At 59.1% G+C, this 53,665-nt stretch carries 65 protein-coding genes and 1 other RNA gene (1 of these 66 cut by a window edge); 52 read left to right on the top strand and 14 right to left on the bottom strand.

Annotated elements, in window-relative coordinates; genetic code table 11:
• Window positions 1–243: 243 nt before the first annotated feature.
• The 4 genes from PG897_RS09020 to PG897_RS09005 form a co-directional block, all read right to left on the bottom strand.
• Window positions 244–1,119, bottom strand: a complete 876-nt coding sequence (locus PG897_RS09020; protein ID WP_270828928.1) for a tetratricopeptide repeat protein — start codon at window positions 1,117–1,119, stop codon at window positions 244–246.
• A 312-nt stretch (window positions 1,120–1,431) separates the two neighbouring features.
• Window positions 1,432–1,686: a hypothetical protein gene (locus tag PG897_RS09015; protein WP_270828927.1), complete on the bottom strand. Its 255-nt coding sequence runs from the start codon at window positions 1,684–1,686 to the stop codon at window positions 1,432–1,434.
• Between the two features lie 222 nt (window positions 1,687–1,908).
• Window positions 1,909–2,238: a helix-turn-helix domain-containing protein gene (locus PG897_RS09010; protein ID WP_270828926.1), complete on the bottom strand. Its 330-nt coding sequence runs from the start codon at window positions 2,236–2,238 to the stop codon at window positions 1,909–1,911.
• A 240-nt stretch (window positions 2,239–2,478) separates the two neighbouring features.
• Window positions 2,479–3,087 carry a helix-turn-helix domain-containing protein gene (locus tag PG897_RS09005; protein WP_270828925.1) on the bottom strand — a complete coding sequence of 203 codons (609 nt, stop codon included), beginning with the start codon at window positions 3,085–3,087 and terminating at the stop codon, window positions 2,479–2,481.
• A 138-nt stretch (window positions 3,088–3,225) separates the two neighbouring features.
• On the opposite strand from PG897_RS09005, the gene PG897_RS09000 reads away from it, so the two are divergent.
• The 41 genes from PG897_RS09000 to PG897_RS08800 all read left to right on the top strand — a co-directional run bounded on the left by PG897_RS09000 (window position 3,226) and on the right by PG897_RS08800 (window position 41,578).
• The gene (locus PG897_RS09000; RefSeq protein WP_143237276.1) at window positions 3,226–3,441 is read left to right on the top strand and encodes a hypothetical protein; all 216 of its coding nucleotides are present in this window, start codon (window positions 3,226–3,228) and stop codon (window positions 3,439–3,441) included.
• A gap of 32 nt (window positions 3,442–3,473) precedes the next feature.
• Entirely contained in the window at window positions 3,474–4,172 is a 699-nt protein-coding gene (locus PG897_RS08995; RefSeq protein WP_270828924.1) for a phage regulatory protein/antirepressor Ant, read from the top strand.
• Window positions 4,173–4,213: 41 nt separating this feature from the next.
• Window positions 4,214–4,603: a hypothetical protein gene (locus PG897_RS08990; RefSeq protein ID WP_201955732.1), complete on the top strand. Its 390-nt coding sequence runs from the start codon at window positions 4,214–4,216 to the stop codon at window positions 4,601–4,603.
• Between the two features lie 4 nt (window positions 4,604–4,607).
• A complete protein-coding gene (locus tag PG897_RS08985; RefSeq protein ID WP_202040094.1) occupies window positions 4,608–4,826 on the top strand; it encodes a hypothetical protein in 219 nt (72 codons plus the stop codon).
• 52 nt (window positions 4,827–4,878) lie between these two features.
• Entirely contained in the window at window positions 4,879–5,031 is a 153-nt protein-coding gene (locus PG897_RS08980) for a hypothetical protein (RefSeq protein ID WP_193399780.1), read from the top strand.
• Window positions 5,028–6,062 (top strand): conserved phage C-terminal domain-containing protein, encoded by a 1,035-nt coding sequence (locus PG897_RS08975; protein ID WP_270828922.1) that lies wholly within the window; start codon window positions 5,028–5,030, stop codon window positions 6,060–6,062. Before PG897_RS08980 ends, PG897_RS08975 begins: the two co-directional genes overlap by 4 nt.
• A gap of 37 nt (window positions 6,063–6,099) precedes the next feature.
• Window positions 6,100–6,528: a hypothetical protein gene (locus PG897_RS08970; RefSeq protein WP_111873656.1), complete on the top strand. Its 429-nt coding sequence runs from the start codon at window positions 6,100–6,102 to the stop codon at window positions 6,526–6,528.
• Between the two features lie 2 nt (window positions 6,529–6,530).
• A complete protein-coding gene (locus PG897_RS08965; RefSeq protein WP_210538413.1) occupies window positions 6,531–6,833 on the top strand; it encodes a hypothetical protein in 303 nt (100 codons plus the stop codon).
• Window positions 6,834–6,909: 76 nt separating this feature from the next.
• Window positions 6,910–7,203: a hypothetical protein gene (locus PG897_RS08960; protein WP_045789804.1), complete on the top strand. Its 294-nt coding sequence runs from the start codon at window positions 6,910–6,912 to the stop codon at window positions 7,201–7,203.
• Window positions 7,200–7,379 (top strand): hypothetical protein, encoded by a 180-nt coding sequence (locus PG897_RS08955; RefSeq protein WP_264098071.1) that lies wholly within the window; start codon window positions 7,200–7,202, stop codon window positions 7,377–7,379. Before PG897_RS08960 ends, PG897_RS08955 begins: the two co-directional genes overlap by 4 nt.
• A 2-nt stretch (window positions 7,380–7,381) precedes the next feature.
• The gene (locus PG897_RS08950) at window positions 7,382–7,825 is read left to right on the top strand and encodes a recombination protein NinB (RefSeq protein WP_270828921.1); all 444 of its coding nucleotides are present in this window, start codon (window positions 7,382–7,384) and stop codon (window positions 7,823–7,825) included.
• Complete coding sequence (locus tag PG897_RS08945) at window positions 7,822–8,139, top strand: Ref family recombination enhancement nuclease (protein WP_045789807.1); 318 nt, start codon at window positions 7,822–7,824, stop codon at window positions 8,137–8,139. Before PG897_RS08950 ends, PG897_RS08945 begins: the two co-directional genes overlap by 4 nt.
• Window positions 8,136–8,558, top strand: coding sequence for a hypothetical protein (locus PG897_RS08940; RefSeq protein WP_270828919.1), 423 nt, complete (start codon window positions 8,136–8,138; stop codon window positions 8,556–8,558). Before PG897_RS08945 ends, PG897_RS08940 begins: the two co-directional genes overlap by 4 nt.
• Entirely contained in the window at window positions 8,555–9,253 is a 699-nt protein-coding gene (locus tag PG897_RS08935; RefSeq protein WP_182954114.1) for a TIGR02642 family protein, read from the top strand. The genes PG897_RS08940 and PG897_RS08935 overlap by 4 nt, the downstream gene beginning before the upstream one ends.
• Window positions 9,254–9,421: 168 nt before the next feature.
• The gene (locus tag PG897_RS08930) at window positions 9,422–9,739 is read left to right on the top strand and encodes a phage holin family protein (protein ID WP_270828918.1); all 318 of its coding nucleotides are present in this window, start codon (window positions 9,422–9,424) and stop codon (window positions 9,737–9,739) included.
• On the top strand, window positions 9,739–10,287 hold the full coding sequence (locus PG897_RS08925; protein ID WP_270828917.1) for a glycoside hydrolase family 108 protein: 549 nt from the start codon (window positions 9,739–9,741) through the stop codon (window positions 10,285–10,287). The genes PG897_RS08930 and PG897_RS08925 overlap by 1 nt, the downstream gene beginning before the upstream one ends.
• A 7-nt stretch (window positions 10,288–10,294) precedes the next feature.
• Window positions 10,295–10,519 carry a hypothetical protein gene (locus PG897_RS08920; protein WP_270828916.1) on the top strand — a complete coding sequence of 75 codons (225 nt, stop codon included), beginning with the start codon at window positions 10,295–10,297 and terminating at the stop codon, window positions 10,517–10,519.
• 1 nt (window position 10,520) lies between these two features.
• Window positions 10,521–10,751 carry a hypothetical protein gene (locus tag PG897_RS08915; RefSeq protein ID WP_270828915.1) on the top strand — a complete coding sequence of 77 codons (231 nt, stop codon included), beginning with the start codon at window positions 10,521–10,523 and terminating at the stop codon, window positions 10,749–10,751.
• 53 nt (window positions 10,752–10,804) lie between these two features.
• Complete coding sequence (locus PG897_RS08910) at window positions 10,805–10,984, top strand: hypothetical protein (RefSeq protein ID WP_205756326.1); 180 nt, start codon at window positions 10,805–10,807, stop codon at window positions 10,982–10,984.
• Window positions 10,985–11,875 (top strand): terminase, encoded by an 891-nt coding sequence (locus PG897_RS08905; protein WP_270828914.1) that lies wholly within the window; start codon window positions 10,985–10,987, stop codon window positions 11,873–11,875. It abuts the gene before it with no gap.
• 23 nt (window positions 11,876–11,898) lie between these two features.
• Entirely contained in the window at window positions 11,899–13,572 is a 1,674-nt protein-coding gene (locus PG897_RS08900) for a terminase (protein ID WP_270828913.1), read from the top strand.
• Complete coding sequence (locus PG897_RS08895; protein WP_270828912.1) at window positions 13,572–15,698, top strand: OmpH family outer membrane protein; 2,127 nt, start codon at window positions 13,572–13,574, stop codon at window positions 15,696–15,698. Before PG897_RS08900 ends, PG897_RS08895 begins: the two co-directional genes overlap by 1 nt.
• Before the next feature lie 120 nt (window positions 15,699–15,818).
• On the top strand, window positions 15,819–16,154 hold the full coding sequence (locus PG897_RS08890; protein ID WP_270828911.1) for a Gp49 family protein: 336 nt from the start codon (window positions 15,819–15,821) through the stop codon (window positions 16,152–16,154).
• Between the two features lie 131 nt (window positions 16,155–16,285).
• Window positions 16,286–17,212, top strand: coding sequence for a hypothetical protein (locus PG897_RS08885; protein ID WP_270828909.1), 927 nt, complete (start codon window positions 16,286–16,288; stop codon window positions 17,210–17,212).
• A 71-nt stretch (window positions 17,213–17,283) separates the two neighbouring features.
• Window positions 17,284–18,501 carry a phage capsid family protein gene (locus PG897_RS08880; protein WP_053288663.1) on the top strand — a complete coding sequence of 406 codons (1,218 nt, stop codon included), beginning with the start codon at window positions 17,284–17,286 and terminating at the stop codon, window positions 18,499–18,501.
• A gap of 68 nt (window positions 18,502–18,569) precedes the next feature.
• Window positions 18,570–18,959, top strand: coding sequence for a hypothetical protein (locus PG897_RS08875; protein ID WP_053288662.1), 390 nt, complete (start codon window positions 18,570–18,572; stop codon window positions 18,957–18,959).
• Between the two features lie 66 nt (window positions 18,960–19,025).
• Window positions 19,026–19,463, top strand: a complete 438-nt coding sequence (locus PG897_RS08870; RefSeq protein WP_103858400.1) for a hypothetical protein — start codon at window positions 19,026–19,028, stop codon at window positions 19,461–19,463.
• A gap of 1 nt (window position 19,464) precedes the next feature.
• Window positions 19,465–20,046, top strand: a complete 582-nt coding sequence (locus PG897_RS08865) for a hypothetical protein (protein WP_270828908.1) — start codon at window positions 19,465–19,467, stop codon at window positions 20,044–20,046.
• 12 nt (window positions 20,047–20,058) lie between these two features.
• A complete protein-coding gene (locus tag PG897_RS08860; RefSeq protein WP_270828907.1) occupies window positions 20,059–20,736 on the top strand; it encodes a phage adaptor protein in 678 nt (225 codons plus the stop codon).
• Window positions 20,737–20,745: 9 nt separating this feature from the next.
• Window positions 20,746–22,494, top strand: a complete 1,749-nt coding sequence (locus PG897_RS08855) for a hypothetical protein (RefSeq protein ID WP_270828906.1) — start codon at window positions 20,746–20,748, stop codon at window positions 22,492–22,494.
• A 60-nt stretch (window positions 22,495–22,554) separates the two neighbouring features.
• Window positions 22,555–22,899 carry a diversity-generating retroelement protein Avd gene (gene avd, locus PG897_RS08850; RefSeq protein WP_270828905.1) on the top strand — a complete coding sequence of 115 codons (345 nt, stop codon included), beginning with the start codon at window positions 22,555–22,557 and terminating at the stop codon, window positions 22,897–22,899.
• Window positions 22,900–22,901: 2 nt separating this feature from the next.
• On the top strand, window positions 22,902–24,188 hold the full coding sequence (locus PG897_RS08845; RefSeq protein ID WP_114522652.1) for a reverse transcriptase/maturase family protein: 1,287 nt from the start codon (window positions 22,902–22,904) through the stop codon (window positions 24,186–24,188).
• Window positions 24,185–24,466: a hypothetical protein gene (locus PG897_RS08840; protein ID WP_270828904.1), complete on the top strand. Its 282-nt coding sequence runs from the start codon at window positions 24,185–24,187 to the stop codon at window positions 24,464–24,466. The genes PG897_RS08845 and PG897_RS08840 overlap by 4 nt, the downstream gene beginning before the upstream one ends.
• 103 nt (window positions 24,467–24,569) lie before the next feature.
• Window positions 24,570–26,231, top strand: a complete 1,662-nt coding sequence (locus PG897_RS08835; RefSeq protein ID WP_270828902.1) for a hypothetical protein — start codon at window positions 24,570–24,572, stop codon at window positions 26,229–26,231.
• Window positions 26,231–30,271: a phage tail tip fiber protein gene (locus PG897_RS08830; RefSeq protein ID WP_270828901.1), complete on the top strand. Its 4,041-nt coding sequence runs from the start codon at window positions 26,231–26,233 to the stop codon at window positions 30,269–30,271. The genes PG897_RS08835 and PG897_RS08830 overlap by 1 nt, the downstream gene beginning before the upstream one ends.
• 59 nt (window positions 30,272–30,330) lie before the next feature.
• A complete protein-coding gene (locus PG897_RS08825) occupies window positions 30,331–30,708 on the top strand; it encodes a hypothetical protein (RefSeq protein WP_270828900.1) in 378 nt (125 codons plus the stop codon).
• Window positions 30,709–30,784: 76 nt separating this feature from the next.
• Complete coding sequence (locus PG897_RS08820) at window positions 30,785–31,396, top strand: hypothetical protein (protein ID WP_270828899.1); 612 nt, start codon at window positions 30,785–30,787, stop codon at window positions 31,394–31,396.
• Between the two features lie 2 nt (window positions 31,397–31,398).
• On the top strand, window positions 31,399–31,779 hold the full coding sequence (locus tag PG897_RS08815) for a hypothetical protein (RefSeq protein ID WP_270828898.1): 381 nt from the start codon (window positions 31,399–31,401) through the stop codon (window positions 31,777–31,779).
• Entirely contained in the window at window positions 31,779–32,039 is a 261-nt protein-coding gene (locus PG897_RS08810; RefSeq protein ID WP_043133153.1) for a bacteriocin, read from the top strand. The genes PG897_RS08815 and PG897_RS08810 overlap by 1 nt, the downstream gene beginning before the upstream one ends.
• Window positions 32,040–32,051: 12 nt before the next feature.
• Window positions 32,052–33,437, top strand: a complete 1,386-nt coding sequence (locus tag PG897_RS08805; protein WP_270828897.1) for a hypothetical protein — start codon at window positions 32,052–32,054, stop codon at window positions 33,435–33,437.
• A gap of 152 nt (window positions 33,438–33,589) precedes the next feature.
• Window positions 33,590–41,578, top strand: coding sequence for a PLxRFG domain-containing protein (locus PG897_RS08800; protein WP_270828896.1), 7,989 nt, complete (start codon window positions 33,590–33,592; stop codon window positions 41,576–41,578).
• Window positions 41,579–41,622: 44 nt separating this feature from the next.
• On the opposite strand, the gene PG897_RS08795 is transcribed toward PG897_RS08800, so the two are convergent.
• Both PG897_RS08795 and PG897_RS08790 read right to left on the bottom strand, forming a co-directional pair.
• Window positions 41,623–42,021, bottom strand: a complete 399-nt coding sequence (locus PG897_RS08795) for a type II toxin-antitoxin system death-on-curing family toxin (protein WP_270828895.1) — start codon at window positions 42,019–42,021, stop codon at window positions 41,623–41,625.
• Window positions 42,021–42,200 carry a hypothetical protein gene (locus PG897_RS08790; RefSeq protein WP_033137226.1) on the bottom strand — a complete coding sequence of 60 codons (180 nt, stop codon included), beginning with the start codon at window positions 42,198–42,200 and terminating at the stop codon, window positions 42,021–42,023. The genes PG897_RS08795 and PG897_RS08790 overlap by 1 nt, the downstream gene beginning before the upstream one ends.
• Window positions 42,201–42,349: 149 nt before the next feature.
• Here PG897_RS08790 and PG897_RS08785 point away from each other — a divergent pair, with 149 nt between their 5' ends.
• Entirely contained in the window at window positions 42,350–42,553 is a 204-nt protein-coding gene (locus PG897_RS08785) for a hypothetical protein (RefSeq protein WP_182785846.1), read from the top strand.
• Here PG897_RS08785 and PG897_RS08780 read toward each other — a convergent pair whose 3' ends face one another.
• The gene (locus tag PG897_RS08780) at window positions 42,554–43,234 is read right to left on the bottom strand and encodes a hypothetical protein (RefSeq protein ID WP_182785844.1); all 681 of its coding nucleotides are present in this window, start codon (window positions 43,232–43,234) and stop codon (window positions 42,554–42,556) included.
• Window positions 43,235–43,415: 181 nt separating this feature from the next.
• Window positions 43,416–43,700 (bottom strand): Arc family DNA-binding protein, encoded by a 285-nt coding sequence (locus PG897_RS08775; RefSeq protein WP_182785842.1) that lies wholly within the window; start codon window positions 43,698–43,700, stop codon window positions 43,416–43,418.
• A 148-nt stretch (window positions 43,701–43,848) separates the two neighbouring features.
• Between PG897_RS08775 and PG897_RS08770 the strand changes: the two genes are divergently transcribed.
• The 6 genes from PG897_RS08770 (at window position 43,849) to PG897_RS08745 (ending at window position 46,604) form a co-directional block, all read left to right on the top strand.
• Window positions 43,849–44,013 (top strand): Arc family DNA-binding protein, encoded by a 165-nt coding sequence (locus PG897_RS08770; RefSeq protein ID WP_081250441.1) that lies wholly within the window; start codon window positions 43,849–43,851, stop codon window positions 44,011–44,013.
• On the top strand, window positions 44,000–44,908 hold the full coding sequence (locus PG897_RS08765) for a KilA-N domain-containing protein (RefSeq protein WP_270828894.1): 909 nt from the start codon (window positions 44,000–44,002) through the stop codon (window positions 44,906–44,908). Before PG897_RS08770 ends, PG897_RS08765 begins: the two co-directional genes overlap by 14 nt.
• A complete protein-coding gene (locus tag PG897_RS08760) occupies window positions 44,905–45,753 on the top strand; it encodes a BRO-N domain-containing protein (RefSeq protein WP_270697679.1) in 849 nt (282 codons plus the stop codon). The genes PG897_RS08765 and PG897_RS08760 overlap by 4 nt, the downstream gene beginning before the upstream one ends.
• Complete coding sequence (locus tag PG897_RS08755; RefSeq protein ID WP_109421869.1) at window positions 45,750–46,226, top strand: hypothetical protein; 477 nt, start codon at window positions 45,750–45,752, stop codon at window positions 46,224–46,226. The genes PG897_RS08760 and PG897_RS08755 overlap by 4 nt, the downstream gene beginning before the upstream one ends.
• Window positions 46,223–46,354, top strand: a complete 132-nt coding sequence (locus PG897_RS08750) for a hypothetical protein (RefSeq protein ID WP_270828893.1) — start codon at window positions 46,223–46,225, stop codon at window positions 46,352–46,354. The genes PG897_RS08755 and PG897_RS08750 overlap by 4 nt, the downstream gene beginning before the upstream one ends.
• A gap of 127 nt (window positions 46,355–46,481) precedes the next feature.
• Complete coding sequence (locus PG897_RS08745; protein ID WP_265182620.1) at window positions 46,482–46,604, top strand: hypothetical protein; 123 nt, start codon at window positions 46,482–46,484, stop codon at window positions 46,602–46,604.
• Between the two features lie 208 nt (window positions 46,605–46,812).
• On the opposite strand, the gene ssrA is transcribed toward PG897_RS08745, so the two are convergent.
• Both ssrA and smpB read right to left on the bottom strand, forming a co-directional pair.
• Window positions 46,813–47,172, bottom strand: a transfer-messenger RNA (tmRNA) gene (gene ssrA, locus PG897_RS08740).
• Window positions 47,173–47,351: 179 nt separating this feature from the next.
• Window positions 47,352–47,840, bottom strand: coding sequence for an SsrA-binding protein SmpB (gene smpB, locus PG897_RS08735; RefSeq protein ID WP_017766150.1), 489 nt, complete (start codon window positions 47,838–47,840; stop codon window positions 47,352–47,354).
• Between the two features lie 169 nt (window positions 47,841–48,009).
• Here smpB and PG897_RS08730 point away from each other — a divergent pair, with 169 nt between their 5' ends.
• Together PG897_RS08730 and PG897_RS08725 are read left to right on the top strand one after the other, a co-directional pair.
• Entirely contained in the window at window positions 48,010–48,444 is a 435-nt protein-coding gene (locus PG897_RS08730) for an SRPBCC family protein (RefSeq protein ID WP_005298951.1), read from the top strand.
• Entirely contained in the window at window positions 48,437–48,784 is a 348-nt protein-coding gene (locus tag PG897_RS08725) for an RnfH family protein (RefSeq protein ID WP_005298959.1), read from the top strand. The genes PG897_RS08730 and PG897_RS08725 overlap by 8 nt, the downstream gene beginning before the upstream one ends.
• A gap of 82 nt (window positions 48,785–48,866) precedes the next feature.
• Here PG897_RS08725 and PG897_RS08720 read toward each other — a convergent pair whose 3' ends face one another.
• From PG897_RS08720 to yiaY, 3 genes are all read right to left on the bottom strand, one after another.
• Window positions 48,867–49,502, bottom strand: coding sequence for an NAD(P)H-binding protein (locus PG897_RS08720; protein ID WP_270828892.1), 636 nt, complete (start codon window positions 49,500–49,502; stop codon window positions 48,867–48,869).
• A gap of 124 nt (window positions 49,503–49,626) precedes the next feature.
• Window positions 49,627–49,965 (bottom strand): outer membrane protein assembly factor BamE, encoded by a 339-nt coding sequence (locus PG897_RS08715; RefSeq protein ID WP_005298963.1) that lies wholly within the window; start codon window positions 49,963–49,965, stop codon window positions 49,627–49,629.
• A 137-nt stretch (window positions 49,966–50,102) separates the two neighbouring features.
• Window positions 50,103–51,254, bottom strand: coding sequence for an L-threonine dehydrogenase (gene yiaY, locus PG897_RS08710; RefSeq protein WP_017766153.1), 1,152 nt, complete (start codon window positions 51,252–51,254; stop codon window positions 50,103–50,105).
• Window positions 51,255–51,645: 391 nt separating this feature from the next.
• On the opposite strand from yiaY, the gene udp reads away from it, so the two are divergent.
• Window positions 51,646–52,401 carry a uridine phosphorylase gene (gene udp, locus PG897_RS08705; RefSeq protein WP_005298967.1) on the top strand — a complete coding sequence of 252 codons (756 nt, stop codon included), beginning with the start codon at window positions 51,646–51,648 and terminating at the stop codon, window positions 52,399–52,401.
• Window positions 52,402–52,520: 119 nt separating this feature from the next.
• On the opposite strand, the gene PG897_RS08700 is transcribed toward udp, so the two are convergent.
• Window positions 52,521–53,285, bottom strand: coding sequence for an RluA family pseudouridine synthase (locus PG897_RS08700; protein ID WP_270828890.1), 765 nt, complete (start codon window positions 53,283–53,285; stop codon window positions 52,521–52,523).
• A gap of 164 nt (window positions 53,286–53,449) precedes the next feature.
• Here PG897_RS08700 and rihA point away from each other — a divergent pair, with 164 nt between their 5' ends.
• Window positions 53,450–53,665, top strand: partial view of a pyrimidine-specific ribonucleoside hydrolase RihA gene (gene rihA, locus PG897_RS08695; protein WP_270828889.1) — the 5' portion only. The gene runs 720 nt beyond the window's last position; the window shows 216 of its 936 coding nt (coding positions 1–216); its start codon is at window positions 53,450–53,452; the stop codon falls past the right edge of the window.

Here is a 53,665-nt window from a genome sequence, read left to right as displayed (position 1 = left end):
AGAAGAACCCGGCCAGCCTTGCGGCTGCCTCGCCCAGCCCGCCATAACAGAAATTGCGGGTACTACTGGACTACGCATAAAAAAACACGCTGGCGCGTGTCATGCGCTTCTGTAGGCTCGGGGTTCCAATCCCGGCAACGGATTTTGCCGTTGCTTTTATAGTATCCAGAAACATTGGCATGGTTGTCAATCCATGAAAAAGCCCAGCGGTTGCTGGGCTTGGTCTGGTGGTCGTTGTAACGACTACTTTGGTTGGTATTTCTCGAAGTAGCTGACGGCCAACTCTTGGCCTTTGGCTAATTGTTCTGGGGTGAGAAGCTTTGCAACTTTATCGCGAGATTTTGCGAATTCCTCCACGCCATTTGCTGCGGCAACAGAAAACCACGCATAGGCTTGGACATAATTTTGTGGCACACCGGATCCATCACCGTAACATGCACCAATGGCCCCTTGAGCAACTGGGTGACCTTGTTCAGCAGCTTTACGCCACCAATCCATCGCTTGCTTATCACTCTTCGTGACACCTAGACCATTTTTGTACTGATGGCCCAGCTTGAACTGGGCGTCTGAAACACCTTGTTCAGCGGCTTTTCGGAACCACTGTACCGCTTGTTTATTGTTTTTGGTGACCCCCAAACCTTGGGCGTACATCGTGCCAAGATTAACTTGAGCATATGAATAGCCTTGGTCGGCTGATTTACGCCACCAGTTTATCGCCTGCTTGTAGTTTTTTGCATCGTCATACTTCAGGCCCAGCTTGAATTGCGCGAATGGACTACCTTGCTCGGCAGCCTTGCTATACCAGAACATCGCTTTTTTATCACTGCGAGGTACGCTTTCACCTCGATCGTACATTCCTGCAAGACTCTCTTGAGCGTTAGCGTCGCCTTGGTCGGCAGCCTTTTGATACCAGCTAAAAGCTTGTCCATAGTCTTGAGGCGTGCCTATACCACTGTGATGTAAATGCGCAAGGAGAACTTGAGCTTGGCTTAATCCTCCTTCAGCATCTTTCGTTATTTTGGGAATATCCCATTGTGTTCCATTTGCCTGTACTACTGGCAACCAGAGTAGCGACACCCCAAGCAACACCGCTCCTATCCAACCCCCGACTCGATTCATAACCCCTCCTTGTTTCGAAGGGGGTATTATGGATCTGTTTGGGGCGGCTGTCAGCCTGCAACCCCCTGGTGCAAGGGGCTCCAGGCTGGCCACTGTTGCCAGTGGCTAGCTGTCACCTTCCAGCGCCATGTTCCGGTTTGACGGGTTAATGGCGATCTGCCGGGCCAGCAGATTGCGAGCGGTGACTGCCCAATCCGAATTGTTAAAGAGCGGTGCAATCCTGAATTCAGGCTGCAAGAAGCCAAGACACACTCGCGGTGTCTATTAAATGCGTCTTGGCTACGGCGCTATGAGGGAAGCGCCAGACCCGGGTCAGATGGCGTTGCGGTGGAACTCGGCCCGCCAGTGGAGGAGGGCGCGGCATTTCATGGCGGTCAGGGTGCGCACCTTGGCAGACTGGGCTGCTCGGGCTGCGACGAGCTGGTGCCGCTCGGTGGCCATCATGGCAACCGCCAAGCGTTGCTTGATGGCTCGGCGGCGAGCAGCGTTGCCGTTCAGGCGGTCGGCGATGGCGGCTACGATCTGGTCGGCGCTTTTCGCGGCTCTGGAAAAAATGCGTCTGGTCATGATACAGTCTCCGTTGTTAGCGGGTGGTCCTCGTTAACCCCTTCCTTGCTTTGGCTTGGTCGGGTCCTGTTGCTGGGGTTGGTCCCCCGGCTTTCACTGACCGGGTGGTACCCGGTCCTTCGAAGCCCGCCTTGTGCGGGCTTTGTCGTTCTTACGCGCTGGTCAGGCGCCTCACTTCTGCCCTGGTCAGGGGCCGGGTCCTGTTGCCGGGTGGTACTGAATTCAGTTAAAAAATGTGCGCGGGTAAAACTTGCTGCGATTAAGTCGCGGCAGTGTCTTGCGCTGTTTCTGCTTTAGCTGTGAGGCTTTCGCTTCGCTAACCCCATGCTTGGCTTGCCACTCGTCGCCAGTCTGACCGGTGTAAAGCCAGACCGGATCGACCTGTAAGGCGGATGCGATGGCAAAGAGTGAGACGGCTCGAAGATCACGTTCAGAGTTGTTGATGATCTCGCTCATCGCGGCCTTACTCACACCTGACAACCTGCACAGCCCTGCTTGTTTTATGCCCAGCTCGTCCAGCCTTTCTTGAATTCTCTGCCCTAGCGTTTTCATGGTCACTTCCTCACCACCACCGGTCTTGGTTTTTCTCTTACTTCCTTCATTAGCCCGCGTGACTGGTCAACCCGTCACCATTTCCATTCAGCAACACACGTTGCCACCTTTGGAATGAGCTGATTATTGCCTGTGGGCAATCAAAGGTCAATATGGTGACTATGGTAAATTTTGTTTTTTGTTGGGCAATAAAAAAACCCGCCAAGTGGCGGGCTGTTGGATTGTATGCCGGAAGCGGGGTTACGAGGGGAGTCGGATCTCGATAACTTTTCCGACGAGTAGTAGTTGCTTATCGGTGAGAGAGCCAGCGCGAGGGTCATCCACCCCATAGCACCAGCCTGGCAACCCCTTGATGGCGCGTAGAAACATAAACCTGTCGTCCACCTTGGCCAGCATGATCTTGTTGTGTTCCGGCTTACTGTCGTTGAGATCGACCAAGCATAATGCCTCGGGCGTAATACCCGCGTCAGCCAGTTGATCATTGTCAGCTACCACGGCTATCAGGTGGCCGTCCCTCTCTGTAGCCAGCTTGCGGCCTGTGTCTGCGTGGGGCCAGGCATCTATAACGGGGTCGGCATGCAATCCAGCCATGGTCCACACCGGCACCATGCCTGGGCCAGCTTCGATATCGCGGATCAGGCTGTCAGCCGAGCGCCCGAGAAAAAGCCAAACGGGATCAACCTTCAACTGCTTAGCGATGCTCATCAAGCTGCTGGCTCGAATCTCTCGGCCAGGTTCTGAAAGAAGCCTACTGAGAGCTGCCGGTGAAATCCCTGTTCGGCGGCTCAATTCGGCAGCGCTTACATGAAGCTCTTTCATCCGTGCTTCAAGGCGTTGCGAGAAATTCATTGTCCTTTCACCTAGTTAACTCTTGTTGTTTGAAGTTTATCAAGGAAGGTTTTGCCTGAGTGCTACGAATTGCTTGCAATAGTTGCCTGCGAGCAAGATAATCGGTGGTGATATATACCACCCACACGAGGACCACCTATGCGTATCGACGATGTAACCAAGTTCTTTGGCAATGCGGCCAAGGCGTGCAACGCCATCGGCACGAGCCAATCAAATTTCACCAAGTGGAGGAAGCTGAACAAGGGCATTGTCCCGGCCCAGCATGCCGTCCAGTTTGTGTTGGCCAGCAATGGCGAGCTGCGACTGGGGCTGGAGGATTACTCCCTCAGCAAGACCCAAGACCAAGCCGCCTAACCAGCCACTCAACCATCCACAGGACCCAAACCATGACCAATTTGAGCCTTATCAACAACGACCAGACCATGAGCAGCGTTGAGATCGCCGAACTGACAGGGAAAGAGCACAAGAACGTTCTGGCCGATATCCGCAAAATGCTGGTCGAAATTCAATCGGCTGAAAAGCCAGCCGATTACAAAGACGGCAGAGGTCGCACCCAGCCGTGCCTTTTGCTGACCAAGGAAGAAACCCTCTGCCTTGTTGCTGGCTACAGTGCCGCCCTGCGCATGGCGATCATCAAGCGCTGGCAGGAGCTGGAATCCCAGCAGGGGCCGCAGATCCCGCAGACCTATGCCGCCGCGCTGCTTGAGGCCGGACGCCTTGCGCTGGAAGTGGAGCAGAAAAACCATCTGTTGGCGGTTCAGGCACCCAAGGTGGCATTTGCCGATCGCGTTGCCGGTGACGACAAGGGCGTGAATATCGGCAACTACGCCCGCGCCGTCGGGCTCGGCCAGAACGTGCTGTTTCGGGCGCTGCGTGAGCATCGCATCCTGATGAGTGGCGGGAACCGGCACAACCTGCCGTTTCAGGACTACATCGATCGTGGGTACTTCACCGTCAAGGAGGGTACCCGCACCCACAACGATGAGACCGTCCCCACCTTCACGCCCATGGTGACCGGCAAAGGTCAGCAGTGGCTGACCCGACGCCTGATCGACCTTGGCTATTTGAAGCCCATCGCCGCCTGACCACCGGCCAGCTTTTCCACCCAACATAGAGGACCAACCCCATGGGAAGAGTATCGCTCCCAGATCATGAAAATATGAGCACCCGCTCCCCGCTGCGGGTGCGCGGCACCCCAGCCCAGCGCCAGGTATGGCAGGAAGTCGGCGCCGAGTGTGGCATGACTGAAACCGCATTTGCGCGCGCTTCATTGCTGATCCTGCTCAAGGCCATATCTCAGCACGAGCCCGGCATCTTGGCGAGGGCCGTCAAACGGGCCAATCGAAGCCTGCTCGAGCAGGGATTCCCGCCCGTCACCGTCGAGGAAATCCTGGAAGGTTCCGGCCTGCCCGAGCGCGGCCTGCTCCAGTTCAGCCAGGAAGACGAGGCCGCCTACAACGAGGAGCGCCCACTGCGCCCCCTGCAAAAACTCATCAACTTCGTCCTCGGGAGGTAACCCCATGACTATGCAACACCGTCCGCCGCGCCCGGCATCCCAGCATGTCAGCGATCGGGACAACATCATCCTGAAATCGGTCATGCATGAGCTGGCCCTGGCCCTCGATGAGCCGCTGATTTCGACTGCGCATGCCGCCGGTACCGACCGGCAGGCCCTGCGCCTGGCCCGCGAGCTTGAGGCTCGCACCCTTGAACGCGCCGAGAACCAGCCTAGCGCCTAACTTCCCTGGCCCGCCTCACCACCGGGCAGCTTAAACACCACAGGACCCAACAATGACCAATTCAACCATGGCCCATGGGGGCCACCCCTTGCTGAACGACCTCAACCACTGCCCGCTGTGTGGCGGTGAACTGCAATCCGGTAACGATGACCGCGCCTTTGAGTGCCCGGCTTGCGCCTACACCGAGCAGGAGGTGGCGGCATGAGCGCCGTTATCAAATTCCCGGGGCCCAGCGCCCCCATTTCCAAACCTATCAGCATAGGTAGCAACGTGAGCGAAAATGCCCGCAATGGCTTCCGCCTCGCTTACTCGTCGATGCTGAATGCCCCCTGGTACAAGGATGTAGCCAAGAAGTCCGTGTGGCTGCATTTGCTGCTGGATGCGGCCTACGAGAGCCGTGAAGTCACCTTCAATGGCAACCGCCTCACCATTCATCGTGGTCAGCTGGCTTGCTCTGCTCGTTCGCTCGGGAAAGCGTGTGGCGTATCTGAGGATCAGGCTCGCCGGGCGCTGGACTATTTCGATGAGGAGGGAGCGATCAGCAGGACGACCAAGCAGGGCAAGAGTGGTTACACCATCATCAGCCTGCTGAATTTCGACGCTTATCAGCGCGGAGTTTCGCAACACTTTATCGCGGAGTATGGTGCGGAGTTTGAGGGCGCGCCAGATATGGGGTTAGAGGGTGATCACCAACTCAGCGGCGCGGAGTTAGGTGCGGAGTATCATGCCGAAGATCTTATCATTAATAACAATATAAACTCTGAAGATAATAAACAGATCTCTTGTTCTGTTTCTGACGAAACAAAACCGGCTAAAAAAACGGCAGAGCCATCAGCGGATTCTCTGGCTGTGCTGAACCACCTCAACGCCGCATGCAATCGCCGCTATCAGGCCAAGCCAACCACCCTGCAGAACATCAACGCCAGACTGGCGGAGGGCTACTCCGTGGCCGATCTGCAACTGGTGATCGACTTCAAGCGCGAGCACTGGTCCGCAAACCTGAAAATGGCCGAATACCTGCGGCCAATGACCCTGTTTGCGCCGCAGAAGTTCGCCGGGTACCTGGCTGGCGCCCAACGCTGGGTTCAGATCGGTCGCCCGCGCTGCCTGAACGGCGAGTGGGAGGGCTTCGAGGGTAAGCGCAAGCCGATGTCCAACATTGCCGCCGCCCAGCAGCAGGCGCGCAGTCTCATCGAATCGGGAGCTGTCAGCTATGACGACGACACTCCCCTCTAACGTGACCGCACTGCCAGCCAACCAGGATGCGCCCGCCATGAGCGCCCGCATGGCCGCATTCATCGCTGAGGAGCTGCTGCCGCTGATGGCCGGGAGCTGGCCTGCCAGTGCCAACCAGCTGGATGCCAATGCCCGCGGCGTGGCGCTGGCTTGGGGTGGCGTGCTGCGCGGGTTCACTCCAGCCCAGATCCGGGAGGTGGTGCAGGACATGGCGGCCGATGTGGAGCGCCAGTTCGCTCCGCGCCCGGCAGAAGTGCGGGCAGAGATACTGCGCCGGCAGCCAGCCACGGCTGCGCCAGCCCGGGAGTCAAGGCTGGTGATCTCCATCAGGGCATGCGAGATGGAGGCGACCGTGATTGTGCTGCAGCGTGACGGCGACGTGACGAGCGAGGCGGTGCAGGTTGAGCTGGACAGGATACTCACCGAACGCCGCCAGCGCGGTTACACCATCACAGGGAGGATTTAGGGATGTTCAACCAAGACGTGATCGCCGCGGTCAAGGCCGCGAAATTCTGCCGGGTGGTGATCTATCCGGCCGTGTGGGGCTGGTGCGGGGAGCGGGTACAGCTCGAGGTGGCCGACGAGATCGCCGCACTGGGCCACACCGATCAGCAGCGTGGCGCAGGGCATTGGCTGGTGCAGAGCACGACGCCGGAGCAAGTGGCGGAGGAGGCTGCTCGACTGAGAGCCGCGCCAGTGCTGGTGTTGCGAGGTGGTGACACGTTTGGGGCTGTGGATAACTTTGAAAGGGAGGGCCTTGCCAACCAGTGACACCAGAGGTACTGCGCCGTACCATGACTCTGCCGGACCTAGACCACCCGGCAGCTTGACCAAAAGGACCCTGACCATGACGAAACCACATACCCGAGATCTATCCATCGCGACCCAGCTGGGGCGCGTGATATCCATCATGAGCGACGGCAAGGCCCGCACCCTGCGCGACATCGAGCGCGAGTGCTGGAGCCGCTACGGCCACGCCGACACCCAGGCCGCCATCAGCGCCAGACTGCGTGAAGTTTGCTGCTACGGCTGGGTGAAGCATTCCAGCAATCAGGTCATCGACGGCAAGCAGGTGTGGCATTACCGCATCGCGCTGCCTCCCACCACCGAGGCCGTTGCGGCTAAGGCGGTGGCAGCATGAGATTCACCCACGCTATCGCAGCCGTTCTGGCCGCCACTGCTGCCCAATCGCCCTGGTTCAACCCGCTTGATTTCAAGCCTGGACATGGCTTCTGCATCCCCAATCCGCGCAATGACCGGGCCGCCAAACGCCAGCGTGCCGCCGCCAAGCGCCGCAACAAAGCCAAGCGGGGGTGAGGATGAGCCAATATCCAAAGCACTTCCTGCGCAGCCCTGAAATCCGCGCACGCGCCTGCCAGCTGGTAGCAAGTCTGCCGGTTGACCAGAACAAGCCGCTGGTCCTCGAAATCAAGGAGATGACCCGCAGCCTGGCCCAGAACTCTCTGTTTTGGGCGGTAATGACCGACATCGCCGAGCAGGTCAACTGGCACGGCCGCAAGCTCTCCAAGGAGGACTGGAAGCACGTTCTCTCCGCCGCCCTGTACCAGCAGGACGTGGTGCCGAACATCGACGGCAATGGCTTCGTGGTGCTGGGTAAGTCCACTTCCAAGATGACCGTGCGCGAGATGCGCGATCTCATTGAGCTGGCCCAATCCTTCGGCGCCCAGCAGGGCGTGAAGTTCGGGGATGAATCCCGCCGAGGTTTCGACTGGGTGGCGGCCTACGGGAGGGCTGCAGCATGAGCAAGACCAAGGCTGATAAGCAGTGGTTGGACGATGTGAGCTCTCTGTGCTGCATTGCTTGCCGAAATGCTGGCCTGGGGGCGAGCCTCGCCGAAATTCACCATGTGCGCTCTGGCGCCGGGATGGCGCAGCGCTCTGCTCACACCCAGGTGCTGCCTCTTTGCCCTCGCCATCATCGCGCCTGCTACCCCACCGGCTTCCACGCCGCACCGCTCACATGGCAGCAGGAGCACGGCAGCGAGGAGGCCCTGCTGGAGCAGGTAGCCAGAGAAGTCACCGAACTGCGCAAGAACACCATCGGGAGGGCGGCATGATCCACCTTACCGCCCTCGATGCGACCCGGTTGCTTGGTAGCAGCCCGAAGGTCAGGAGCGCAGCCAACCAGGTGCGCAAGGCGCAGCAGGTCACGTCCCTGCACGACAAGGTGCTGACCCAGCTGGTCGGCCTACCTGACCCCGCCACCGAGCTGTTGTTTCACCCCAAGCGCAAATGGCGCTTCGACTACGCCTGGGAGGAGCAGAAGCTCGCCCTTGAGGTCCACGGCGGGATCCACTCCGGTGGCCGGCACACCCGGGGGAGGGGGTTCGTAGAGGACCGTGCCAAGATGAACGAGGCCACCTTGCTCGGGTGGACCGTGCTGGAAGTTACCCCGGAACACATCAAATCCGGCCAGTTGCGCGCCTGGCTGCTCGCCGCCTTCAATCAGGACCCAGACCAGAGGACCAAACCATGACCAACTCTATCGAAATGGCTCTGCGCCTTTTCTCACCGAAAGGCGCACTACATGAACCCTCGTCTGGTCGCTCCAGTACGCTGGGGAGGGAGGAGTTTCTGGGAGCCCTGCAGGTGGCCGCAAAGAGCAACCCGCAAGGACTTCAGTTCCTTATGGCTGACCACCTGGGGGATGAACAAGCCCTTGCGTCGCTGCTGGCCCACTTCTGCACCACTCTTGGCAGCAGCGATGCCGGTGGCATGGCCATGGCTATCCTGCTGCGCCGCCCGCTGCCTGAGCAGCTGGATCACCTGGTACTTTGCCACCCTCACTATGACAAGGAGCGCCGCCGGGCCGCCGTGGTGATGGAGAAGGCCAAGCGCGCCCACCGGTCCGGCAATGATCACGAGTACCAGCGCCTTCTGGCTGAGCGGAACGAGATCCTGTCCCTGGCCAATGACCACTGTGTCGCCGAGATGATGCAGTCAGGGCGCTGCCCGCACTGCAATGGCACCGGGATCCGCCCGCGCAAGGGTGACGGCTGCCCGAAGTGCCACGGCACCGGCCGGGTCGTGCCACACGTAGAGTTGGTGTCGCGCCGGTTCGGGCAGGAGATGAGGCAGGCCGTAGAGCGTGCTGTTGATGAGGTGATCCACCAGGCGTCAGACCTGTCAAAGATCATGGACCGACAGGTGAGGGAGATGCGGGCGGCTTAGGTGCGGAGAGTTCGCCGCCGAGCAGGCGCAACCCCATGAATAGACGCAGTGATTGAATCCACCCCTCCCCGGCGTTAGTATTGCTCAAAGATGGCCAGAGTCCCCGTGACCCTGGCCTTTTTCATTTCTGGCCCGCCTCGTGCGGGCTTTGTCGTTTCTGGAGGGGCGATGACGCCTGACAAGGATCCACAGAACTACAGCGTGCTCGCCTATCTGGCATTCGGCGGGCTGAGCGTATGGGGAGGGCTTGTGACCTACATACAGACGGTGAAACGCGAGGGAAGGCAGTTCCGATGGGCCGAGGCGCTGCTGCAGGTGGTGGTGTCAGGGTTCGCCGGGATGTTGACCATGCTGCTGAGCTGGTACATCGCAGCCCCGCTCCCGTTGTGCGGCTTCATGGCTGGCCTGGCTGGCTTGATGGGGTCGAAGGCCCTGGAGCTTTACGAGCGTCGGGCAACCGGCTGGATGACTGGGGGGAAAGAGTGATGGGTATTCGCCTGCAGGTTATTGACGAGGTGATCCAGCGCGAGGGTGGTGACAAGTTCACTGATCGCGCAGAGGACCGCGGCGGCCCGACTCGCTGGGGGGTGACTCAAGCCACTGCTCGCCAGTTCGGCTACGCCGGAAACATGCGTGACTACCCGAAGGATGAGGCGGTAAAGGTATACACCTCCTATTGGGACCAGCTGCAGCTCTCATCCATCGAGGTGATTGATGCCGATCTGGCCACCTACCTGTTTGACTATGGGGTCAACTCCGGCCCCGGGCGGGCAGCAAAAGACCTCCAGCGTCTGCTGAATGTGTTGAACGATCGACAAAAACTCTATCCAGACGTGAAAGCTGACGGGGCCATCGGGCCCCGTTCTCTTTCTGCGCTGGAGAGTTATGTCAAGGCGCGCGGCACCGGTGGCAAGCGCCTGCTGGCCGAGGCTGTTAACTCCCTTCGAATTGCCCACTGCATCACACTGGCTGAGCGTCAGGAGTCGCAGGAGGCCAATGCCTACGGCTGGCTGAGCCGGGTTTGTAACCTGTGAGGTAGATATGGAGCACATCGTTGAGGTGGTCATCAACTGGCTTGTCATCCTGATGGCCGTGGTAGGGGGCGCGTCCCTCGTGGTGCAGGGGCTGGCCAAGATTGCGGCCGTCACCCCGTCCACCCGGGATGATGAGATTATCGGGAAGGTAGACGCCTTCCTGGTCGGTCTCATCAAGGTGCTGGATAAGTTGGCCCTGAACCTGCCGGCTGATAAAGCCCGGAAGCAATAACATGAACAGCTTGCTCCAACTGCTCGACATTCTAACGGCCCTTCTGGGCCGTTGGCTTAAGCAGGAACGGGCAAGGGAGGTGCAGGAAAGCTATGACCAAAACCATAGTGACCCACAAGGGCGCTTTGCTGCTCGCTTCGGTGCTGCTTCTGGCCAGCTGCCAGACGACACCAAGCCAAACGGCAAACTGCCCACCACCCACTCCCAGGCTGACATGGAGCCCCGCCAATAACGGCGGGGTTTGTCTTTCTGGGGGATCAACGGCCGACCTACTGGACTATCTTGATGCACTGGAGCGATGCGGTGGTTAATGGCGTTACCGTGACCGGGGTTATCACTCATGTGAAGGAGTATGACGGCAGTCATGCCCTGGTTGTTCTCAATACCGGCGTTTCCGTAGTGGTACCGGCAACCCATCAGCCCGTACCCGGCGACACCGTTGTCGAAGGCGAGCTATCTCTCTAAATGGCAAAGACCGACTGGGCACAGCTCAATGCAGAGTTCCTGCAGGAGCACGAAGCGACCGGCATCAGTGCGAAAGACTGGTGCGACAGCCGCGGCCTGAACTACAACTCGGCGCGTCGCTATTTGAAATCTCGGGGGCAATCCCCTGCGCAACCTGATAAATCTCGCGTAGCTGCGCAATCTGCGCATTCCGAAGTGCGCAAAACTGCGCAATCTGCGCAAAGTGCGCAAGCCAAGGGGAATGAGGCCAAGGCCAAAGGGGGAGAGCGAAGAGGGGAGAAGTCCTCGGCATCCACTTATACCCCGGCCAGCTTGGACCAGAACTCGAAAACCAACTCGGGGCGCCAGCCAGATGGGCGCTTTGACAAGGGAAATCGGGAGTCCGTAGGCAACCAAGGCAACCAGAACCCACCGAATAAGTGGCAACCCGGCGACCGGCCTGCACTGACCCACGGCGGTTATGCCCAGTTCCTCGATTCGCCTGAACTGTTCGACCAGGCTGAGGAGTTGAGGCTGCGGGATGAGCTGATATTCACCCGGGCTCGCGTTATCTCCGTCACCAAGACCTTGAAGAGCCTGCATCAGGATCTGGTCGATGCCACCGAGATGACTGACCGGATTGGGCTCTATGACAAGATCCTGAAAGCCGAGCAGGCCCTTGATCGCAACATTCAGCGAATCGAGTCCATCGAGCGCACCCTGAGCGCCATTCGTATCGATGAGGTAACCGGCCCCAAGATTGAGGCCGACACCAAGCGCATCAAGGCAGCCACCCGCAAGCTGACGGCCGAAGCCGATCGGCTGGAGAAGGATGGCGGCAGCGAGGCCACTCCGGTTAGCGAGATGGTTTCCGAGCTCCACGACATGGGGACAGGGGGGCTGATGTCATGACTGTTCCCATCGACGCATCTTCCATGACTGAGCAAGAGCAGATGGCCTACATCCGCTCGAAGCTCAGCGATAAGTGGTGGCGGATGAACAACCTCTACATGATCGAGAACGAGCAGGGCCAACTGGTGCGCTTCCGGCTGCGTCCGGCGCAGGAGCTGCTGTTCCGGACCATGTGGTACCTGAACATCATCCTCAAGGCGCGTCAGCTCGGATTCTCCACGGCCATCGACATCTATCTGCTGGACGAGGCGCTGTTCAACAAGAACCTCAAGTGCGGGATCATCGCCCAGGACCTGACGGCCGCTGGCGAGATCTACCGCACCAAGATCGAAGTCCCGTTCGATAACCTGCCGGGCTGGCTCAAGGCCCAGTTCAAGGTGGTGACCCGGCGCGGTGGGGCGAATGGCGGGCACATCCTGTTCCGGCACGGCTCCAGCATCCAGGTGGCCACTTCCTTCCGGTCCGGTACAGTCCAGCGCCTGCATGTCTCCGAACACGGGAAGATCTGCGCCAAGTACCCCGAGAAGGCCAAGGAGGTGCGAACCGGGACGCTGCAGGCGATCCACCCGGGCGCCGTGGCCTTCATCGAGAGCACAGCCGAAGGGGTGGGCGGCGACTTCCACTCCATGAGCATGAAGTCCCTCGAGCTGGCCAGGGCATCCGGTGAACTCAGTCAGCTCGACTGGAAGTTCCACTTCTTCGCCTGGTGGCAGGATCCCAAGTATCGCGCCGACGTCCCCGCTTCCGGTGTGGTGATGAGCAAGACCCAGGCGGAGTATTTCGCCGCGGTCGAGAAGTCGATGGGTTGCACCATTACCGACGAGCAGCGGCAGTGGTACGTGCTGAAGGAGGCCACACTGGGCGCCGAGATGAAGCAGGAGTTTCCCAGCACGCCGCTGGAAGCCTTCCTGACCTCTGGCCGCCGGGTGTTCGACCCCATCCATACCATGGATGCCGAGGGCGATTGCATGGCCCCGCTCATCGTCTACGACATCGACCCAGTGACCGGCAGGCGCGAGAAGGCCCGCAAACCGGAGAAGCTGGACGAGCGTGGCCAGCGCTCCCTCGAGAACATGCTGCTGGTCTGGGAGCTGCCAGACCCTGACGAGGATTACGCCATCGGCGCCGACGTGGCGGAAGGGCTGGAGCACGGCGACCGCTCAAGCCTGGATGTGACGGCCAAGAGCGACGGCCGGCAGGTGGCCCACTGGTTCGGCCATCTCGACCCGGGGCTGTTTGCCCAGCTGCTTGCCCACGTCGGCAGGTTCTACGGCACCGCAGAGCATGGCCCGGCCTACATTGGACCAGAGCGCAACAACCACGGCCACGCTGTGCTGCTCAAGCTCCGTGAGATCTACCCAACCCGGCGCATCTACACCCAGGAGCACATCGACCGGGACCGCGACGACGAGACGCCGCGCCTTGGCTGGCTTACCACCCGGCAGTCAAAGCCGATCCTGGTTGATGGCCTCAAGGCCCTGCTGCGTGCCGGGCAGTCCGGGATCCGCTGGATCGGTACCATTTCCGAAGCCACCACCTACGTCTACGACAAGAGCGGCAGCATGAACGCCCAGGACGGCTGCTACGACGACCAGCTCATGAGCTACATGATTGCCCAAGAGATGCGTGTCCGGATGCCGGCCCGCATCGTCAAACCTGAATCCTCCCGCAAACCCAAGCACTGGATGGCCAACTGATGATCAACGCCCAACCCAAGGCCCCTGAAAAAGGCGGCCTCGATACCCCGCGCCTGCTCAAACTGATGAGCGATATCAATGGCCAGCCGGACTGGCGCTCTATCGCCAATCGGGCGTGCGCCTACTACGACGGCGATCAACTGCCGCCCGAGGTGGTGAGTGTGCTCAAGGCTCGGGGCCAGCCCATCACCATTCACAACCTGATCGCGCCGACCATTGACGGCGTGCTGGGGATGGAAGCCAAGAGCCGCACCGATCTGATGGTGATCGCCGATGACCACGACGACGAGCTGGAGCAACTGGCCGAGGCCGTCAACGCTGAATACGCCGATATGTGCCGCCTTGGCGGACTGGACCGCGCCCGGGGCGAGGCGTATGGCGGCCAGATCAAGACCGGTGTGGGCTGGGTTGAAGTATGCCGCCGCGATGATCCGTTCGGCCCGCGCTACAAGTTCAGCAACGTCCACCGAGACGAGGTTTATTGGGACTGGCACAGCAGGGAGCCGGACCTAAGCGACTGCCGCTGGTTGATGCGCCGCCGCTGGGTCGATCTGGATGAGGCCAAGACCATGTTCCCGAGCAAGGCACAGGCGCTGCAGTGGGGCGTCAACGACTGGGAGGGGGTCGTGAGCCTGACCTCCATCGAGGGGCTGGACCCCAATCTGGTCAGCGCCTATGACGAGTGGAGCCAATTCAGCGGCAAGGAGATCGAGTGGTGCAGCCGGGAGCGGGACCGGGTGCTGCTGCAAGTGGTCTACTACCGCACCTACACCATGCGTCAGGTGCTGATGCTGGACTCCGGTCGGGCACTGGAGTACGACAAGACCAATCAACTGCACCTGGCTGCTGTGGCCATGGGGCGCGCCAAGCTGGAACGCTGCCCGGTGGCCGTGATCCGGGAATCCTGGTTCGTCGGCCCTCATCATCTGGTTGATCGACCCTGCTCTGCTCCCCACAACATGTACCCGCTGGTGCCGTTCTGGGGGTATCGCAAAGACCGCACCGGCGAACCCTATGGGCTGATTGCTCGAGCCATGCCGGCGCAGGACGAGGTGAACCTGCGGCGTATCAAGCTCACCTTCCTGCTGCAGGCCAAGCGCGTCATCATGGACAAGGACGCCACCAACATGAGCCGGGATCAGGTGCTGGAGCAAGTCGAGCGCCCCGATGGCTATATCGAGCTCAACCCTGACCGAGCCAACAAGACCAGCGTGAGCGATGCCTTCAAGGTAGAGCAGGACTTCAACGTGGCGGCCCAGCAGTTTCAGGTGATGCAGGACTCGGTGAAGCTGATCCAGGACACCATGGGGGTTTATGCCGCCTTCCTGGGCCAGGGCTCCACCGGACAATCTGGTGTGGCCATCAGCAACCTGGTGGAGCAGGGGGCAACCACGCTTTCCGAGATCAACGACAACTACCGGATGGGCTGCCAGCAAGTGGGGCAGTTGGCGCTGGCGTACCTGCTGGAAGACATGGCCAGCAAGCGCAACTACAAGGTGACCGTGAACCGGGATGACCCCCGCCGCCGCAAAGCCGTGGTGGTCAACGTGGAGCAGGAGGATGGCAAACTCACCAATGATGTGACCCGGCTGCGGGCCCATATCGCCCTGGCGCCGATCCAGCAGACTGCCGCCTACAAGCAGCAGTTGGCTGAGCGGATGACCCAGGCCATGTCACAACTCCCGCCCGAGGCTGCCGGCGCTTGCTTTGACCTGCTGGTCGAGCTGATGGATGTACCGCGCAAGGCCGAGTTTGTGGAGCGGATCCGCAATGCCCTGAACATCCCGAAAGACCCGGACGAGATGAACGAGGAGGAGCGCGCAGCCGCCGAGCAGCAAGCCCAGCAGGCCCAGATGCAGCAGGAGCTTGCCATGCGCGAGATGCAGGCCAAGCTGGCCGAGCTGGAGGGCAAGGCCGCCAAGTGGCAGGCAGAGGCCCAGCGCATCGCCAAGCTGACCGACTCCATCCGGTTCGAGGATGCCCTCAAGCAGGCCCAGACAGGCAAGACATTGCAGGAGATGGAGCGGCTGGCCGCAGAGCAGCAGAGCATCCAGGGTGAGCAGGCTTTGCTGCAGGCCCAGCTGTTGGACACCATCCAACAGCAGATCGACGCCATCGCGCTCTGACAGTTGCTTTCCTGACCTGCCAGCGTTACGATTTCCCCAACATGGCCCAGTCTGTCGAGATTGGGCCTTTTTCATTTCCAGACCCGGCCACTGTGCCGGGTTTTTTATTTGGAGCGGGCCATGACCGACCAGCAACACATTGATGCCGAGATGGAGCGCGAGATCCAGACTCTCGGACTGACCGCGCCGCGCGTCACCCCTGACCAGATTGACGCTCTGATGAGTGGTGTTCGCTATGAGGTGCAGGTTGTCACCGGCACCACCACCACGCTGGCCACCGCCATTGCTGCCAACGGCTTCACCCTTGCCATCGGCATGACCGCCTGCGCCGACCCGGCCAACTTCAATGCAGATCTTGGCGCCAAGTACGCCATCAAGGATGCCGAAGCCAAGGCCCGCCAAGAGCTGTGGAGGCTGGAAGGCTGGCGGCTCAAGTGCCATTTAGCGAATCTTTAGCGATAGACGGCAACCCTTGCCCGCGTTGTGCGGGCTTTTTTATGCCCAGCCCCAGCCGGGGAGCGCTTTTACCGAGAGCCTTCCCCCGCTTGGGCAGCGATACCACCCACTGAAAACCCACGAGGACAACCATGGATAAGAACATCGACAACCTGACCGGCACTGAGAGCCTGGACGAACTGGAAGCCATGCTGGAAGCGATCGAGCGTGAGCCCGATAGCGAGCTGGATGATGGCACTGGCACCGAGCAAACGGACGTACAACCCGCGCCGTCGGCGGGCGAGGTGGCAGCCGGTAACGAACAGGGCAGCACCGAGCAGGGCGGTGAAGGGGTCGCGGAGCCTGAGAAGGTGATCCTGGCCAAGAGCGGTCAACACACCATCCCGTATGAAGTGCTGGAGCAGGCGCGCAATGAAGCCAAGCAACTGCGTGAGCAGCTGGCCGCATCGCAGCAAGCCCAGGCCGAGCGGGACAAGCTGCAGGCGCTGATGGAGAAGCACGGGATCAACCCCGACGTGGACCCCGACGACATCAGCCAGGAGGAGCTCGAGCAGTTGGCGCAGGACTACCCGGATCTCGGCAAGTCCATCGCCGCCATTGCCCGCAAGCTCCAAAAGCTGGAGCCCCAGGTCGCCCCGCAGCAGGTTCAACCCACCCTCAACCCGGTACAGGCCGCACTGCAGGCGGTACCTGATCTGGTGAGCTGGCGGGAAAAGGACCAGGACCGTTTCGACTTCGCCATCATCGTCGATGAGAAGCTCCAGGCTGATCCCGCGTGGCAAGGCAAGTCGCTGGATGAGCGATTCGCAGAGGCGGCGCGCCGCACCAAGCTGGCCTTTGGTGATGAGGTCATCCCTCCCGCCAAGGTACCCGGCAAGGGTGCAGAAAAGCCTGCCGATTTCATCCCGTCCAGCCCCTCGGCTCTCGGCCAGACCCATCATGCAGCCCCCACTGGTGTGGAGCGCTTCGGCACCATGTCTCAGACCGAGCTTATCGGCGAGATGGGCGCCATGACGGACGCCCAAATGGAGGCGCTGCTGGAGCAGGCCGGGTTCTAACCCACCCCCCATTTCAATAAGCCAACCCCGACCACTGTGTCGGGGTTTTTGTTTTCATGTAGGAGAGGACCATGACCCAAGTCACCTCGGCGCAAGCCAACAAGATTTTGCAGGCCGCACTGTTTACGGCGGCCAACCGTTCCCACTCGCTGGTGAACATGCTGACCGAAGAGGCCCCCAAGGGCGCCAAGGTCAACGGCGGCAAGCAGACCAGTGCAGGTGCGCCGGTAGTTCGCATCACCGACCTGACCAAGCAGCGCGGCGATTCCGTGGATATGCAGCTGTTCCATCAGCTCTCCGGTCGCCCGAGCATGGGCGATCAGAAGCTGGATGGCCGCCTGGAGTCCCTGTCCTTTGCTGACTTCGCGCTCAAAATCAACCAGACCCGTCACGGCGTGGATGCTGGCGGCAAGATGAGCCAGCAGCGCACCAAGCACGACCTGATCAAGACCGCCCGCACGCTGCTTGCTGATGGTTACTACGGCCGACTGGTTGATCAGCGCGGCTTTGCCCAGCTGGCCGGCGCCCGCGGCGACTACTACGCGACCGATATCATCCTGCCGCTGGCGGATGACCCGGAATTTGCCGATATCATGATCAACCCGCTGACTGCGCCCACCTACGAGCGCCACTTCTTCGGTGGTGATGCGACCAGCTTCGAAGCTATCGACGCGGCTGACCGCTTCAATCTGGGCTGCGTGGACAACATGTCGCTGTTCCTGTCCGAGATGGCCAACCCCATCCAGCCGATCCGCATGGTGGCGGATCCGTCCGGTGGCGAGCCGCTCTACGTGCTCTATGTCACCCCGCGCCAGTGGCACGACTTCTACACCTCCACCTCCGGCAAGGATTGGCAGGCGATGCTGGCTGCCGCCATGGAGCGCAGTAAGGGCTGGAACCACCCCATCTTCCGCGGTGAAGGGGCGATGTGGCGCGGCATCCTGGTCAAGCCCTACAAGGGCATGCCGATCCGCTTCAACCAAGGCAGCACCGTCAAGGTGTGCGCCGCCAACTCCGCGACCGGCGTGGAAGTGGACAAGGTAGCAGGCACCACCATCGACCGCGCCGTGCTGCTGGGTGGTCAGGCGCTGGCTAACGCCTTCGGCTCTGGCGAGCAGGGCGGCTCCTTCGGCATGCACGAAGAGAAAACCGACCACGGCAACAGTACCGAGATCTCCATCAGCTGGGTATCCGGCCTGCAGAAGATCCGCTTCAAGCAGCGCAACGGCAACATTCAGGACCATGGTTGCATGGTGCTGGATACCGCCGTCAGCGCCGTCGCGCGCTAATCCACCCACCAGAGCGAGGGGGTTGATACCCCCTCCTGTTGATATCTGACCAGATAAGGAGCCATGTCATGGCCAAAACTACCCTGATCGCCCGAGCTTACCGCTGGTTTGTTGGTTCGTTCGGCAACCTCTCTATCTCCCCGACCCTGGTGGCCAAGCTGGCGGCTGTGCCGTCTGGCGACGTCATCGCGTTTGGTGACAAGGTGGAGCCCAACCTGAAAGTGGTTGGCGCCACCCTCATCAGCGGCGCGCTGGGTGCCAGCACCACGCTGACCGTCAAAATTGGCGACACCACCATCATCAACGCCGAAGGCACGGCAACGGCGGTATCCAAGTATTTCCCGGTGGACGATCTGAAAACGCTGCCCGACCAGGAGATCACCCTCACCGTTGGTGGCGGCGCTGCGACGGGCACGGTCAAGCTCAAACTGCATTACGAGGTAGTCGGCAACCTGTAAGGCTGCCGATCACTGTCCGCCCGGCCCTGTGCCGGGCTTTTTCGTTTCTGAATAGGAGTCATCGCCATGAGCGACAAGATTGCCGTGGTTTACATCGGCGACAAGCCGAGCAAGAAAGACACGGTCACCGGCAGCCGCCTGGTCTTCCCGCGCCATACCGCAGTGGATGTGGAGAGTCACATCGCCATGCAATTGCTGGAGTTCCCGACCGTCTGGATCCGCCATGAGGCACTGGCTGGCGAGCTGGAGCGGCAGGAGACCACTGCCCAGGCTGCCGCCAAAGAGAAGGAGCGCCTCGCCGCCGAGCAGGCCCGCCTGGCGGAAGAGCAGAGCATGGTGGTCGGTGAGCGCGATCTGGCCAAGATGACCTCTGCCCAACTGGCCACCCTGGTGGAAGGGGAAGATCTGGATATCGAGCCACAGGGCCCGCAAGAAAAGGTGCCCGATTACCGGGTGCGCGTGCGTGATGCCCTGAAGGCCAAGCTGGCAGAGCAGGGGGAATAGCATGCAGATGGTGTCGCGTGAGCAGTTCCTGCCCACTGTCAGGCTGCACATCACCGGCCCGCTCGAAGTCATGCTGAGTGAGGCCGTCACAGAGGCGGCCATCACGTTCTGCCGGGAGTCGGCCTTGCTGACCCTTGACCGACTACTGCCAAGCGCGTCAGCCGGCAGCCTGGTGGAGGTCTGCAACATCAGCGGGATGACATCGTGCAATGTGCTGCACCTGACCGGTGAAGGGGGCGCGCCATTTGTCAGTGGGCGTGACTACTTCGCCATGTCGGCCAATGAGTTGAGCATCCTGACTGATCTCAGCGATGTGCGGATCTGGTATGTGGCTGCCCCGGTCAAGAACGCCACCGAGCTCCCAGCCCAGCTCTACCACGATCACGCCGATGCCATTGCCCATGGCGTCGCTGCCTTGCTCTATGCCCAGCCAGACCGCCCCTGGTCTGACCCTAAGCGTGCAGGGTACCACCTGGCTGAGTTCGTCGAAGGTTGGCGTCGCGCTGGTCGGTTCCGCAAAGAGCACAGCGCCCCGACCCAGGTCGAATTCCACAACCCGCCCCGCAAACACACTTTTTTCTAAAGGACTCCACACATGGCAACCGTTACCGTTGACTCGATACTGAAGCGGGTAAATACCCTGCTCAACGATCGCACTTGGGTTCGCTGGCCCAAGCAGGAGCTGCTGGACTACTACAACGATGCTGCCAAAGCGATCGTGTTGATGCGTCCTGACGCCCACACCAAGAACGTGCAGTTCAACTGCGCAGCCGGCACCAAGCAGAGCCTGCCTGCAGATGCCCTGCGGCTGATCGAGGTGCTTCGCAATGCCGACGGCAAGGTGATCCGCTTCGTGCCGCGCCGTGCGCTCGATGACAGTTATCCGGATTGGCATGCGGGCAAGGATGGCACCACTGTGGCGGCATACACCTACGACGATCGGGATCCCAAGAACTTCTATCTCTACCCGGGCCCCGCCGCCGCAGTGAAGGTGGATGTGATCTACTCCGTAGCGCCGCAATCCAAGGTACTGGCGGACGTGGAAAACGTGGGCACGCTGGCGCTGGCCGATCTGGATGACATCTACATCAACCCGCTTATCGACTTCATCATGTACCGGGCCTTCTCGAAGGACTCCGAATACAGCGCCAATTCCAATCGGGCGGTCGGCCACTACAATGCCTACCTGCAGCAACTGGGTGAAAAGACCCAGGTTGATACCAACATGGAGCAGCGCAAGACCGAAGGCTTCTCCCGCGTGACCGGTCAGTAAGGAGGCAGCATGGCAGGAGTGTGGAAGCGTGACGGTACGGTGGCCGTCACCAATGGTAACAAGAAGGTGACCGGTACCGGGACAACCTTCGCAGACACCAAGAACGGGGTGGCCAAGGGCCACCTTTTTTGTATCACCAGCGGCACCTCGGTAGATTTCTATGAGGTGGATTACGTGGTGTCCAACACGGAGCTGTATCTGGTGCAGTCATACCGTGGCACCACTGCCACGGGCAAAGCCTACGAGATCATCACGACTTTCTCGGATTCCGTCCCTGAGTTCGCCCGTCGCCTGACGGCCACCCTGAGTGCCTATCAGCAGCAAAGCGATGCCTTCCAGGCGCTGCTGACGAGCACTGCCACCACTGTTGAGGTGACTGCACCGGATGGAACCAAGCAAACACTGATCCCGTGGAAACGTGTGACCAGCGAGGGCGAGGGGCAGACGGCCCGCGCCAAGGTCGAAGCCGACCGGGCAAAGACCGAAGCGGATCGCGCTGCTTCAGCCGTGGCATTGGCAGCTGAAGCATCAGCCTCTGCTGCATCTGCTCAGACTGCGCAATCCAATGCATCAGCCTCTGCTGCGTCTTCAGCCTCTAGCGCTACCTTAGCAAAAGCTGAAGCCGACAGATCCAAGTCTGAGGCTGACAAAGCCAAGCAGATTTCAGGGTTGGGAACCGTATCCGACGCTATTGCAGTAGCATCCGAAGCCGGGACCGGCTCGCTGATGCGCGTGGGCGGCGCCACCATCCTCGATGCGGAGCGCTACGCCCTGGAGCGGGCAACCGGCGGCAGACAGACCATCATTCGCGACAGCGCTGGCAACGCCAATGCTATGTTCGTGCTGCCGCGCTTCAGCTACGCCGACCTGGGCATGACTGCCGATATGGGCACTGGCGATGTGACGGCGTTCGATGTGGGCACTGGCAGCATTAAGGGCGAAATTTTTATCGGCGCATATCTTGCGTCCGGCTCCGGCGCTGTCAGCGCGCCGCGGCAAGATCCCCGCGCCTCGCTCGATCACACCGCCGCCCGCAACGCCTGTAGTGCAAAAGGCGCAGGCTGGCATCTGATGACGGCGCACGAATGGGCGGCAATCGCCCTGTGGTGCATGGCCAACGGCTACGAGCCAATCGGAAACACCAACTGGGGTCGCAGCCACGCCAAAACCTGGATGGTAGGCGATCGGGCCGACAATAGAGCGCCGGGTGATGCAGCCGGCACGGGGCGAACCCAGACCGGCTCGATGGGGTCCGAGGCGACGCATACTCGCACCCCGGCCGGGATTGCGGATCTGGTCGGCAACGTCTGGGAGTGGCAGGACGGATTGCTGCTGCAAGATGGGCGCTTTAAGATTTCTGCCTACAACACCCAGGCCGAAGTTGACTGGGCGTTCGCTGATGCGTTTCTTGATGCGTCAACACCAACCGGTGGATCGGCCATCCTGTCCAACGCAGTCAACAACAGACTGGGAGCCATCGGAGACAACGCCAACGCAGGCAACTCAGCCAACGTAGAGTGGCGAGCAATGACAAAATCAGGCAGCTACGTCAGCAATCAGGCGATGAAGCGGCTGCTGCTGGAGCCGGCTGGGGCATTGCCGCAGGGGCGCATCTATATGCGCAATTTCGGCGAGCGACTCCCGTATCGTGGCGGCAATTGGGACAGCGGTGCCAACGCTGGCCTGGCCGCGCTCAATCTGTACAATTCACGCGCGGGCACGAACACGAACATTGCGTTTCGCCCCGCCTTTGCCTGAGCCTTGCGCCTTGGGTTTTGTTGGCGCCACGGTAGTGGCGCTTAATCGGTTGAGGATGCCATGGATAAACAACCGCTCGTTATCGAGCAGCGGATCCGCGACATGATGCAGTATGGGCACATCGCCCTGCGCCAGTTTCCGAAGTCAGAGAAGCATGTGTTGGCGGCCGAGATCAGGACCAGCATGTTGACGCTATTGCGCCTCGTCATTACGGCGGCGAAGCGCTATCACAAGAAGACCACGCTCACCGATCTCGATGTCGAACTGGCGGTGTTGCAAAACCAGATCAGGCTGGCCAAAGACCTGACCTATCTACCCATCAACAAATATCAACACTGGAGCGGTCTCAACATTGAGATCGGCAGAATGATCGGCGGCTGGCTCAAATACGAGCGGGCCGTCTAATCATGGGCTCCGACATCAAGCGACTCCCGTATCGTGGCGGCAATTGGAACAACGGTGCCAACGCTGGCCTGGCCGCGCTCAATCTGAACAATTCACGCGCGAACACGAACACGAACATTGGGTTTCGCCCCGCCTTTGGCAGCAGCCAGAAGGCAACACCTCACGGGGCGTTGTCCAGTGCATTATCAAAGGGATGTCGATGCCTCGGCTATCGCCGAAAAACTGAACAGGCGGCACCGGTGCGCCGGGCCGCCGACTTTAAGGCCCTCATGTACGACCAAATCATATCGTTTGACAATCTGCACCAGGCTGCCCTGCGCTGCCTGTGCGGAAAACGCACCTCGCCCGCCGCCCTGCGCTACATGCAGCGCCTGGAAGAGCACCTGCACGACACCCACAATCATCTGCTGCACGACAGCTATCAGCCCGGCGGATACGAGGAGTTTTATGTTTTTGAGCCGAAACAGCGCCTGATCTCGGCACCCCGCTTCGTGGATCGAGTTGTCCACCGGGCGATCATGAATGTACTGGAGCCAGCGCTTGACCCGCGCTTTATATTCGATAGCTACGCCTGCCGCAAAGGCAAGGGGGTACATGCCGGGGCAAACAGGGCACAGCGCTGGATGCGGGCGATCAGGCAAGCTCACGGCCCACTATTCTGCCTGAAGGCGGACATCAGCAAGTATTTCGCCAGCATCGATCACGCCCGCCTCAAGGCGATCTTGCGCCGCCACATCCACTGCGATCGCACGCTCAGGCTGCTCGATGCCATTATCGACTCGAGCCCAGGGCGGCCGGGTGTCGGGATCCCGCTCGGCAACCTGACAAGTCAGCTGTTTGCCAATCTCTATCTCAACGAGTTGGATCGCTACGCAAAGCACGATCTCGGCATCCGGTACTACATCCGCTACATGGATGATTTTGTGGTGTTGCATCACGACAAGGCGCAGCTGCAGGCGTGGCGGGCGCGCATCGAGCAGTTCCTGTGGAGTGCGCTGCGCCTGACCACTAACAGCAAGACCCAGATATTCCCGGTTGGGCCGGATAACGGCAGGGCGCTCGACTTCCTCGGCTACCGCATCTACCCCACCCACCGCCTGTTGCGCAAAAACAGCATCAAGCGCATCCGCTACAAGCTGCGCCGCTTCAAACGGGCGATAGCGGCAGGCAGGCTAACGGCAGGCGACTGCCGACCATGCATCCAATCGTGGTGTGCGCACGCCGCGCATGCAAACACCTGGCGGCTGCGCTGCAGCCTGTTTAACATTTCGAGCGGGGCAAATAGATGAGCTACTTATACGACGGCGAAACGCACGACAACTACGATCCGGCCTTTATGGCGGAGCTGGGCATGAGTGAGGAGGTCATAGCCTCCGTGCTCGCCCAGCACGACTATGAGCTGACAGAAGGGCAACTGGCGCGCCGCCAGCGCGCCTACGTGGCGGAGTCCGACCACCTTTTCTTGGAGTGGCAATACGACAAGACAGCAGCGGCCGAGCAGGCATGGCGCGACAAGGTGGCGGAGATCAAGCTGCGCTACCCGGTGGCCCGTGGGGCGGAAGAGTGATCGTCCGTCTCGAGCCCATCACGGCGAGCGTGGTCGCCGTGCTGCTGCAACCAGCCAAGTGAGCCTTGCCTCCTGGCGCTGTCAGCGTTAGGATTTACCCATCATGGCCCCGCTCTCCCGAGTGGGGCTTTTTCGTTTCTGCCTCTCCGAGATCCCCATGCCCGTACTCGATATCGTCACCATGCGAGGGACTATGCCGCGCGTGGAGCCACACCTCTTGTCTGATGAAGTCGCGGTGATTGCGCGTGACTGCCATTTTGACCATGGCGTTATCTCCCCGCTGGAGGATGACGCCAGTGCTGGTGTGGAATTGCCCATCGTGCCTACCACCCTTTTTCACTATGGCCAGCACTGGTTTGCCTGGAACAAGGTGGTGGAGGCCATCCGCTCCCCGATAGCTCAGGACTCGTATGGCCGGGTTTACTACACGGATGGTGAGTATCCCAAGGTGACCCATGCCCAGATAGCCACAGGCGGTAGCAACAAGCCGACGGCGTGGTATCGACTAGGCATTCCAGCCCCAGGTGTTCCGGTCGGGATTGGCACGATCACCTCACCTGTTGGTGGTGTGGATGATGACCTGACAGATGACGAAACCCGCTTCTACGTGGATACCTTCGTTACTGCGATGGGTGAGGAGGGGCCCCCGGGCCCTGTCAGTGGAAAGGTGAATATCGGGATCCCAGGGTCATCCGTCACCTTGATGCTGAGCCCACCGACAACCCAGAACAGTAACATCACCAAGCGCCGGATATATCGGTCGGTGTCAGGTGGCGGCCTTGCCGATTACCTGTTGGTCGCCGAGCTGCCCATTGCCCAAGCATCGTTTGTCGATGTCCGGGAGGATGGGGAGCTGGGCGCTGTGCTGGAGACCTACGACTACACCATGCCGCCGGATGGCATGCGTGGCTTGTGTCAAATGGCGAATGGCATGTGTGCGGGGTTTGCTGGCAACTCCCTCTACCTGTGCGAGCCTTACCTTCCCTACGCCTGGCCGGAGAAGTACCGGCTGACCACTGAGCACGACATCGTGGCGATCGCTGCCATCGATACCACCTTGGTGATCGGGACCAAGGGATACCCCTATCTTGCCCAGGGCGTGAGCCCGGCATCGGTGACCACCCAGAAGCTGAGCCAACTGCCGCAGTCCTGTGTCAGCGGTCGCTCTATGGTCGCCATGGATGGGGTGGTGCTCTATGCCTCCCCGGACGGGTTGGTCGGCATCGGTGCCAACGGTGGTCAGGTGGTCACCGAGGGGATCATCACCCGAAGCCAGTGGCGGGCAATGAAGCCAGAGAGCATGCGGGCATGGCACCACGAGGGCAAATATGTGGCCATGACCGACACCCACGCATTCATCTTTGACCCGAAAAGTGGCGACTTGCGTGAGCTGACGAACCGGTGGGATGCGGCTGTCTCCGATATGGAGAGCGACTCCCTCTACGTTGCCAAGGGCCGAAGCTTGCAGATTTGGCGGGGCGGGAGCGCCAGCAATGGCCAATTCATCTGGCGGTCGAAGCTCTTCATGGTGCCAGAGGGAACGTCTTTCAATTGCTGCCGGGTGTTGGCTCAGGATGTTGGCCTGGTCGGGATCAAGTTGTTCGTTGACGGGGAACAGGTGATGGAGTTGTCCCCTGGCAACCTGGTGACCGGGGCGTTCAGGTTGCCGCCAGTGCGGGGCCGGTTCTGGCAGATAGAGGTCTTCGGTACCTCGGTGGTGAGCCGCATCACTCTGGCGAGCAGCATGGCGGAGATGGTGATCTGATGGCCAAGAAACCCGCATATCGAGCAGGCCGAGACCAGGCGGCTACAGTAGAAAACGTAGAGCTGCTCACTGGGCAGCGTGGCGATCGCCTTGATAAGGCCGTCACGTTCAGGGAACTGACCGCCCTGGGGTTGTCCACTCTGCGCCCAGGGCCTGGCGGCATTTACGTCCCCGGTAAGAACCCTGACCTTTTTCCTCCTGGCCAGATGGAGTTTCCTCATGCCCCGGTCAATGTGATCGCCAATGGCGCGTTTCACACTGTCCTGGTGGAGTGGGATTCGCCGCGGTACCGGGGGCATGCTCATGCCGAGATTTGGCGGGCTGAGCAAGACAACCAGCCGGATGCCGTGCTGGTAGGCACCACATCAGCAAACCTGTTCTCTGATGCGATTGGGAAGGGGGCGAAGTTCTACTACTGGGTGCGTTTCGTCAACGGCAAGGACGACCATGGCCCATTTCAGGGCGTGAATGGCGTTGTGGCTGAAACCAGCCGGGATGTGCAGGACATTCTGGACGAGCTGCAGGGCAAGATTGAAAAGAGTCATCTTGTGCAGGAGCTGCTCAAGCCCATAGAGGCCGTCCCACAGCTACAGCTTGATGTCACTATTCTGAAACCAAAAGTCGATGAAATTGAGGTAATCCGCCCGAAAGTTGACGCCATCGAGAACAAAATTCCCAGTATCGAGCAGGAACTGGCTGGGCTGGATGAGCGGCAGAAGGTTGCTCAGGACCTGCTGGATGACGCCCAGCAGCAGCTAGGAAACTCGAGCATCGAAATTGGTCTGGTGCAAGATCGCCTCAATGCAAAACTGGACAAGTACAAAGGCGATTTTGACTCGTTCCGTGACGCGGTATTCGTTGTCGATCCCGAGAATGGCAGCATCACGATGGATGCTGTCAATGCAGTGCGAGATGAGCTGCACACCTCCATCACCGAAGTGCATCAAGATCTGGATGCCGTAGCCGGCCAGATAACCAGCAAGGCTGACAATGTCACCGTGGATGGCCAGGGCAAGCGCATCACTGAGGCAGAGCAGCGCATCAATGGCCTTGATGCCAGCCTGAGCCAAACCGTCACCCGGGGGGAGTTCACAGGCGAACAGCAGCGGGTCACCCAGATCGGGCAAGAGCTTGATGCTACAAAAGGGGAGCTGACTCAGAAAGCGACCAAGCAGGAGGTGGATGCCCAGGGTGTGCGACTTGCCAACGCAGAAAGCAAGCTCACGGTGCACACCGATGAGCTGAGTTCACAGGCACAGCGCCTTGATGGGTTGGCGGCACAAGTCACCCAGGGCGACGAGACTCTTCAGGCCAGTATCACAGAGCTGGCGCGGGTCTCGGCGGAAAGCGATCAGGTGACAGCGCAGCGGGTCAGCGGGCTCGAAGTGAGGGCGGGAGCGTCCGAAGCCAAGATACAGGCGCTTGAGGAAATCATCGAAGATGACGGTGGCATCACTGCTGGCCGCCTCGACGCGATCACTGCTGAGATCGAGCTGCAGCGTGGGCAGGACGATGACAACGCTTCTGCCGCTATCGATGGTGCCCTGGCCGTGGATGAGCGCGATCGGGAGAACCGGAAGGCCTTCGGGACCATCCGTACAGAGCAGAGAGTGATCCTGACGGAGCAGCAGGCGCAGGCTCAGCGCACAACAGACATGGAAGTGTTGTTTGAAGCGAAGGATGCCGCCACTCAGGCCAGGATTTCGTCGGTTGAGAAGGTGGCCTCTGATGCTGATTCGGCACTGGCGCAGCGGATTGATAACGTCACAACGGAGTTCAAGGCGGCTGATGCTCAGGCCAATGCCGATATCAGGTCGCTGGAACAGTCAAGCGCCGCCGCGGACGAGGCCCTGTCCTTGCGCCAGGACCAATTGGCTGCGACGTTATCGAGTGCGGCGGCAGAGCTTGCGGCAAACATCACCCAGGAGGAATCAGCCAGGGTCACCGCCGATGAGGCTATCTCAATGCGGGTGGCCGAAGTGGAGGCGCAGTTCAGCAGCGACCTCGAGGATGCGAAAGCGAGGGTTGCGGCCGAGGAGCTGGCTCGGGCAACAAAAGATGAGGCGCTTGCCCAGCAGATCAGCACTGTAGATGCTGCTTTCAAGGCCGCCGATACGGCACTGTCTGCATCTCTCGCTGAATCGAGCAAAGCCATGGCAGATGCCGACCGAGCGCTGGGGGAGCGGATCAGCACCATCGATGTGACGGTCGGAGAGAACTCGGCCAGCATCACTGAGCTGCAGCGGGTCGTGGTGAGCAATGAGGCGTCGCTCAGCCAACGCCAAGACAAGATGGAGTCGGAGATCGGTATCGGTGCCATCAGCCAGGTTGAAGGTGCCCTGACCGGGGATGAACGCGACCGGGAGAACCGAAAGGCTCGCGGTGTCATTCTCCAACAGCAGAGCACGCTGACGAATCAACAGGAGGCGCAGGCCAGGACCGTTGAGCAACTGACCGCAGAGTTTGATGCTGAGAATGCGGAGATCAGGGCGCAGATCACCAATGAGCAGTTGGTTCGATCAACGGCAGATGAAGCCCTGGCACAGAAGACATCTGTGCTTGAGGCGCAAATCGAGGGGGTGGATCAGTCCCTCTTAGCCAGTATTGCCGAGGTGGCCAGGGTCAGCGCTGATGCTGATGCCGCCATGACCGAGAAGCTGAATCAGCAACAGTCCACAATGCAAACGGCGGATGCTGAGCTTTCTAGTCGCATCAATGAAGAGGCAACCACCCGGGCTGATGCCGTCGAGTCGCTGGCCACTCAGATCCAGCAGGTAACGGCAAGCTATCAACAAGGGGATCAGGAGCTTGCCGGCCAGATCACGGCGGAGTCGGTCGCCCGTGCAAATGCCGTGCAATCGCTTGGCAGCCAGATCAACACGGTATCGGCGGTCGCCGGCAGCAAGAACAAGACGTTCTTTCAAGCCACTGCTCCCAGCACCGGCATGGGTACCGGCGATCTGTGGTTCGACACCGACAGCAACAATCGCCCATACCGTTACAGCGGCACGGCCTGGATAGCCACCGACGACCCCCGGATTGCTGCCAATGCGGCCTCCATTCAGACCCAGAGCCAGGCGATAGCTAACCTGCAAAATGGGGCCCAGGCCATGTGGACGGCCAAGGCCAGTGCTGGCCAAATCAGTGCCGGTATTGGTCTGATAGCCAAATCGGACGGCACCAGCCAGGTCATGGTGTCTGCCAGTCAGTTTTTTGTGTTCAACCCGAACAGTCCAAGCACCACCGCGCCACTGTTTGCCATCGACAATGGCCAGGCGGTCATTGCCGAGGCCATTATCCGCAAGGCAACCATCCAGATCCTGACCTCGGAGAAGATCACCGCCGACTACATCAAAGCCGGGGTGAGTATCAGCTCTCCACTGATCAATGGCGGTCAGATCGACATGGGCAACGCCTTCATGGCTGGCGGGGCGGCTGGCTTTGGCAAGGGGGGGCCGCATGGCGGCTGGGGATGGGGTTGGCACACGATCATCTACGCAGATGGTTCGATCTATACCGATCGCCTGTATGCGTCGAATGGCACATTTTCCGGCACCGTGAACGCCAACAATGGCGTGCTGAACAATGTCACCATCAACGAGAATTGCCTAATTCTAGGTAGGTTGGCTGCTGAGCGGATTGTGGGTGACTTGACAAAGGTGAAAGCGTTTGAGCTGCCGAATAAGCCAACGGTGGCAATTATTCCTGGTGGAACACCAATAACTTTGCTGGCAGTGCACTTTGATCAAGCTCCGTTTGAGCAGGAGCTGACGATTGAAAGGATTGATGTCAGCATTAGGCCATATGAGTCTGGTGCCACTCGCACAGAAATATATGCTAGGGCTGGGGATGGTCCAGGGGTGCTTTTAGCTATGGGAGGGGGGATGAGTTTCATCCCGCCATCAACCGTCCCTATTCCTGCAGGGCATAATGTGGTGACCTTCTACTATGTGGCAGACCGTAAAACGATGTGGGACATGCCTTCTCAGCGACGCTTGTTCTACTTGAACAAGCGAGGTGGCAATTTCTACGCAGCCTAAAATATTGCTCTCATAATGCCTAGCCAAGTGTCTGGTTTTGTTTGTTAGAGGAAACTTTTATGGAGCGGACTACTGGGAAGATGCGTCATCTTCACCGCATTACCAGAGACACCTGCAACCCGAACCTATCCTCCGAACTGCAAGACGCCATCCGAAATCGGGTGGCGTTTTTGTTTGTGCGTGGTGATGACGGGTTTGTGCTCAAGCCGCTGGCCGAAGATGGCGTGATCGGTGTCCTGGTCTGGGTGGGGTGGGGGCATGGCGGGGCACCTGAGCGGCACCTGCCGGAAGTGAAACGCCTGGCACGCCTGATTGGGGCACGCTGGCTGCGCTTCCACTCGGCGCGTAAGGGGTGGCTCAAAGTTGCGCCAAGAATGGGATGGGTCCGTCAGCCGGATGATGCTGATGGGCTCTATGTGTTTCAGATCAACCTGTGAGGGGTAGGTGATGGGGAAGGGCGGTTCGAACGAAATCAAGGAGACGGAGGCTCAGAAGGCTGCGGCCGGTGTAGCGATGGAACAGTGGGATCTCTACAAGAACGACCTGCAGAAATACGAGGACATCTTCATCGAGAAGGTGGATGACCTCAACAGCGAGGGGGAGTTCGACAAACTGGCTGGCACTGCGTCGCTGGGAGCGGCAAAAACCTTTGGCGACGCCAGAAAGGGGCAGGCCGATGCCATGGCTGCCAGCGGCATCGACCCGACCAGCGGGCGGTACCAGGAGACGATGGCCGGGCTTGAGACGGATCAGGCCCTGAGCCAGACGGACACGGCCAATCGAGCGCAGTCCAGCCAGCAAGATAGGCATGTGGCTGGCCTCAAGGATGTGGTGAGCATTGGCGCTGGGCAGAAAGCGGAGTCCCTGGCTGGCATGGGGGATGTGGCCACGACCAGCCTGCGCAAGTCGGTGAATGATGCGCAGATCTCGTTCCAGAATCGACAGGCCACGGCCGGCATGGTGGGTACCGTGCTGGGGGCTGGCACTGCTTATGGGCTTGCCAGCCTGAAAGCGCCGACGGTTACCAGCAACAGTGATGTTGCATCACATCTCGATAGCACCAAGACGCTTGCTGATAACCGCGTCTATAACCCCAACGCAAAAACGTATTTGGGAGGTAGGTAACCATGGGTTACGCCGCAGACACTTACGCCAAAATCACCCGCGAGCAATACCAGGACTGGAAGGCGCGCTTCTACCCCAAGCAGCAAGAGCTGATGGAGCTGGCCAACAACGGCCAGTTGCTGCGAGAGCAGCTTGGCCGGGTGGACGAGAACAACGCCAACGCTTTGCGTTCGGCCCAGCAGGCCACGGCCAATCGCAATGCACGCATGGGGGTCAACACTGACAGCAACGCCGGCGACAACAGCCAGGGTCTGCGCATGGCCCTGATGACGGCGGGGACCGAGAACGGGCTGCGTGAGCAGGAGCAAGCTCGTCAGATGGGTATTCTGACCGGTGCTGATGCTGGGCTGCGTGAAGCAATCAAAACAGGGGGTAAGGCCTGATGGGATACGGGATTCTGGATATTGGTGCCCAGACGCGCCAGCAGGGCATGGCTGGCCTACGAGATGCAGCCAATCGTGAAGATGAAATTGAGGCTGGCAACAAGCAGCTCAAGGCGCAAGAGAAGCAGGCCAAAATGTCCGCAGTGGGGACTGGGGCGGCCACTGGCGCGATGATCGGCGCGTCTTACGGGTCGGCTGGCGGCCCTGTCGGGGCGATTATCGGCGCGGGTGTTGGCTTTCTGGCAAGCAGCTTATTTTAAGGTGAGGTGAGTATGGGCGTATCAGGATTGGCAGAAGGGTTTCTGGCTGGCTTCAACACCATGGACCGGTACCAGCGTGGTCAGAAAGAAGATGAGCGGATGGACAAGGCCATGAGCCTGCGTGATGCCATGTGGCAGAACGAGCAGGAGCGGCAGAAAAAGGATGACGCTCGGTATGAGGACGAAACCAAATATAACCGAGGTCGCCATAAGGTTGATGACGACAGATGGAACTTAGAATACGCAGGACGGCAAAAACAACTGGAGTTGGATAATAAGCGCGCCAACGCGATGCTGAGCCTTAACGTGGAGCAAAATAAAAGGGCCCAAGAGTCTCACGCACTGGCCGTGGCAAAGAACAAACGGGACCAGTGGTGGCTCGACAATGAGGTGCCGTTCAACATGGCGACAGCAGCGCTGGGGCGAGGGGAGCAAATAACACCAGAGCAAGATGCTTTGTTGAACCATGAATATGCCGCTGGGCGAAATCCATACCGCGTGTTTGGTGACCCGCAATGGCACCGGAGTTCTGACACTGTTTATCAAGGGATGAAAGCAATCATTAACAACCCGGACGCCAAGGTCTGGGATATGGGGAAAATGCGTGGCGCCATCAATACTCCCGAGATGAAAAAATCTCTGACCTATATGGTCAGGAACAATCTCGAAAAGGGTATCGGAACAATGACGCCTGATGGAGTAGTTAAGTCATACGGAGAGGTGGAAGTGGTGCCCACCGGGCGCGGTACCTTCTTCCTTCAGGCCCCAGTGACCTATGTCAACCCAAAGACTGGTGAAGAAACTGTCAAAGATGCCCCTATAACCGAGGGCCGAACTGGTGACCCGAGCGACCCTGTCAAAGAGCTCACCGCCCAGCAGTTCATTCAATACTTCGGTAAGGCTCGCCAGATCAGCCAGCAGATCCAGAAAAATCCAGAACAATGGGAAAACTACCTTGTGCAGACAGGGATGAAGCCCCAGGCTGACTTTAAGGGGTTCAGGAGTGCGGTGTCAAAAATCAACGCAGACACGGCAAAGGCCATCAGCCAAATCCGGCGCAGTGATATGACCGAGCCAGATAAGCAGGCCGCAATTAAAGAAGAGCGAGTGGCCGCAGAGACACAGATCAGCGACACCAAAGAAATATTTGATATGGGTGGTAAAAAGGCTGACGCTCCCGGTGCTGGAGCTGATACTGGATCAAGGCTACCTGAGCAAGTAAATGGGTGGGTTGGTGGTGATAAGAGAAAGCAGAGCTTTATTGACTCAGCAGTGAGTCGCGGCTTTGACTTTTCCACTTATACACCCGAGCAGCTTGAAAATGAATACCAGTCCATCATCAAGACGCAACGCCAGCGGTCGGCTTACGAGGCGATAATGGGTGGCGGGAAGCAGTGATTATAACCACCGCTGCTGGTTGAACATTTAGCCTGCCAGCGTTAGCATCTCTCCATACTCGGCCAATCTGTTCATTGGCCAGCACTCACCATATCAAGCCCTGATCGGTTCTCCGGTCGGGGCTTTTCTTTTGCAAAAAATCCGAGGATATCATGGCGGAAACCAACGAATTCGATGCCTACTGGGATGACAAGCTCAGCCAGCGTAACCTTGAGGTGGGGGGCATCGATGTCGCCAAAGGGATCGCTGGTGCTGCGGTAAAGGGGACCGGCTCTCTGATCTCGAATCTAAGTGCTGGCGACATTGCTCGCGGAGCCCGTGGTCTTGTTGATCCAACGATGAACAAGGTTGAAGAGGGTGGGGTCATTGATACTGCCCTGACTTGGTTGAATGACACTTTCGACCCAGAAGGTAAAGAGCGCCAGCGGGTTTCCGAGCGGGTAAAAGAGCTGCAGGACAGCGGGTCTCTGCCGAAAGGTGATGGTCAAAATAAGGATCTGACTGTAGCGGCGCTGCCAGGTTTATCTGCGCTTGCTGAGCCATTGAAGGGAGCGGAAGTTATTGGTGACATTGCAGACAAAGCGATAAAGCCGACAGCAAAGTTTATTGGTGAGCCCATCAAGGAGGTTGGTCAGGGAATCATTGAATCAACCTCACCAGATATGCAGGAGGCAATGAGCAACCCAGAGCTCTTCAAGGGTGGCCAGCTTGGGCGAGGGGCCGGGGACCCGGCAGCATGGGCAGGCGTTGCGGCGCAAGCTGTCGGTTCGCTAATACCGACTGTGGCCACGGCCGCTATCACCAAGAATCCAACCGCTGGCCTTGGTGTTGGCATGGGGATGTCAGTGGGCCAGGCCGGTGATGGCGCTTATGAAACGGCTATCAATAGCAACCCAATGGATTTGATCGACTCGCCAATCTTTGTTGGGGAATTGAAGAAGGTCAGCCAAGACCCAGAATTTGCCGAGCTTGATGGGGCCGCAAAGGTCGAAGAGGCGCAGCGACGATACGCAGAACTGTCGTCAAGCATGGCGAAGTCAAAGCCGGAGACCATTGCTGCCGCTGCGATGGGGACCATGCTTGGTGACGCAACCATCGTGAAGACAATGCTTGGTTCAGGTGCTGGCGGTGCTGTCCGTGGCATGCTGAAAGGGGCCGCAACCGAAGCTCCTGGTGAATTTGGTGAGGAATGGCTGCAGCAGTATGTAGGCAACACCACTCAGAACCAGATGGCAAGTAAGCAGTTGGTGGAGCCAATGGCCGGCACCTTGGACGCTGGTCTACATGGCGCGGCGGGTGGTGTCATGGCCGGTGGGGCAATGGGCGGTGCTGCTGCAAAATTTGCCAAGGTGCTGCATGCCAATAAGGATAACCTGACGCCGGAGCAGGCTGTTGAGGTTGTTGAGCGATCTATGAAAAATCGCGGTGTTGATGATGCCACTGCAAGACAAGTAGCAGAGCAAGCTGCCAGCATGATGGTCAACCCCGATCTAGACGCTACCGTGGATGGTCTGGCCGATCCACTGCCGGCAAGCAGAGAGCAAAACCCGCTCGGCCCCAGCGCCAGCCAGTTTGACGAGCTGCGTGATGTGCCGGCCTACCTGCGCCGCGACGATACCGCAGAGCGGTTCAAAGGCATGGCTGCCGATAGCGAGGTGCAGCGCGCCCTGGCTGGTGAGTTTGGCCAGTCAGTGCAGGAGCTGGTTGCTTCCCAGATGCAGGCTGGCGATCAGGGCAAGAGTCTTTATGAGCGAGCTCAGGCTGGTGAGCTTGGGCTTGACCCGTTCGCAGGCAACAAGAGCGCCCAGCAGGTAGCCATGGAGAACCAGCGCCTAGCCCTGCCGCTCAAGGATGTGATCTTCGCCGGCGATGCGAATGCCAAACCCGTGGGGGAGGCTGTGGCAGCCCCAGGGGATCATGATGACCAACAGGCAGGCCCTGGCCCGCAGTTCCGCGGCGCAGAGCGTACTCGCTGGCAGAGTGGGCAGGAGGGGGATCTGCTCCCGCCTGAGGCTGCCACCGCCCACCCTGTCGGCGAGCTGCCGGGAGCCGTGATCGATGGCGAGTCCCGCGAGGTGGGAACAGAGCTGCCCTATCGCGACTTCATCGTCGGCGAGGATGGCCGCCCGGTCCAGCGCCGCGCCGCCGACATTCAGCAACGGGCCGCCGAGTTGGCCCGTCGTGAGCGCGAGCTGAACAACCAGCCACCGCAGATCGGCCAGTCAGAGACCATCTTTGCCGCTGGCACGCCGGGCGCTGACCCGCGCAACAGCGCTTACACCCCGCCGCGCCTGTCCCGCGATCAGGTTGACAGCACCCTGGGGGAGGAGTCCATTCGGGATCCGCGCTCCCCAGTCAGGCAGTCCATCGCCAAGGCTGGCAGCGCCACAGATAGCGTGTTTGGCCCGCTCAGGACCCTTCGCATTACCCGCAAAGGCAAGCCGTTCGCAACCGAGAAAGAGGCGGCCATGGCCAGCCGCAAGGGCCAGGAGATGCCGGTGCCGCTCAATGGAGGTGGCTTTGGGGTAGCGGCTATCGGTGAGGTGCAACAGGCCCAAGCGCAGCAGGGCGCAGTCAAGCAACCGTCAAGCAATTCGGCCCAGCAGGATCGCCAAGACGGAAAGACTGAGATCGCGCAAAATGGCATGGTGATCGTTCATGGTTCCGGCAATCCAGGCATGAGCGAGCAGGATATTCAGATTGTCCGCGCAAGTGGTCAGAAGCAGGGCAAAAAGGGCCGTGTCTATGGTGGCTTCTATGGCACCAGCGAGCAGGACGCGCACCAAGCGCAAGCCTACGCCGATATGATGGGCGGCACGCCCACCCTGTACGATGTCAAGATTAAGCCTGGCACCAAGGTGTTGCACAAGCAGGGTGATATTACCCGCCTTTCTGAAAGCTACATCAACGAGTTGGTGAGTCAGGGATATGGAGTGGTCACCGGCACCGACCCGCGCGGCCAGACAGAGCATGTAGTTATCGACAAAAGCGCCGTAGCAAGCATGGCCCCGCGCGGCGCGCAAGCAACCCCGTCCCAAGTCAACGACACGAATGTCGCTGACATAAGGCAACCATCTGATCAGCCAGCTGCAAGCGTAAGCGCTGAAACAGTTCCGGCGCCGTCTGCCACCGCGGGCGAGGCCAGCCAACTAGCACCAGCCATCGATACCGGATACCGAGAGGTTATCCCCGTCAAGCAACCCAAGACAGAGGTGAGCAATGAGCCAGTTACCCCAGTACCTGCAATCAGCAGTGAGCGATCAGGTGATCAGCCTGGCGCAGGCGATCCGGTTGCAACAAGTGTTGGACCAACCCCTGCCGAACTCGCGGAGCGAGCTGGACCCGGAGATCCGGCAGATGGCACTTCTCTTGCACCTGTACCTGTTACCCAACCAGGAGAGGAAAATTCACTGACAGCCCCGGCACCTGCCGGGGTTGCTGTATCTGAAGAGGCGCAAGCTGAACAGGCTCGCACTACTGCCGGGCCAGCGGCGGCGCCGACACCCTGGTCGGAAATGATTGATAACCCTGATGGCACCATCACCCTGAAAGGCGAAGTGCCGATCATCAAGCAGTGGGCTAAGGATAACGGCGTGAAGGCGATCCCGGGTAAGGGTGGCCTAGTGGTGTCCAAGACATCGGCGGATAAGGTGCGGGAGTACGCCATGCCTGCTGCCAGCGAACCGACGCAACAGGTCGAAGCTGTCCGCGCCGATGTGGCGCAGGGGGATACCACCAAGCCAGTCGCCAAGAAAGTCCGCATGTCTCAGCAGCGGGAGGGACTGTCTGTCATTGAAGCATCGAAGGTGGTTGACGATTTCCTAAGGGATTACAATGGCAACATTCCGCTTGAGCCATTTATCAGGGAGAAGGCCAGTGAAATCTACGGACCCAGCGTTGAAGGAACCGAGTTCGCCAGAACAACAAAAGGTGCATACCACCCAAGCGCAGGACTTGTCACCATCATATCCGGAAATGCCGGAGACAACGGGAGCGCCTCACTTTCCTCCTCCGCATCCATTCGAGACGTACCTGTTCGGGAATCTGAAAACGCTGGCGCAGGGGTATCTAATGGTGCCGTGGGGGAGCAGAAAAGTGAGCCGGGAGGTTCGAGAGGAGGCGAGTCGTCGCGAGAACGCGCGACTGGAAGAGTTGGAAAAGGAGAAGGCGGAGCGAGAGAGGCTCAAACTGGAAAAGTTGGCGCTAAAGAGGACCTCATCAAGACTCTGCGCCATGAGCTCTTGGGCCACTACGGTACTGACACGTTTACGCCTGAAAATAAGCGTTCCCTTCTCCAGAAGCTAATTGATGCGAAACAACAACCGTGGCTAGCCAAAGAATGGGGTGCCGCGAACAAAGGTTATAAGCACCTTGATGAAATGGGCAGGGCAGAGGAAGTCTTTGCCAGCATCGCCGAGAAAGACCTGCCACCCCGTGCCATTCAAGCCTGGAACGATATCAAGACCGAGTTCTCCCGCATGTTGCGCAAGACTGGCTTGGTGAAAGGCCCCATTAAAGAGCATGAGCTGGACAGCCTTATCAAGGCGGTTGGTAAAGGCATTCGCAGTGGAGAGCGCACCAAGCAGAACATCCGCAGCGATCAGGAGGTGATCGGCAAACAAGCCGATGAGCCAGCCAAGGATGACAAGCCCGAGCGCATCATCCGCTTCTCAAAGCAGGCAATGGCACAAGGGGACAAGCCGGCCAAGCACCTGACCCGTAAAGAGGCTGAGCTGGTTTCCCATGGTTGGTTCAAGCAGTACCGGGGGGCGAGCGGCATCAAGGTACAGATCCACGCCACCCAAGCAGAGCTTGAAGGGGCCATGGGGCTGGATGCCAAGGACGGATTGATCCGTCGCGCGGCGTTTGACGACGATGCAGGCACTCTCCATGTGGCTGCCGACACCATCTCCGACCCCAAGCGGATGCGCGAGATCCTGCGCCATGAGGTGCTGGCCCACTACGGCCTGGCCAACGTCCTGGGTGATGGGGAATACACCAAGCTGATGAGCCGTCTCATCCAGTCGCAGAAGGACCCCAGCATGAAGCCGGTGTGGGACTGGGTGAACACCCATTACGCCGATGAGGACATCGGCACCCAAGCCGAGGAAGTGGTGGCCCACCTCGCCGAAGTCGAGCAGGGGGCCTGGGGCCGTGGCTGGGATCGGGTTGTGGCCATGGTAACCCGGGCGCTGCGTGCGGTCGGCTTTGTACCTGATGGCATCACGGCGGCGGAGACCCGTTCCCTTATCGAGGGGCTGGGCAAGAAGCTGCAGCGCAGCGGCCCAGACGACAGCGGGCCGGATGGCGGCAAGAAGTTCAGCCAAGAGGCCGAGCGGCCAGCCAATGATGGCGGCATCAAGATGAGCCAGAGTGTTGCTGATAACAGCCCTTCCCTTGAGCAATCCATCACGCAAAAGGCGAAATACCAAGCCGGCGCGGCGCTTGGCTCGGTGAAGAACTACATCAAGCAGAAACGCCCGGTGATGCTTGGCACCTTGACGGACCTGCAAATTGATCAGGTATACCGCGACATAACCGGCGGGGCTGTGTCGGAATACCAGCGCCTGCGCACTCAGATGGAGGCTGATCGTAACGACATCCTGCTGGATGCTGAAACCCGGATCGACCCGCTGTGGGATGCGCTGGACAAGCAGGTGAAGACGGCTCTTTCCAACCTGATGCACGATGCCACGATGGCCCGCTTGCACCCTGACAAGTCACTCGATGAGAACAGCTACTACCTGGAGGCCAAACAGAAGGTAGAACGAGCCAAGAAACCGGAGACCAAAGCAGCCTATGAAGCAGAGCTTCACATCATCGAGCGCAATCACTCCGAGCTGGCCAGGCAGTACAACGCGCTGCCAGCCAATGCCAAGGCTCTCTACGACACCATGCAGGACACCTACACCAAGCAATGGGAATCCCTGCGTGGTGCGATTGAGCAGCGACTGGAGGATTTGCTGGGTGTAAACCAAGGGCGTGCCATGGCTGCCGAGATGCGCCAGAAGATGGAGCACGCCCTGCAGCATGGCCCTTACTTCCCGCTGACCCGCTACGGCGACTACGTGGTTAAGGCTCGCAAGGGGGACGAGTACGTCCGCGAGCACTTTGAGCGACGAGCCGACGCCGAACAGGCGGTTAAGCAGTACCAGCGTGACGGTTACAACGCGGTGATGACGGTCAAAGAGGAGGGCGGTGGCGATAGCGCCAACGCGAACCAGCTCGGCATGGAGATGCTGAGCTTCCTCGATAGCGCCGATGGGGTCAGTAAGAGCGCCTTGAAAGACGAGATATGGCAGGCGATGCTGCGCATGATGCCGGATGCCTCCTACGCCAAGCATGCCATTCACCGACGTCGGGTGAAGGGGGCCAGCCGAGATGCACACCGAGCCTACCTCAACAGCGTCTACCACTATGCCCGCCACGTATCCAAGATCCGCTATGGCCACAAGATGCAGGGGGAGCTGGACAAGCTGAGCGAGCAGATCCGGGCTGGTGTCGCTGGTGAGCCAAGCAGCCTCAAGCCAGAAGACCTGGAGATCGCTCAGCAGGTGCTCAATGAGATGAACAAGCGCCATGACTTGAACATGAACCCGACCGGCAAGGCGTGGGCGGGTTCTGCCGGTAATATCGGCTTTCTCTACTACATCGGCCCATCGGTTGCCTCTGCTGTGGTCAACATGACCCAGAACTTCACCGTGATGCTGCCCCAGCTGGGGGCCAAATATGGTTTTGCGAAGTCTGCTGCCGCCATGACCCAGGCGCTGGGGGATTATGTGAAGCACGGTAAATTCAAGGCTGGCACTACCGAAGCGTGGCACTCACTGACGCGCTCTACCACGTTGCCAGCGGATGAGCGGGCCATCCTGGATAGGCTTTACCGTGCAGGGGCGCTGGATCTCACCCAGGCGCACAGCATTGCTGCCAAGGCTGACACCGACCAGCAAGATGCCAAGCCGATGGGGAAACGCTGGCGCCGAGCCATGCGCTGGGCGGGGGCCACCTTCCACAACGCCGAGGTGCTCAACCGTGAGGTGGCGGCCCTGGCCGCCTACCGTTTGCTCAAGCAGGCGGAGCCGACGCTCAATGGCCAGCAATACGCTGACCGGGTGGCTGAAATGGTGTATGACGGCCACGGCAACTACGCCGCCAGCAACCGACCACGCTACATGCGCAACGACATCACCAAGGTGCTGACCCAGTTCAAGATCTACAGCCAGATGATGACCTACGTCCTTTACTCCAATGCCATCAAGGCAGCCAAGGGCGACAAGGTTGCGCAGAAGACGCTTGCCGGCGTGTTGGCAACGCACTGGGTGATGGCAGGGGTGATGGGATTGCCGACACCAATCACCGCCGTCGTTTATGCGATAGCAGCAGGGCTGGACGACGACGATGACCGCAGCGGTGAAGCGTCATTCCGCCTGGCACTGACCGAGGCGCTCGGGCCCCGCGCCGGGGAGCTGCTAGCCAAAGGGCCGATGGATGCCTTGACCAACCTCAGCATTGCCGGCCGTACCGGGCTGGGCGATCTGTGGTGGCGTAGCCCCAAGGAGGGCACCGAAGGGGACGATCTGGCATGGCACGCTGTTCAGCAACTGCTGGGCCCGGTTGCCGGGATTGGCATAAACCTGGCGCGAGGCGCGGGGCAGATGACGGATGGCCACATTCAGCGCGGACTGGAAACCATGTTGCCCAAGTCGATTCGCGACGTTGCCAAGTCCTATCGCCAAGCGACAGAAGGGGAGCAGACCATTAAAGGCGACATCATCATGGATGATGTTTCGACCTGGAACGTCGCCATGCAGGGGCTGGGTTTCGGTAGCGCCCAAATGGCCAAGAATTACGACGCCCGCGAATACATCAAAGGCAAGGAGAAGCGCATCGCGGATAAGCGCTCCCAGTTGCTGACCGACTATTACATGGCCCGCAAAAGTGGTGAGATGGACGAGGTGCAAGAGGTACTGGAGCGCATCAAAATGTTCAATGCCATCAACCACCCTCGCGAGCGCATCACCGGCAAGAGCTTGGCGTTGTCGTTTAAGTCAAAGCTTCGCAGCAACGAGCGCACTCAGGGCGGGGTATACCTCAATCGCAACCGGGAGTACCTGAGAGAGGAGGGGCGCTTCGCCGATTGATGGGGAAGGGCGGCCGTCGCTGCGGCCGCCTGATAAAAAGGGCATCAGGAGGTTTTTTGCTCTTCCAACCAAAGCGCGTAGAGGATGTCAGCAAACTGACTTTCTGGCAGAACGCCCAGCACAAGGTCAACCATGGCGTCCGCCAGCTTCTCGTTATCTCTTTCAATCTCGAAGTCGTTGAGGGAGAGATACTCAAGGCAGACCGCGAGTCCGGTGCGCTTGTTGGCATCAGAAAAGGCGTGAGCGGTACCGATGGCCATTGCGTACTTTGCGGCGATGAGAAACACATCATTTAGCCCGTTGTAGGCGATGGCGTTGTCGATGCGGCCAAGCGCCCCCTCCAATAACGCTATGCTGGCAGGCCCCTGGTGACCAGGCGACGCACCTAGGATGTAGTGGTTAATCTCCAGCACCCGAGCGGGAGGAAACTGGATGATATCCATTACATATCAGCCAAACGGGTGAAGGTCTTCTCGTGGGTCTTCAGTGTCAGCTTGGTCTCAGACTTGATGATCTGGCGGCCCTCTTCACCGTTCAGGCACAGGTTCTTTTCAGCCTTGATTTGTGGCCGATTCTGCACTTGTGGCAATCCATATTTGTTGCTGACGGTGTTGTCTTTCATGCTGTGGCTACCTCTTGATGTCGCATGGTGAGACTTTACCATAAATGGTAAAGCGACAACCTGTGGGATGTCCAATTCCGTTGCGCGGCCCTGGCTTGCCCCGGACCATAGAGGGTAAGCTGGCCCACTGACCAGTGAGACCCCTGACCATGTGGATACTGTTTGCTCTGATAATCATGGTGGTGGCGCTGAAAGCGTTCAGTTTCAGCTTCACTCTGGCACTGATCCCCTTTGCGGCCGGGTGTTGGTGTTTTAGCAAATCCAGCCGGAGCGATCTGGATGACTTTATGGCATTCAGCTTCTTCTTTGTCCTGGTTGGATTTGCAATTGCGGCGTTTGATCAGATTTTTTAGCTACTGAGAGATTTCGCCAAAGTGGATTCTGGTTAATCTGGTAGCCTCGGCAAATCTCTCTTCAAGAGATTTATTGCCCCACTCAGGATCTTCTTTTAATTTATCATCTACATCCACTGCATAATCAAACTTCGGTGATTTCTCGTAATACCACTTTTTGAGATATGCAGTTTTGTTTATTGCATTGATTACAGGATCGCCACTTTTAGGTGGGTTGGCGCTTGAGCTTATGGCTGATTGCCTAGCATTGCTTCTTTCAGAATATATTGCGTCTGCAACTTCTTTCGATGTAGTCCACCCAAGGCTTGTCATACATCCATTGTAAACGGTGTCGCGATCCATGCTGGCCCTTATGGCGCCACCAATCGCAGCTCCATTAGCAAAGCCGCTAGAGAATGCGTCTGCCGGTGATGGTGATACCGATCCATAGCCAGATATATTTGAGGTTGGGGAGTCAGGCTGATATAGGTTTGCATTAAATGTATATGTTCTTGCTCCGCTATCATAATGCCTTACCTCTGGCATTGGAACGGCACCTACAGATACACTTGTGCAATATCCGTCATCGATACTGAATTGTGTTTTTAGTTGCGGATCGCTGTCAATATACGGATTGTAATATGTACTGCTTGCACACCCAGAAATACATAGACAGGCAGATAAAGCAAAAACATGTCTCATTCGTCATTCCTTGTTTTTCATTTCCTTTATTGGCAAATCAAACACCTCTATCACCACCCAGATAAAGCATGTTTCACTTCGGCTGGCTGTTCTGCATTATGCCTCATTTGGAGCGGCGAAACAGAGAGGTGTGCCACACAGCAAGAGTAAGATCTGGGTAGCACTGCCTGGCAAGGGCCGCTTATTTGTCTTGGGCAGCCTTGTACTTGTCCCACACTTCCTGAATGCGGGCCATCAGCTCTTGCATCACCTCATCTGGCATATCCGATTGGAGCGTATGTTTTTGCTTTCTCTGGTATTGGCGCGGGGCGATATCAGTTGGCGCCTCCTTCTCGTCGAAGGTTCTCTGAAGTCGATAGACGATCTCGGCGTTCATGGTGCGCCCTGACGCATCAGCAGCCTCATGGATGGCGGTGTGAAGGTCTCTTGGTAGGCGTAATGCTGTTTTCTGTATGTCTTTGTTCATGCCGAGGTTGCAACCATCGTTTGTTTATATGCCCCCATTTTAACAACAACGAAAGGTGAATTTACAGTGACCTCAAAATAATAGTTGACCTCACAGTAAAGTCGCGCAATTATTGCCTTTATAGTGAAGTCAACAAACGGAGACAAAGATGGAACAAGATAAGATCAAAAACACGTCACTGCGCTTGCCGAATGAGATCCGCAAATGGTTGGGGCATCGCGCCGTTGAGAATGGCCGCAGCATCAACAGCGAGATCATGATGATTTTCAAGGAGATGATGAAGAAAGAGGAACTGGAGAATGCTAGCAAATAGCGAAAAGAATTCGGCCAAGACGGGTGGAGCCGTCAAGGCCGAGGATGTAACCCAACAACCACGTAAGGTGTACGACATGAATATACATCAATCCGATAGACAAACGAAAGTCAATGCCATCGTTATCGAGAGCCATTCTATCGCGGTGAAGGCTGACGGCATGTACTGCCTCAACGATCTGCACAAGGCGGCGATGGCGCTAGGCAAGGCGACAGAGAGCCAACGGCCAAGCAACTTCCTCAAGCACCAAGTGGAGTTTATTAAAGCGATTGAAGCCGATGCTACTTTTCTAGCATCGGTAAAATCGATTAAGGGTGGTGTAAAACAAGGCACTTGGGCGATTGAAATTGTCGCCATGAAGTACGCCGGTTGGATCGATGCTTCATTTGAAGTGCAGGTCTATGCCGCAGCTCAAGCGCTGCGCCACGGCGACATTGAAAAGGCGGTTGAGCTCTCGGGCAGCAAGGCGGCCAAGGTCGCGCTGGATGACATGCGCTTGGCCAAGGCTGTCACGTTGCGCGCCCAAGCGCTCGATCAGCAGATCAAGAATGCTCAGGCAATTTGTAATCTGCTCCCCCACCTGAGCGATGTGTCTCGCCAAACCATTACCGCATCACTGGTTAACCCAGTGGCGGGCGCTGACATCATTCCGCTGCCATTGCTCACTGAGCATTACTACACAGCCACGGAGGTGGGCGACCGCTACGGCATCAGTGCCAACAAGGTGGGCCGCCTCGCCAATGAGCACGGCTTGAAAACCGAGCAATACGGCAAGGTGTTTCTCGACAAATCGCCAAACTCGCCCAAGCAGGTGGAGTCGTTCCGCTACAACGACGCAGGCATGAAGGCCATTGGCGAGATCATCACACTGCTGGAAGTTGGGGGTGCGGCATGAACCTTCATCAGCAAACCAAAGTTTTGGCAGGGCCGCAGAATGACGGCGGCAGCCTGATCATGAAGTCTTTCGAGAACTACCAGATCCGCATCATCACCGACGAACAGGGCGAGCCTTGGTTTGTGGCCAGCGATGTTGCCGCCGTACTGGGGTATGCGCAAACCAACAACATGAACAAGCTGATTGATGAAGATGACAAGAACAAGAGGGTGCTCCAAATTGGAGGAAACTATGTCAATCAATCACTTATAAATGAGTCAGGCCTCTATCAAGCCATCTTCGGCAGCACGAAATTAGAAGCCAAACGCTTTAAACGCTGGGTCACCTCCGAAGTGCTGCCGAGCATTCGCAAGACAGGCAGCTATGGCGCACCGGCCGCCAACCTGCCTGACTTCAGCAACCCGGCCGCCGCTGCTCGCGCTTGGGCTGAGGAGTACGAGCGCGGTCAGGTGCTGGCTATTGAGAACAAGCAACAGCAAGCGCAGATCGACTCACTCGAGAGCCTGTTCCGCCAGGGTATGACCATCCCACAGTTCTGCAAGATGCTCAACGGCGTCAACTCTCAGCAGGTGTGCGCCTATTTTGAAGATCGCGGCTGGTTGTACAACGAAAGCCGTTCCGGCAAGCGCTGGCGCGCCGCATCTTACGCCCGTGACACCTACCTCACCGAGGAGCAGCATGAGCAGAAGCGGCATGGTTTCGACCCCTTCATCTATTTCACGCCTGTGTTGTTGCAGAAGGGGGCGGTACGGATCTATCAGATCTACCTGAAAGGTGAGCTCCCCATGAAGAAGGATTGGGACGGTCTGTTCACCCAGGACAAAGTGATCAAGGGGGCCGCATGAGCAGCCAGCCTATTTACCCAGTTTTTAGATTCAGAGATAGCGTCAGTGACGGTGAGAAGGAAAGACGCCTGTCGGGGTTTCGTGATGCCATGCAATCTGTGTCACTGGCTCTCAGCATGAGTGAAAGCCCCCCAATTGTTTTGAGTGCGGCAAGAACAACGCTGGCTGCTGCGTACCTGTTATTCAACGGTAGGGCATTCAACAATGGCACTGTCAGTAAGCTGCTCACACTGGAGGATATTGAGTGGACAATGAGCTGCACGCTCGAAGCTGAGTTTTATGGCGAGGGCGGAAGTAAAATCACTGCGTCTAAACTGACAGAGCTGTACATGTGCCTGACTGTAATTGATGACCACACATGCTGGCTTTCAGAGGCCGGGATTGGGGTGATGGATGGCCTGATGATGAGTACCCTTGGCGTGACATTTGTGATGCCAGACTTCGTCACCGAGTTCATGGGAGGTCTGCAATGAGCGCCGCCCAACTGCAGGTTGAGTTGAATGCCCTGCTGGGGGAATTGGAGGTTATCGACCTCTGTCCTCAGGAGCGCAGGGCACTGGTTGACAGGATCCAGCGCATGATGCCAGACAAGACTGACTGATACTGATGGGGCTGCGGCCCCATTTTTAATACCCAAATCAGTCCGAAAATGATAAATTCAAGAAGTGTACTGTATGGGTATACAGTGTTTCACAGTCGAGAGACTGGGAGAGCAAGGGGGAAATCGGATGGAATCACTACTAAGCGAACTGGAAGAGTTTGTTGAGACGCTGGACCTGGCGCCTGAGGAGGAGAGCAAGATCGCGCGCATTCTGGAAAAACTACGCGATGAAGCCACCGCGTCAGCGTGACGCGGAAGGATTCGGATTGGCCCGCCACTGTGCGGGCTTTTCTATGCCTGGATGGCAGAAAAGAAAAAAGCCTGCATTTCTGCAGGCTTTCTTGCTCTTGGATCACCAGTGGATCATTTCGATTCCAGTTTTGGTCCAGTCACTGTCGCTATGTTTTTGCTAAGTGGCTGTTTTTTCTGGGTTTGTCCTGTCGGTGTCCTAGTTAAATTGGTGGAGCTGGGGGGATTTGAACCCCCGTCCAAAATTACTACATCCTCGGCACTACATGCTTAGTCACTCTTTACATTCGCCAACCCGCTGCGGAGAGACACGCCACGAATTGACTAGCTCGATTGGTTTTAATGCTTCCGCCCCGAGCAGGACTTCCACACGATCCTGTGAAGGATGACCTTCCGATTCCCTAGGACACAGGCAAGCTAGGGTAGAAGGGCTCTGCGCAGGTTATTAAGCTGCCAGTGCGTAGTTTTCGTCGTTTGCGACTATTTTTTTGCGGTTTATTAACGAGGCCTACCGCACCTCGGCATGCACCTTGGGTTTCGTGAATCTTGTCGAATCCAGAATCAGCCCCAAGTTGTTAAGAGGGATTGTACGCAAAAATCCTGCCATGGCAAGGCGTTGATGGTCATTCCCGCAGGGAGCCGCTCCGTTTGCCGATTTATTGTGCGCACGTCTGGTGGGTGCGAGTAAGCGGCGGGCCGGAAAAGAAAAAGTCCGGGCAGGAGCCCGGACCTTGCGGCATCAAGCGGATTAGCCGCGGTTCTTGTTCTTCATGATGCGGGCTTTTTCCCGATCCCATTCGCGGGCCTTGGTATCTTCGCGCTTGTCGTGCTCTTTCTTGCCCTTCACCAGGCCTATTTCGACCTTGACCCAGCACTGTTTCCAGTAGAGGGCGAGCGGCACGATTGTATAGCCCTGACGGGCGATCAGACTTTCGAGCTTGTCGAGTTCACGACGGCTCAGCAGCAGTTTGCGGGTCCGGGTCGGGTCGCACACCACATGGCTGGAGGCAGCCTGCAGTGGCAGGAAGCTGGAGCCGAACAGGTAGGCCTCGCCATCGCGGAAGATGACATAGGCTTCGCTGATGTTGGCCTTGCCCGCCCGCAGGGATTTGACTTCCCACCCTTGCAGGGACAGACCGGCCTCGATCTTCTCTTCGATGAAGTATTCGTGGCGCGCGGTTCTGTTGAGTGCAATGGTGTTGGACCCGGCTTTGTTTTTACTGTTTTTTTTGCTCATGACGGGCGATTTCCGGCAATGACTGGGAGGAGGGCATTATACGTGGGCAAGGGCGGCTGTAAAACGCGCAGCGGGTCAACTGATGGCTTTATGAGCAGTTTGACCGAGGTTTTACCTCCAAAAGCGCAAACATGGTGATAAAATCGCGGCGATTGGATGAGGAAAAGCCATGCCCCGTATTACTCGCAGTGCCCTGGTGATGTTCAGCGCAGAACAGATGTTCAGGCTGGTCAATGATGTTCACGCCTATCCGGAGTTTCTGCCCGGTTGTGTCGGCAGCCGTGTCCACGAGACCGGCGATGACTATATGACGGCATCGGTCGATGTGGCCAAGGCCGGGATTGCCAAGACCTTTACCACCCGCAACCTGCTCGAGGCCAACCGGCAGATCAAGATGGAGCTGGTGGAGGGGCCCTTCAGCAAGCTGGCGGGCTGGTGGACCTTCACCCCGCTGGACGTGGATGCCTGCAAGGTGGAGTTCGACCTCGATTTCGAATTTACCTCCAAACTCATCGAGCTGGCGTTTGGCCAGATCTTCCGCGACCTGGTGAGCTCCATGGTGCTGGCCTTCTCCAACCGCGCCAAGGTGGTGTACGGTGCCTGATCAACTCAATATCGAAGTGGTCTATGCCCTGCCGCAGCAGCAGACAGTGCTGCGGCTGCGTGTGGCGCCAACCACGACGGTGCAGGCTGCCATCGAGCAGTCCGGCATCATGAGCAAGCACCCCGAGATCGATCTGGCGGTCAACAAGTTCGGCATCTACAGCCGGCCGGTCAAGGGCGCCGAGCTGCTGCAAGATGGTGATCGCATCGAGATCTACCGTCCGCTCATCGCCGACCCCAAGGAGATGCGCAAGAAGCGCGCCGAGAAGGCCAAGGAGGAGGGGCGTGCCGACGTGGTGACCGGCGGCCGGCCCAATGCCAACCGCAAACAGTCCGATTGAGTGCCTCTGGCTCGACACCGCATCTAAAAAAGGCGCCTTGGCGCCTTTTTTGATCCGTCATCCCGCCAAGCGGGGCGCTTCGTTACAGCTGGAGCAGCCGTTCGTTCTCGACCACTTCGCAGCCGGCGGGCTGGCAGGAGAGGGCTATCATGGCGCGGGCCACCTGGTTGGCTTCAATGGCGCGCCAGCGGCGCAACCTGCCTACCAACAGTGGCTTCAGCAAGGGGTAGATGGCCTGGAAAAACTGCTCCGAGCGGCGCGGTGGCTGGCGATCCCCCAGCAACATGGCGGGGCGCACGATGGCGAGCCGCTGCCAGGATTGGGCCAGCAGAGCCTGCTCCATCTCCCCTTTGGTTCGGGGATAGAGGGCGGGGGAGTGCGGGTTGGCCCCCAGGCTCGAGACCACTACCAGCCGCTGGCAGCCGTGGCGGCGGGCCAGCTCGGCAAAGGCCAGCACACAGTCAAGGTCGACCCGGCGAAAGGCCTCGGCGGAGCCCGCCTCCTTGCGGGTGGTGCCAAGGCAGCAGAAGGCGAGATCCACCGGCTCGGGCAGATTCACCTCGGCCAGTTCATCGAAATTGACCGGCAGCCAGTGATGGGTGGGCTGCGGCTCTCCGGGCTTGCGGCAGAGCAGGGTCAGTTCATGCTCCGCGGGCAGTTGCCGCACCAGCTCGCGGCCGATGAGGCCAGTGGCTCCGGCGATCAGGATCCGGCTCATGCTGCTCTCCCTGTGTGATTGAATCGAGGCCAGTATTGGACGAGGGGCTGCCCTCTGCAAGGGGGTTATGGGTGGCCGGCGGTGTTAAAACAAAACCGGCGCGAGGCCGGTTTTGTGGATGGGATCAGAGCGGGGTATGGAAGGCCGCTGGCAGCGGGAAGTCGCCGGTGACCGTGGCCAATCTGTCGTTGACGAAGGTCAGGGTGAGCTCCTTGCGCTCTTTTTCGCCGCGCCCCGGCTGGAATTCATAGAGGTAGTACCAGGTGTTCGGGTCAAAGCCATCGCGCAGCATGGCGGAGCCCAGCACGAACTCGACCTGCTCGCGGGTCATGCCCTGGCGCAGTTTGTCGACCTGTTTTTGTTCCACATAGTTGCCCTGGGGAATATCGATGCGATAGACCAGGCTGCAACCGGACAGGGTGAGGGCGGTCAGGGCCGCGGCAATCAGGTGTTTCATCCGCATATCGAGTTCAGATCATCCATTCAAGTCTTTTTAAGCTCGGCAAATCATACCGGCTCCCTCTACGGAAGTAAAAAGCCATTGATCCATCAGCCAATAAAAAGGGCCGCCATGCGACCCTTTCTGCCCATTGCGCCCCCTTACATGGCGGCGCGGAAGATGGCGACGATCTCGTCGTGGCTCGCCTGTTTCGGGTTGGTGAAGCCGCAGGCGTCTTTCAGGGCGTTCTCGGCCAGCAGGTTGAAGTCGTCAGCCTTGACGCCGAGCTGCTCCAGTCCGGCCGGGATCTTGACGTCGCGGGCCAGCTGCTGGATGGCGGCAATGGCGGCGGCGGCCCCTTGCTCATCGGTCATGGCGCTCACGTCCACCCCCATGTGGCGGGCCACGTCCTTCAGGCGGCCGGCGCACACCTGGGCGTTGTAGGCCTGCACGTGGGGCAGCAGCACGGCATTGCACACCCCGTGCGGCAGGTCGTAGAAACCGCCCAGCTGGTGGGCCATGGCGTGCACATAACCCAGGCTTGCGTTGTTGAAGGCCATGCCGGCCAGGAACTGGGCGTAGGCCATCTGCTCGCGGGCGTGCAGATCGTCGCCGTGGTTGACCGCGGTGCGCAGGTGTTTGGCGATGAGCTGGATGGCCATGATGGCGCTGGCATCGGTCACCGGAGTGGCGATGGTGGAGACATAAGCCTCGATGGCGTGGGTCAGCGCATCCATGCCGGTGGCGGCGGTGAGGCCGGCCGGCTTGGCCAGCATCAGCTCGGGGTCGTTGACCGACATCAGCGGGGTGACGTGCTTGTCGACGATGGCCATCTTCACGTGGCGGGCCTCGTCGGTGATGATGCAGAAGCGAGTCATCTCGGAGGCGGTGCCGGCGGTGGTGTTGATGGCGATGAGCGGCAGTTGCGGTTTGGCGGAGCGATCCACCCCTTCGTAATCCTTGATGCTGCCACCGTTGGCGGCCACCAGGGCGATCCCCTTGGCGCAGTCGTGGGGCGAGCCGCCCCCCAGCGAGATGACGCAGTCGCAGCCATTGGCCTTGAGCATGGCCAGGCCCGCTTCCACGTTGGTCATGGTGGGGTTGGGTTTGGTCTCGTCGAAAACTGCGCTTTCAATGCCATGTTCTGCCAGCAGGCCGGCCACCTTGGCCACCACGCCAATCTGGTTGAGGATCTTGTCGGTGACGATCAGCGCCTTGCGATGGCCATAACCCTTGATATCGGCTGCCGCCTCTTGCAGGCAGCCTGCTCCCATCAGGTTGATTGCGGGAATGTAGAACTTGAATGTCGCCATGATGGACTCCGTATGATTAGCCATTAAGTGGTATACGGGCGCCAACATAGCACCGTCAGGGGGGATGAAAAGGGGTCAATAGTATCTGCTTTGCAACTTTATGGACTCGATCACGTACCGGAAACATGGGCCGCGACAGGGATTGACAAGCGCGCTAGCCTGTTCGCGAACAGAAAAACGTTTTTCAATTAATTCATCAAGTTAGCAAACGTTTTGCGCCGAATTTGTGGCTGTCAATGCAAGGAAGTGTGAGATGCTTCAAGGAATTGGAAAGCGCTTTCGACCATAGTTGGCGCCTCCCCGACGAGGGGAGTGAAGGCTTGAAAGTACCATAAAGAATCACCTTAACTTGCCCCTGACCATGCTGGTGGGGAGCAACCAGGAGTCCACTATGTCTGATGTATTTCACTTGGGTTTGAAAAAAGCGGATCTGCAAGGCGCCACCTTGGCGATCGTTCCCGGTGACCCCGAGCGCGTGAAGCGCATCGCAGAGCTGTTGGATAACCCGGTGCACCTGGCCAGCCATCGTGAGTTCACTACCTGGCGCGGCGAGATGGACGGCAAGGCCGTGATCATCTGCTCCACCGGTATCGGCGGCCCGTCCACCTCCATCGCGGTGGAAGAGCTGGCTCAGCTGGGCATCCGTACCTTCCTGCGCATCGGCACCACCGGCGCCATCCAGCCGCACCTGAACGTGGGCGACGTGATCGTCACCACCGGCTCCGTGCGCCTCGATGGTGCCAGCCTGCACTTCGCGCCGATGGAGTTCCCGGCCGTGGCTGACTTCGACTGCACCACTGCGCTGGTCAACACCGCCAAGGAGCTGGGCTCCAAGCTGCACGTGGGCGTTACCGCCTCTTCTGACACCTTCTACCCGGGTCAGGAGCGCTACGACACCTTCTCCGGCCGCGTGGTACAACGCTTCCAGGGTTCCATGAAAGAGTGGCAATCCATGGGCGTGCTGAACTTCGAAATGGAGTCCGCAACACTGCTGACCATGTGCTCCAGCCAGGGCCTGCGCGCCGGCATGGTGGCCGGTGTCATCGTGAACCGTACCCAGCAAGAGATCCCGAACGCCGAGACCATGGCGAAGACCGAATCTGATGCCATCAAGATCGTGCTGGGCGCCGCCCGCAAACTGATCTGATAGCCCTCTTTGTAACAAAGAGTACCGAGTGGGGGGTGGGGGCCGTTGCGAAAGCGCGGCCCCTATCTTTATCCGCCGTTGACCGCTTTTCCCCTTCTCCTTGTCCCCTCTTTCCCGCGTTACCCCTGTTGCCCCGTCATGGCCGCCAGCGCCTGCTCAAAGGGTGCCTCACAGCGGATCTGCATCGGCTCGCCACTGATCGGGTGAACAAAATCGAGCTCACTGGCGTGCAGCATCAGCCGCGGTGCCTGGGCGCAGCCGGGCGGCAGCAGGCCGCCATAAAGATCGCAGCCAAGAATGGGATGACCCAGCTGTTGGCTGTGGATGCGCAGCTGATGGGTGCGACCGGTTTCCGGTACCAGCCGCACCGAGGTCAGCGGTACGGCGTCGCCCTGTACCTGGCAGATCAGGCGCGTCATCACCTGATAGCGGGAGCGGGCGGGCTTGCCGCTGACGGCGCAGATGCTCATCAGCGGAAACAGCGCCGGATCCTTGGCGATGGGGGCGTCGATCACCCCCTCGTCTTCGGCCAGATGGCCGCACAGCAGGGCGCTGTAGGCCTTGCTCACCGAGCGCTGGCTGAACTGGCGGCAGAGCAGGGCGTTGATGGCCTTGTTCCTGGCCACCAGCATGATCCCCGAGGTGCCAAAATCGAGGCGATGGACCAGGGCGCAACCGGGATAATCTTGCACCAGCCGGTGATGCACCGAGTCGAGGTTCTGCGGGTTCTTGCCCGACAGGCTCAGCAGGCCGCTCGGCTTGTTGATGAGCAACAAGTGTTCATCCTCAAACAGGATCTCGATGGCGGCCGCACAGGGCGGGGCGATGAAGGTGTCGATGATGACGGACATGGGGCGCACGGTCTGAAAAGGGAGGGGGATCATACCCGAACCGGCGGGGCACGGCGAATAACTGCAGAAGCGGCCCTCGTCTTGTGACTAACTGCTTGATAACGCAGGGAAGGGGCCGTTTTGTGACCCCTTCCAGAGTTAATGCAGTCGCGGCTTGCTAAGGTATGGCTCCCTGTCATGTTGTAAGGAGCCTGTCCATGGCGTTGCCCGTTATTCTCGATTGCGATCCCGGCCACGATGATGCCATCGCCCTCATCCTGGCGCTGGCCAGCCCCGAGCTCAAGGTGCTGGCGGTCACCACCAGTGCGGGTAACCAGACGCCGGACAAGACCCTCAACAATGCCCTGCGCATCCTGACCCTGCTGGGGCGTGACGACATTCCGGTGGCGGCGGGGGCTCCCAAGCCGCTGGCC

Source organism: Aeromonas sp. QDB20, assembly GCF_027707805.1.
GTDB classification, from domain to species: Bacteria; Pseudomonadota; Gammaproteobacteria; order Enterobacterales; family Aeromonadaceae; genus Aeromonas; species Aeromonas dhakensis.
Note: the sequence above shows the minus strand (reverse complement) of the source record. Positions and strands in the feature narration are given on the sequence as shown.

Excerpts from the sequence above, each read along its gene's own strand:
- PG897_RS08975 (WP_270828922.1), top strand. The coding sequence starts at position 5,028 with ATGAGCGCCGTTATCAAATTCCCGGGGCCCAGCGCCCCCATTTCCAAA.
- PG897_RS09005 (WP_270828925.1), bottom strand. The coding sequence starts at position 3,087 with ATGAATTTCTCGCAACGCCTTGAAGCACGGATGAAAGAGCTTCATGTA.
- PG897_RS08785 (WP_182785846.1), top strand. The coding sequence starts at position 42,350 with ATGTGGATACTGTTTGCTCTGATAATCATGGTGGTGGCGCTGAAAGCG.
- PG897_RS08915 (WP_270828915.1), top strand. The coding sequence starts at position 10,521 with ATGAACAGCTTGCTCCAACTGCTCGACATTCTAACGGCCCTTCTGGGC.
- PG897_RS08775 (WP_182785842.1), bottom strand. The coding sequence starts at position 43,700 with ATGAACAAAGACATACAGAAAACAGCATTACGCCTACCAAGAGACCTT.
- PG897_RS08700 (WP_270828890.1), bottom strand. The coding sequence starts at position 53,285 with ATGATCCCCCTCCCTTTTCAGACCGTGCGCCCCATGTCCGTCATCATC.
- PG897_RS08875 (WP_053288662.1), top strand. The coding sequence starts at position 18,570 with ATGGCCAAAACTACCCTGATCGCCCGAGCTTACCGCTGGTTTGTTGGT.
- PG897_RS08780 (WP_182785844.1), bottom strand. The coding sequence starts at position 43,234 with ATGAGACATGTTTTTGCTTTATCTGCCTGTCTATGTATTTCTGGGTGT.
- avd (WP_270828905.1), top strand. The coding sequence starts at position 22,555 with ATGGATAAACAACCGCTCGTTATCGAGCAGCGGATCCGCGACATGATG.
- smpB (WP_017766150.1), bottom strand. The coding sequence starts at position 47,840 with ATGAGCAAAAAAAACAGTAAAAACAAAGCCGGGTCCAACACCATTGCA.
- PG897_RS08955 (WP_264098071.1), top strand. The coding sequence starts at position 7,200 with ATGAGATTCACCCACGCTATCGCAGCCGTTCTGGCCGCCACTGCTGCC.
- yiaY (WP_017766153.1), bottom strand. The coding sequence starts at position 51,254 with ATGGCGACATTCAAGTTCTACATTCCCGCAATCAACCTGATGGGAGCA.
- PG897_RS08890 (WP_270828911.1), top strand. The coding sequence starts at position 15,819 with ATGACCGACCAGCAACACATTGATGCCGAGATGGAGCGCGAGATCCAG.
- PG897_RS08770 (WP_081250441.1), top strand. The coding sequence starts at position 43,849 with ATGGAACAAGATAAGATCAAAAACACGTCACTGCGCTTGCCGAATGAG.
- PG897_RS09015 (WP_270828927.1), bottom strand. The coding sequence starts at position 1,686 with ATGACCAGACGCATTTTTTCCAGAGCCGCGAAAAGCGCCGACCAGATC.
- PG897_RS09000 (WP_143237276.1), top strand. The coding sequence starts at position 3,226 with ATGCGTATCGACGATGTAACCAAGTTCTTTGGCAATGCGGCCAAGGCG.
- PG897_RS08870 (WP_103858400.1), top strand. The coding sequence starts at position 19,026 with ATGAGCGACAAGATTGCCGTGGTTTACATCGGCGACAAGCCGAGCAAG.
- PG897_RS08935 (WP_182954114.1), top strand. The coding sequence starts at position 8,555 with ATGACCAACTCTATCGAAATGGCTCTGCGCCTTTTCTCACCGAAAGGC.
- PG897_RS08960 (WP_045789804.1), top strand. The coding sequence starts at position 6,910 with ATGACGAAACCACATACCCGAGATCTATCCATCGCGACCCAGCTGGGG.
- PG897_RS08995 (WP_270828924.1), top strand. The coding sequence starts at position 3,474 with ATGACCAATTTGAGCCTTATCAACAACGACCAGACCATGAGCAGCGTT.
- PG897_RS08920 (WP_270828916.1), top strand. The coding sequence starts at position 10,295 with ATGGAGCACATCGTTGAGGTGGTCATCAACTGGCTTGTCATCCTGATG.
- PG897_RS08940 (WP_270828919.1), top strand. The coding sequence starts at position 8,136 with ATGATCCACCTTACCGCCCTCGATGCGACCCGGTTGCTTGGTAGCAGC.
- PG897_RS08970 (WP_111873656.1), top strand. The coding sequence starts at position 6,100 with ATGAGCGCCCGCATGGCCGCATTCATCGCTGAGGAGCTGCTGCCGCTG.
- udp (WP_005298967.1), top strand. The coding sequence starts at position 51,646 with ATGTCTGATGTATTTCACTTGGGTTTGAAAAAAGCGGATCTGCAAGGC.
- PG897_RS08840 (WP_270828904.1), top strand. The coding sequence starts at position 24,185 with ATGAGCTACTTATACGACGGCGAAACGCACGACAACTACGATCCGGCC.
- PG897_RS08925 (WP_270828917.1), top strand. The coding sequence starts at position 9,739 with ATGGGTATTCGCCTGCAGGTTATTGACGAGGTGATCCAGCGCGAGGGT.
- PG897_RS08820 (WP_270828899.1), top strand. The coding sequence starts at position 30,785 with ATGGAACAGTGGGATCTCTACAAGAACGACCTGCAGAAATACGAGGAC.
- PG897_RS08990 (WP_201955732.1), top strand. The coding sequence starts at position 4,214 with ATGGGAAGAGTATCGCTCCCAGATCATGAAAATATGAGCACCCGCTCC.
- PG897_RS08865 (WP_270828908.1), top strand. The coding sequence starts at position 19,465 with ATGCAGATGGTGTCGCGTGAGCAGTTCCTGCCCACTGTCAGGCTGCAC.
- PG897_RS08715 (WP_005298963.1), bottom strand. The coding sequence starts at position 49,965 with ATGCGGATGAAACACCTGATTGCCGCGGCCCTGACCGCCCTCACCCTG.
- PG897_RS08985 (WP_202040094.1), top strand. The coding sequence starts at position 4,608 with ATGACTATGCAACACCGTCCGCCGCGCCCGGCATCCCAGCATGTCAGC.
- PG897_RS08800 (WP_270828896.1), top strand. The coding sequence starts at position 33,590 with ATGGCGGAAACCAACGAATTCGATGCCTACTGGGATGACAAGCTCAGC.
- PG897_RS08755 (WP_109421869.1), top strand. The coding sequence starts at position 45,750 with ATGAGCAGCCAGCCTATTTACCCAGTTTTTAGATTCAGAGATAGCGTC.
- PG897_RS08885 (WP_270828909.1), top strand. The coding sequence starts at position 16,286 with ATGGATAAGAACATCGACAACCTGACCGGCACTGAGAGCCTGGACGAA.
- PG897_RS08860 (WP_270828907.1), top strand. The coding sequence starts at position 20,059 with ATGGCAACCGTTACCGTTGACTCGATACTGAAGCGGGTAAATACCCTG.
- PG897_RS08815 (WP_270828898.1), top strand. The coding sequence starts at position 31,399 with ATGGGTTACGCCGCAGACACTTACGCCAAAATCACCCGCGAGCAATAC.
- PG897_RS08965 (WP_210538413.1), top strand. The coding sequence starts at position 6,531 with ATGTTCAACCAAGACGTGATCGCCGCGGTCAAGGCCGCGAAATTCTGC.
- PG897_RS08790 (WP_033137226.1), bottom strand. The coding sequence starts at position 42,200 with ATGAAAGACAACACCGTCAGCAACAAATATGGATTGCCACAAGTGCAG.
- PG897_RS08795 (WP_270828895.1), bottom strand. The coding sequence starts at position 42,021 with ATGGATATCATCCAGTTTCCTCCCGCTCGGGTGCTGGAGATTAACCAC.
- PG897_RS08810 (WP_043133153.1), top strand. The coding sequence starts at position 31,779 with ATGGGATACGGGATTCTGGATATTGGTGCCCAGACGCGCCAGCAGGGC.
- PG897_RS08905 (WP_270828914.1), top strand. The coding sequence starts at position 10,985 with ATGGCAAAGACCGACTGGGCACAGCTCAATGCAGAGTTCCTGCAGGAG.
- PG897_RS08900 (WP_270828913.1), top strand. The coding sequence starts at position 11,899 with ATGACTGAGCAAGAGCAGATGGCCTACATCCGCTCGAAGCTCAGCGAT.
- PG897_RS08910 (WP_205756326.1), top strand. The coding sequence starts at position 10,805 with ATGCACTGGAGCGATGCGGTGGTTAATGGCGTTACCGTGACCGGGGTT.
- PG897_RS08720 (WP_270828892.1), bottom strand. The coding sequence starts at position 49,502 with ATGAGCCGGATCCTGATCGCCGGAGCCACTGGCCTCATCGGCCGCGAG.
- PG897_RS08730 (WP_005298951.1), top strand. The coding sequence starts at position 48,010 with ATGCCCCGTATTACTCGCAGTGCCCTGGTGATGTTCAGCGCAGAACAG.
- PG897_RS08760 (WP_270697679.1), top strand. The coding sequence starts at position 44,905 with ATGAACCTTCATCAGCAAACCAAAGTTTTGGCAGGGCCGCAGAATGAC.
- PG897_RS08945 (WP_045789807.1), top strand. The coding sequence starts at position 7,822 with ATGAGCAAGACCAAGGCTGATAAGCAGTGGTTGGACGATGTGAGCTCT.
- PG897_RS08745 (WP_265182620.1), top strand. The coding sequence starts at position 46,482 with ATGGAATCACTACTAAGCGAACTGGAAGAGTTTGTTGAGACGCTGGAC.
- PG897_RS08805 (WP_270828897.1), top strand. The coding sequence starts at position 32,052 with ATGGGCGTATCAGGATTGGCAGAAGGGTTTCTGGCTGGCTTCAACACC.
- PG897_RS08895 (WP_270828912.1), top strand. The coding sequence starts at position 13,572 with ATGATCAACGCCCAACCCAAGGCCCCTGAAAAAGGCGGCCTCGATACC.
- PG897_RS08830 (WP_270828901.1), top strand. The coding sequence starts at position 26,231 with ATGGCCAAGAAACCCGCATATCGAGCAGGCCGAGACCAGGCGGCTACA.
- PG897_RS08980 (WP_193399780.1), top strand. The coding sequence starts at position 4,879 with ATGACCAATTCAACCATGGCCCATGGGGGCCACCCCTTGCTGAACGAC.
- PG897_RS08930 (WP_270828918.1), top strand. The coding sequence starts at position 9,422 with ATGACGCCTGACAAGGATCCACAGAACTACAGCGTGCTCGCCTATCTG.
- PG897_RS08880 (WP_053288663.1), top strand. The coding sequence starts at position 17,284 with ATGACCCAAGTCACCTCGGCGCAAGCCAACAAGATTTTGCAGGCCGCA.
- PG897_RS08835 (WP_270828902.1), top strand. The coding sequence starts at position 24,570 with ATGGCCCCGCTCTCCCGAGTGGGGCTTTTTCGTTTCTGCCTCTCCGAG.
- PG897_RS09020 (WP_270828928.1), bottom strand. The coding sequence starts at position 1,119 with ATGAATCGAGTCGGGGGTTGGATAGGAGCGGTGTTGCTTGGGGTGTCG.
- PG897_RS08855 (WP_270828906.1), top strand. The coding sequence starts at position 20,746 with ATGGCAGGAGTGTGGAAGCGTGACGGTACGGTGGCCGTCACCAATGGT.
- PG897_RS09010 (WP_270828926.1), bottom strand. The coding sequence starts at position 2,238 with ATGAAAACGCTAGGGCAGAGAATTCAAGAAAGGCTGGACGAGCTGGGC.
- PG897_RS08825 (WP_270828900.1), top strand. The coding sequence starts at position 30,331 with ATGGAGCGGACTACTGGGAAGATGCGTCATCTTCACCGCATTACCAGA.
- PG897_RS08845 (WP_114522652.1), top strand. The coding sequence starts at position 22,902 with ATGGGCTCCGACATCAAGCGACTCCCGTATCGTGGCGGCAATTGGAAC.
- PG897_RS08750 (WP_270828893.1), top strand. The coding sequence starts at position 46,223 with ATGAGCGCCGCCCAACTGCAGGTTGAGTTGAATGCCCTGCTGGGGGAA.
- PG897_RS08765 (WP_270828894.1), top strand. The coding sequence starts at position 44,000 with ATGCTAGCAAATAGCGAAAAGAATTCGGCCAAGACGGGTGGAGCCGTC.
- PG897_RS08950 (WP_270828921.1), top strand. The coding sequence starts at position 7,382 with ATGAGCCAATATCCAAAGCACTTCCTGCGCAGCCCTGAAATCCGCGCA.